The organism is Streptomyces sp. NPDC048018 (assembly GCF_043202995.1).
In the GTDB taxonomy this organism is placed as follows: domain Bacteria; phylum Actinomycetota; class Actinomycetes; order Streptomycetales; family Streptomycetaceae; genus Streptomyces.
Window position 1 is genome coordinate 504,334 of record NZ_JBIDBK010000001.1, and the last position, 56,554, is coordinate 560,887.

The following is a 56,554-nucleotide window of genomic DNA, read 5'->3' on the forward strand; positions in this document are numbered from 1 at the left end:
TCGCACCGGCCGCCCGTGCCACGAAAGCCCGGCGGAGGCGCATCCGCGGCGCGTCCGCCCGCCGAAGACCCGGAGGGGCTGCCACAGGGCACCCGCAGGCACGGAGCGATCAGGACCGGTATGACGGCTACGCACTGGCTCTTCGGCGACCAGCTCGGTCCCGCCTTCCTCGCGGCGGGCGCGGGCGGTCCGGCCCGGGACGCCCCGGTGGTGATGATCGAGTCGCGGGCCGTCTTCCGCCGCCGCAGATTCCACCGGGCCAAGGCCCATCTGATCCTGTCGGCGATGCGGCACCGAGCCGCCGAACTCGGCGACCGGGTGCGCTACGTGCGCGCCGACACGTACCGGGAAGGGCTGCGGCGGGCCGTGGGCGACGGGCCGGTGACGGTGCACCACCCCACCTCGCGGGCGGCGCTGGAGCTCGTACGGTCGCTGGACAACGTCACCGTCCTCCCGCCGCGCGGCTTCCTGGTCCGTCACGAGGACTTCGCCGCCTGGACGCACGGGCGGCGCACGCTGCGGATGGAGGCCTTCTACCGGCGCGTCCGCGGCGACCACGACCTGCTGATGGAGGGCGGGCAGCCGGCCGGCGGCACCTGGAACCTCGACCACGAGAACCGGGAGCCGCCGCCCCGGGGTGCGCGGACGCTGGACGCCCCGGCGCCGTACCGGCCCCGGGAGGACGCCGTCGACGAGGAGGTCCGCCGCGACCTCGACCGCTGGGAGCGGGCCGGGGACGTCTCCTTCGTCGGCCGGGACGGCCCGCGGCTGTTCCCCGCGGACCGGCGCCAGGCCCTCGCCGCCCTGGACCGGTTCCTGCGCCACCGGCTGGCCGGGTTCGGCGCGTACGAGGACGCGATGCTCGCCGCGGACGACACGCTGAGCCACAGTCTGCTGTCCTCGTCCCTGAATCTCGGCCTGCTCGACCCGGCCGAGTGCGTGGAGGGAGCCGAGGCCGTGTGGCGGGCCGGCGAGGCACCGCTGAACTCGGTCGAGGGATTCGTCCGGCAGATCGCCGGCTGGCGGGAGTACGTCTGGCAGCTCTACTGGCACTTCGGCGAGGACTACCGGACCTCGAACGCGCTCGGCCACACCGCCGCCCTGCCCGGCTGGTGGGACGACCTCGACGCGGACGCCGTGTCGGCCCACTGCCTGGCGACCGTGCTGCGCCAGGTCAGGGACACGGGATGGACCCACCACATCCCGCGGCTGATGGTGCTGGGGAGCTACGCGCTCCAGCGGGGCTGGGACCCGGCCGCCGTGACGGACTGGTTCCACCGCAGCTTCGTCGACGGTTACGACTGGGTGATGCTGCCCAATGTGGTGGGGATGTCCCAGTACGCCGACGGCGGCAGGATGACCACGAAGCCGTACACCTCCGGCGGCGCCTACATCGACCGCATGAGCGATCTCTGCGGGCCCTGCCCGTATCGCCCGGACCGCCGGGTGGGGGAGGACGCCTGCCCGTTCACGGCGGGCTACTGGGCCTTCCTGCACCGCCATCGCGGGACGCTCCGGCACAACGCCCGGATCTCCCGGGCGGTGCACGGCCTCGACCGTCTGCGGGACCTGCCGGCCCTGCTGGAGCAGGAACGGGCGCGGGGCGGGGAGCCTCCGTGAGGGGCCGGCGGTCCCGGTGCGCCCGGTGCGGCGCCCCGCGACCGGCCCCGCGGCTCCGGACCGCGGAGCGGCATCCGGCCCGTCGGCGCCAGGCGCCCGGGCCCGTACGAGAGAAGAGGACGGCATGCGGAGCACGGACGGCGGACGGTACGACGTGGTGGTCGTCGGAGCGGGGGCCGCCGGGCTCGCCTGCGCCGGCGACCTGGTGGCGGCGGACCTGCGGGTGCTGCTGCTGGAGGCGGACGGGACGGTGGGCGGACGGATGCGCACCGACCGGGTGGCGGGCTTCACCGTGGACCGCGGCTTCCAGGTCTTCAACACCTCGTATCCCCAGGTGAAGCGGCGCGTCGACCTGAAGGCGCTGCGGCTGCGGCCCTTCACGCCCGGGGTGCTCGTGCACACCGAGGACGGGCCGTTCCGGTTCACCGACCCCACCCGACGGCTCCGGGAGAGCCGTGACCTGCTGCCCGGTCGGCTCGCGTCCGGCCGTGACCTGCTCGCGCTCTCCGCGCTGACGGCGCGGGACGTGCTGGCGCCGGCGTCCGTGCTGCGGCGCGGCAGGGACGGGACCACGCTCACGGCCCTCGCCGAGGCGGGCGTGTCGCCGCAGCTGGTGGAGACGTTCTTCCGGCCCTTCCTCGCGGGCGTCTTCCTGGAGGACGAGCTGGAGACCTCGGCCCGCTTCTTCCACCTGGTGTGGCGGAGCATGCTGCGCGGCACCCTCTGTCTCCCGGCCGGAGGGATCGGGGCGGTTCCCGCGCAGCTCGCCGCCCGGCTGCCCGCCGGCGTGCTGCGGACCGGTTGCCCGGTCACGGCCCTGACGGAACACGGCGTGGCCGTCGCCGACGGACCCGGGGTGGAGTCCCGCGCGGTGGTCGTCGCCACCGGCCAGCGCGTCGCGGCCGGGCTGCTGCCGGGGCTCCGGGTCCCGGACGGGCGGACGGTCACCACGCTCTACCACGCGACGCCCCGGCCCCCGCTGACGGAGCCCGTGCTCGTCGTCGACTCCCACCGCCGGTTCCTGAACACCTGTGTCCTCACCGCCGTCCAGCCCGGTTTCTCGGCCGACGGACGCGCGCTGGTGTCCACGTCGGTGCTGGGCTCCCCCGGTCCGGCCGCGACGGACGCGGTCCTGCGGGCCCTGGGCGAGGTGTACGGGACGGACACGGGCGACTGGGAGCTCGTCCACCGCGTCACGGTCCCCGACGCCCTGCCGGCGATGCCCGGCGCCACCCCGCTGTCGCGGGGCACCCGCTTCGCGCCCGGGCGGTACGTGTGCGGGGACCACCGGGCCACCGGTTCGCTCCAGGGCGCGCTGGCCTCCGGGGCGCGCGCGGCACGCGAGGTCCTCGACGACCTGCGCAAGGGCCCCGACATGCGCATCGTTTCCGCATCGTAAGGTGGAGGAATGGCCACGACGACGCACGGGATCACGACGGGCGCGGTCGCGCGGCGCCTGGGAGTCTCCCCGACCACGGTGCGCTCCTGGGACCAGCGCTACGGCATCGGCCCGGCGGTGCGCGGGGACGGACGGCACCGCAGATGGAGTCCGGCGGACGTGGCGATGCTGGAGGAGATGTGCCGCCTCACGTCGTCCGGCGTCCCTCCCGCCGAGGCGGCCCGGGCCGCCCAGCGGGTGCGGGCCGGGGCGGAGGCCGGCGGGGCGCCCGCCGCACGGCCGGCCGTCCCCGCTCCGCCGGTCGAGCCGGTCGAGCCCGCGGAGCCGGAGGGGCCTGCGGACCCCGCGGAGGGGCTTCCGGCGCCCGCCGACGGGGCGCCCCGGAAAGGCCGCAGGTCGGGGCCCGCCAGCGGACTGCCGCTGGGTGACGTGCGGCAGGAGTGCCGGGGGCTCGCCCGCGCCGCGGTGCGTCTCGACGGTCCGTCCATGGACCGGATCCTGCAGGAGGTCCTCGCCCAGCACGGGCTGGTCACCGCCTGGGAGGAGGTGATGGCCCCGACCCTGCACGCGGTGGGCCGCAAGTGGGAGTCCTCGGACGACCGTTACGTCGAGGTGGAGCACCTGCTGTCCTGGCACGTCTCCACCGCGCTGCGGCGGGCCGTCGTCGCCGCGCCGTCGGCGGTCTCCCCCGGCGCCGCACCGGTCGTGCTGGCCTGCGTCCCGGCGGAGCAGCACACGCTGCCCCTGGAGGCGCTCGCGGCGGGGCTGGCCGAACGGGGCCTGCCGACACGGATGTTCGGCGCGGCGGTCCCCGCCGAGGCCCTGGACGCGGCGGTGCGGCGGCTGGGTCCGGCCGCCGTGGCGCTCTGGTCGCAGGCACGCTCGACCGCGAACCACGCCCTCGCCCGCCATGTCGCCGGCACGGCGTTCGGGGTGAGGGGAGCGCGCACCGCTCCGCTGGTCCTGCTCGCCGGGCCCGGGTGGCTCGGCGGGCGGCCCGGACCCGGCATGGTCCGGCCCGCCGGACTGCGCGAGGCCGTCGACGTGATCGCACGCCGCTACGAGAACCGGGCCGCGCCCGGGGAGGGCTGAGTGCCCCTCCCCCACGGGCGGTTCGGCGCGGGCCTCGTCCCCGCCGGCGGTTCGGCCCGGCCTCGTAGGGCGTGGCGGGTTCCTACGAGCCGGTCCGCGCGGGCTTCGTACGGCGCGGCGGGCGCGGGAAGAAGCCGCTGGTGCGGGCGCGGTAGGCGGCGTAGCCGGGGCGGTCGGCCATGTGCGCCTCCAGGAGGCGCTTGCCGCTGCCCCAGATGAGCAGGGCACTCATCACGAGCGGTGAGACCAGGGTGAGCAGCGCGGTCTGCCAGGTGGCGCAGACGGCCGTCAGGTACAGGCCCCACCAGACGCAGAAGTCTCCGAAGTAGTTGGGGTGCCGGGTCCAGCTCCACAGCCCCTGGTCCATGACGCGGCCGCGGTTGGCCGGGTCGGCCTTGAAGCGGGCGAGCTGACGGTCCCCCAGCCCCTCGAAGGCCAGGCCGGTCGCCCAGACGGCCAGTCCCAGGTAGGCGGTGGCGCCGAGCGGGTCGGGCAGCAGGACGCCGACCTGGACGGGCAGGGAGACCAGCCAGACGAGGCCGCCCTGGAGCAGGTAGACGGTCCGCAGCGCGTAGAGCGTGGGGTTGCCGCGGGCGCGGGCCAGCATCCGGGCGTAGCGCGGGTCCTCGCCGTGGCCCCGGCCGCGCCGGGCGATGTGGACCGCGAGCCGCAGTCCCCACAGGACGGTGGCGAGCGCGACGACGGTGCGGCGCACGTCGTCGCCGTGCCCCGCCGAGAGGGACCAGGCCACGACGGCGACGGCGGCGAAGGCGACTCCCCAGGCGACGTCCACGATCCGGTGCAGGCCCTTCGCCGTGCCGACGGCGAAGGCCACCAGCATGACGGCGAGCGCCGCGCCGGCCGAGGCCGCCGTCACGCCGGCGAGGGCTCCGGTGTCGACGACGGTCACGAGACTCCCCCGTCCCGGGGAGCGGGGGCGCCGGGCAGGGAGGACCCGCCGTCGGTGCGCGTCCGCACGGCGGGCGGCCGGATCGTTCGCCGGCGGTTCATCGGCTGCCCTCCGTGCGGGGGTCCGCGGTGAGCAGGAGCTGGCGGACGTCGAGGTAGCCCGAGCGGAATCCGGCCTCGGAGTAGGCGAGGTAGAACTCCCAGAGGCGCCGGAAGACCGGGTCGAAGCCGAGCGCGGAGACCGCGGTCTCCTGGCTCAGGAAGCGTTCCCGCCACTGCCGGAGGGTTTCCGCGTAGTGGGCGCCGTAGCCGGTGTCGTGGGTGATGCGCAGGCCCGCGGCGGCGCTCTCCGCCGCCAGGGACTCCGGTGAGGGGATCAGCCCGCCGGGGAAGACGTACTTGCTGATCCAGGTGTGGGTGCGGGCGGTGGCGAGCATCCGCGCGTGCGGCATCGTGATGGCCTGGAGTGCGACGCGGCCGCCCGGGGCGAGGAGCCGCCGGAGGGCCGCGAAGTAGTCGGGCCAGTACTCGGCCCCGACGGCCTCGATCATCTCGACGCTGACGACGGCGTCGTAGCGGCCGCGGATGTCGCGGTAGTCGAGGAGCTCGACGCTCACGCGGTCGGCGACGCCGGCCTCCGCGACGCGCCGGCGGGCGAGGGCGAGCTGTTCCTCGGAGAGGGTGACGGTGCGGACCCGGGCTCCCCGGGCGGCGGCGCGGATCGCGAGTTCGCCCCATCCGGTGCCGATCTCCAGGAGTTCGGTGCCGGGGCCGGTCCCGGCCAGATCGAGCAGCCGGTCGATCTTGCGGTGCTGGGCGGCGGTGAACTCCGCGTCGGGAAGGATCCGCCGGTCCTCCGGGAGGGGGTCGAAGACCGCCGAGGAGTAGCTGAGGCCGGGGTCGAGGAAGAGGGCGAACAGCTCGTTGGAGAGGTCGTAGTGGCGCTGGATGTTGCTGCGGGCGCCGTCGGGGGTGTTGAGGTCGGCGGCGGGCCGGCGGCGCACCCAGGCGCCCCGCAGCCGGCGCAGCGGGGCGGGGACGAGTTCGTCGACGTGCCGGGCGAGCACGGTGAGGACACCGACGAGGTCGTCGGCGTCCCACTCGCCGGCCATGTACGCCTCTCCGAAGCCGATGAGTCCGTCGGCGCCGATCCGCCGGTGGAAGGCACCGGGGTCGTGGAGCGTCAGGGTCGGCAGGGCGGCCTCGCCCGCGCGCCCGGGGGGCACCGCGGCGTCGTCCGCCCGGCCCGGGGGCACCGGGCCGGGCTCCCCGTGGCCCCGCCCGGCGGAGGAGCCGGCGCCGGTGCCCTGTATCCGCAGGGGCAGCCGGGCGAGCGCCCGTTCGACGAGGTGCCGGGCGACGGCCGTGCGCAGCGCCGACGCGCGGGGCGGCCGGGCGACGTCGGGCCAGCGGTCCGGGTCCACCGGGACCGCGTCCGCCGGGGTGACGGGTGCGGCCGAAAGGACGGTGTGGGTCACGGGGTGCCTTCCTTCAGGGTGGAGAGGGGCCGGGGTCGGGGTCGCACGGGCAGGCCCTTGAGGTAGAGGCGGATCCCGTGGAAGCGGATGCCGAGGGAGACGGCGAGGGTCGACCAGGGGCGGCGCAGCGCGGCGGCGAGCACCGTGCGGGGACGGGCCGGCCGATGGGTGCCCCGGACGACGGCCGTCAGGGGGCGGGTGCCGTCCCCGTGGCGGAGCTGGACGGTGAGGTCGAGGTGGTCCCCGGGCAGCGGCAGCCGCATCCGGTAGACGCCCTCGACGTCGAGGAACGGGGAGACGTAGAAGTCCTTGGCGACCTCGGCGCGGCCCCGCTCGTCGGGGCGCAGCAGATAGGCGTGACGTCCCCCGTACGTGTTGTGCACCTCCGCGACGACGCAGACCGGGCGCCCGGCGCGGTCGTGGCACCAGTACAGGGTCAGCGGGTTGAAGACGTGCCCGAGGACCCGTGCGTGCGTGAGCATCAGCACCCGTCCGTCGGCGTCCCGGACGCCATGGGCGGCGAGGTGGGCGTCGAGGCCGGCCCGGAGGGTGGGGGCGTCGCCGTCGAAGTGGTCGCGGGGGTCGAAGCGGGCGAGCGGGCGCAGGGGCCGGGGCAGCACCGGCAGGTCGTCCAGGTCGACCAGCCACTGGTAGGTGCGGTGGCGCAGGGCGTAGCGGAAGGGGGTGACGCGGGTGTGGGTGATCTCGATGTCGTACAGGGCGGGCACGGCGGGCCGCCGGGGTGGGGCGACGGCGTCCGGGGTGCGGGGCTCGGGCGTGGCCGGGGTGCGGGAGGCGGGCATCACCAGGTCACCCCCAGGTGCCGGGCGGCCTCGACGCCGGAGCGGCAGCCGTCCTCGTGGAAGCCCCAGCCGTGGTAGGCACCCGCGTACGCGGTGACCGGGCTGCGCAGACCGGGCAGGAGGCGCTGTGCCGCGACGGACTCCGGTGTGTAGACGGGGTGTTCGTAGGTCATGCGGGCCAGGACGGTCGACTCGTCGAGGCGCTCGTCCGGGTTGAGCGTGACGATGTGCGGCTCGCTCGTGCGGAGCCGCTGGAGCCGGTTCATGTCGTAGCTGACCTGGACGGCGCCCGGACGCGCGGCGCAGGAGGGCAGCCGGTAGTTCCAGGAGGCGCGGGCGTGCGGCGAGCGCGGCAGCAGCCTCGTGTCGCGGTGCAGGACGGTCGGGTTGCGGGAGTAGGTGAAGGCGCCGAGGACCCGGCGTTCCTGCTCGGTGGGATCGGCGAGGAGGCGCAGGGCCTGGTCGGGGTGGACCGCGACGACGACGGCCGCGTGCTCCGTCGACTCGCCGTCGGCGGTCACGACCGTGGCGCGGTCGGCGCCGCGGACGACGGCGCGGACCGGGGTCGCGGTCCGGACGGAGCTCACGGACTTGGCGACGCGCTCGACGTACGCCGCGGAGCCGCCGGTGACGGTCTTCCACTGAGGGGAGCCGGTCACCGAGAGGAGTCCGTGGTGGTCGAGGAAGCGGAACAGGTAGACGGCCGGGTAGCGCAGCGCCGTGTCGGGCGCGCACGACCAGACGGCGGAGACCAGCGGGACGGCGAAGTGGCTGACGAAGTAGGCGGAGAAGCGGTGGGCCCGGAGGAAGTCTCCGAGCGTGCGCGTCGTGTCGTCGGCGGACAGCAGGCGGCGGGCGGCCCGGTGGAAGCGCGGGATGTCGGCGAGCATGCGGAGGTGGCGGCCCCGGCGGATGTTGCCGCCGCCGAGGATGCCGCGTATGCCGCGCGCGCCCGCGTACTCGAGGCCGCATCCGTCGCAGCGGACGGACATGCTCATCTCGGAGTCCTGGGTGGCGACGCCGAGTTCGCGGAAGAGGCGGAGGAGGTGGGGGTAGGTGCGCTCGTTGTGGACGATGAATCCGGTGTCCACGTGGAGCGTCGCCCCCTCGCGGGAGGGCAGTTCGTGGGTGTGCGCGTGGCCGCCGAGCCGGTCCTCGGACTCGTACAGCACCACGTCGTGGGCCCGGGACAGGACGTGGGCCGCGGTGAGTCCCGCGATCCCCGCCCCCACGACCGCGACGCTTCGTCCGTTCATCGTCTCCACCCTTGTGCGGGGGCCGGCGGCCGGTGGCGGCCGCGGCCCGTTCCTCTGCTGTCGGTTGTTCGGAGCCCTCGCCCGGCCGGACGGGTCAGCCGGGGGTCGCGGCGAGGGCGAGGTTGTGACGCATGCGCTGGAGGCCGCGGCGTGCGTGGCTCTTGACCGTGCCGAGCGGCATGCCGGTGTGGTCGGCGATCTGCGTCTGGGTCAGGTCGGCGAAGTAGGCGAGTTCCAGGACGTCGCGCTGGACCCGCGGCAGTCTGGCCAGTTCCTCGGTGACGACGAGCCGGTCGAGGATGCCCTCGGGCTCCTCGGACGTCCTGCTCTCGTGCTCCAGGACGGCGCCGAGGACCGCGGTGAGTTCGGTGCGGCGGGTGCGTGCGGTCAGGGCGTCGGCGATCTTCCGGCGGGTGATGCCGGTGAGCCAGGCCGGCAGGGTGCCGCGGTCGGGACGGAAGTTGGCCCGGCCGCGCCAGGCCGCGACGAACACCTGCTGGGTGACGTCCTCCGCCTCGCGGGGGTCGCCGAGCGCCCGGGCGGCGAGCGTGTGGACGAGCCGGCCCCAGCGGCGGTAGGCCGCGTCCAGTGAGCCCTCGTCGCCCTGGACGAGCCTGCGCGCGATCGAGGCGTCGCTGTCGGGGGCGTCGTCCGTGGTGGCGCCGAGGCCGCCGGTGGACTCGTCGGCGGGGGCGGCGCCGCGGGGGGTGCCGGGGGCGCCGGCCGTGCCCTCGTCGGGCCGCGCGCCGCGCGGGCCGGGCCCCGTCGGGACCGCGAGGTCGCCGGTCATCCGGTGTGCGGTCATGACGCTTCCTCCTCCGGGTGGTGGTGGTGTCCACCAGGGCCGTCCGCCGCTGGGGCGGTCCGCCGGGACCTCACCGGTCCCGTGTGCCTCCACGTTCCGGCCGAACGGCACCTCGCCACAACTCGCATCGATTCCGCATTGAAACGACGCGGACATGCGTCGGTTCTCGCATCGGACCCGGTACGGGAGGGCGATGGGGGTCTCAGGCCCCGGAGCCGACGCGCACGACCAGCAGCGCGATGTCGTCGTCCGCCGCGGCCGGGACCAGGTGGGTGAGCAGGCGGTCACAGAGCGCGGGCAGGGAACGGACGGGCGCGGCGAGCAGTTCGGTCAGCTCCGTGAGGCGTGCGTCGATGTCGCTGCTGCGGGCCTCGACCAGGCCGTCGGTGTACAGGACGAGGAGGCTGCCGAGGGGCAGGACGACCTCGGTGGTGACGAAGCGGATGCCGCCGACGCCCAGCGGCAGGCCGGGCGGTATCTCGAGCAGTCGGGCGGTGCCGTCGGGCGCGACGGTCGCCGGGGGCGGGTGGCCCGCGTTGGTGATGCGGCAGTGGCCGGTGGCCGGGTCGATCACGACGGACAGGAAGGTGGCGAGCATCGGTTCGGCGAGGTCGTCCAGGGCGGCCTCCAGCTGGTACAGCATGGACTCGGGATCGAGGTCGAGGCGGGCGAGGGCCCTGACGCTCGCGGAGAGCCGGCCCATCACCGCGGCGGCCGCGGTGCCGTGTCCCATCACGTCGCCGATGACCAGCGCGACCCTGCCGTCGTCGAGGGAGATGACGTCGTACCAGTCTCCGCCGACCTCGTTGACGTCGCTGGCCGGCAGATAGCGGTGCGCGACCTCGATCCCCGGTGGCGGACTGATGTGCTGGGGCAGCATGCTGCGCTGCAGGACGGCCGCGGTGTCGTGTTCGCGGCGGTAGAGGCGCGCGTTGTCGACGCAGACCGCGGCGCGGGCCGCGAGTTCACCGGCGAGGGCGATCTCGTCCTCCGTGAAGGGGCCGAGGGGCCGGGTCCGGTAGAACGTGGCCGTGCCCAGCACCACCCCGCGGGCGAGCAGCGGGATCATCATGAACGAGTGGACCCCGAGCCCGAGCAGCTTCCCGGGCGCCTCGGAGTGACCCGCGGCCGGGGCGACGGCCTGTGAGTCGAACCGTGCGACGACATACGGATGGCAGGCGCCGAGCACCCGGGTGTACGGCGCGTTGGCGGGAAATTCGAGGGTGCGCCCCAGGGGCGCGAGGACGGCCGTGACGGGTGATCCGGTCAGGGGGGCCTTGGCCAGCCGGCGCAGCGTCGTGCCGCCGACCAGGCCCGCGCCGAGCTCGCTGCCCACGGCCAGGCTGTCCAGGACGTCGACCGTCACGGCGTCCGCGAGGTCGGGTACGGCGACGTCGGCGAGTTCCTGCGCCGTGCGCTCCAGGTCCAGGCTGGTGCCGATCTTGAGGGTGGCCTCGTTGACCAGGGCGAGGTGGCGCCTGCCGGCATCGGCTTCGAGCTGTGCCTGCTGCTGGGCGGTGATGTCGATCAGGGTGGCGGCGATGCCGATCGGGCGTCCGTCGGTGTCCTCCAGCCGGACGTACGACCCCGACCACACGTGGTCGTGGTCCGGGTCGGCAGGGGTGCGGCCGGTACGGCGCGAGTCCAGCACGGGCCTTCCCTCGTCCAGGGCCCGGCGCATCGCGCGTTCCATGTCCGCGGCGTTGACGTCGGGGAGGATCTCGACCAGGCGGCGCCCGATGTGGGCGGCCTGCGACAGACCGTTCATGGCCTCCAGCGCCGGGTTGACGCGCAGGAACCTCAGGTGGGTGTCCAGGATCGCGATGCCGACCGGGGAGCGGGAGAAGAGACCGTCCCACACCGCGGACGAGCCGCGGATCCGTCGCGCGGCCTCCGCCTCCGAGGCGAGCACCAGCACCGTCGTCCCGCCCCGGTGCCGGGCCGGGACCGGGCAGGCCCAGATCTCGAGCTCCAGCGGGCGCCCCTCCTTGTGCCAGGCCGTCACCACGCCCATCACACCGCGCCCCGTGGCCGCCCCCTCCCACAGCGAGCGGCCGAGACTGCGGTCCGCGTCGGGGTGGAGCAGCTCGGCGATGTGCCGGCCGAGCACCTCGTGGGGGGTGTAGCCGAGCAGGTCCTCGGCGGCGTGGTCCCAGCGGACGATCGCCCCTTCCGCGCTGGTGGCCACGACGGCGACCGGAAGGGCCCCCAGCCATCCGCCCGCGTCCCGGGCCGCGCTGGTGGTCACCTCGTCGAAGGGCACCTGCTCCATCGCCACCGCGATTCTCGTCCGTACGGGCCCCCGACAGCCGCCGTCCTTCCCCAGTATGGGCGCGGGTCCCGGGTTCGTCTCGCGGGCCGTGACCGCGCGGGCCCGTTCCGCTGTGCCGCGGGCACCGGTGCGGACCTCGGCCACGCGGGCCCTCCTCCGCCGCCCGCTCCGGACCGTGACCGGGTCAGGGGCCCGCACGGCGCCCGCCCCGCAGGCACCCCGACGCGAGCACCGCAGGCACGCGCGCGCCGCAGTCACTCCAGAAGCTCGCGCCGCGGGCACCCGGAGCCCGCCGGCCGCGCCCCGGGCCCCCGCGCCGCGTGCTCACGCGGCGCGCGCGACGGGCGGCGGTCTCCGCGCCGGGTGCCGGGCGCGCCGCGGGGGCCCGGCCGGCCGCCGTGCCCTGACCGACCCCCGGGTGGAGCCTTTTCTCGTGCCCGCCACGGACGCCCGCGACGCGATGATCCATGTCACTGTCGTGGGATCTTCAGAAGGCCGCGGCGCAGCCCTTAGCGTTGCCGAAACGAGCCGGGCACGACGAGGGCGAGTGCCGCTCCAGGGCGGCGGGTACTCGGGTGAGGTGTCGGACCCGTACTGCTCATCACCGGCAGGGTGAAGGGATCAGGATGTTCCGCAAGGTGCTGGTGGCCAACCGCGGCGAGATCGCGATTCGCGCGTTCCGCGCTGGCTATGAACTGGGTGCGCGCACGGTGGCCGTGTTCCCCCACGAGGACCGCAACTCACTCCACCGGCTCAAGGCCGACGAGGCGTACGAGATCGGGGAACCCGGGCATCCGGTGCGGGCCTACCTGTCCGTGGAGGAGATCATCCGGGCGGCCCGGCTGGCCGGTGCCGACGCCGTCTACCCGGGGTACGGCTTCCTGTCCGAGAACCCGGAACTCGCGCGCGCCTGCGAAGAGGCGGGCATCACGTTCGTGGGCCCGTCCGCGCAGACGCTGGAGCTGACCGGCAACAAGGCGCGCGCGGTGGCCGCCGCCCGCGAGGCCGGCGTACCCGTGCTCGGCTCGTCGGCGCCCTCCACCGACGTGGACGAGCTGGTCGCGGCCGCCGAGGGCATCGGTTTCCCGGTGTTCGTCAAGGCCGTCGCCGGCGGCGGCGGCCGCGGGATGCGGCGGGTCGAGGACCCGGCGACGCTGCGCGAGTCCATCGAGGCGGCGGCCCGCGAGGCCGAGTCCGCCTTCGGTGACGCCACCGTCTTCCTGGAGAAGGCCGTGGTCGACCCCCGGCACATCGAGGTGCAGATCCTCGCCGACGGCGAGGGCAACGTCATCCACCTGTACGAGCGGGACTGCTCGCTGCAGCGCCGCCACCAGAAGGTGATCGAACTCGCGCCCGCCCCCAACCTCGACCCCGAGGTGCGGCAGCGCATCTGCGACGACGCCGTGCGGTTCGCCCGTCGGATCGGCTACCGCAACGCGGGCACCGTGGAGTTCCTCCTCGACCCCGAGGGCAACCACGTCTTCATCGAGATGAACCCGCGCATCCAGGTCGAGCACACGGTGACCGAGGAGGTCACCGACATCGACCTCGTGCAGTCGCAGCTGCGCATCGCCTCCGGGGAGACCCTCGCCGACCTCGGCCTGGCGCAGGAGTCCGTGGTCCTGCGCGGCGCCGCGCTGCAGTGCCGGATCACCACCGAGGACCCGGCCAACGGCTTCCGCCCCGACACCGGCATGATCAGCGCGTACCGCTCGCCGGGCGGCTCCGGCATCCGGCTCGACGGCGGCACCACCCACGCCGGGACCGAGGTCAGCGCCCACTTCGACTCGATGCTGGTCAAGCTGACCTGCCGGGGCCGGGACTTCAGGACCGCGGTGGACCGGGCCCGGCGCGCGGTGGCCGAGTTCCGCATCCGCGGCGTGTCCACGAACATCCCCTTCCTGCAGGCCGTCCTCGACGACCCGGTCTTCCAGGCCGGTCAGGTCACGACGGCCTTCATCGAGCAGCGGCCGCACCTGCTCACCGCACGCCACTCGGCCGACCGCGGCACGAAGCTGCTCACCTACCTCGCCCACGTCACGGTCAACAAGCCGCACGGCCCGCGTCCGGAGCTCGTCGCCCCGACGAGCAAGCTCCCCCGGCTGCCCGAGGGCCGCCCGGCCGCCGGCTCCCGGCAGCGGCTGGCCGAGCTCGGCCCGGAGGGCTTCGCGCGGAGCCTGCGCGAGTCGCCGACCCTGGGCGTCACCGACACCACCTTCCGCGACGCCCACCAGTCGCTGCTCGCCACCCGGGTGCGGACCAAGGACCTGCTGGCGGTCGCCCCGACCGTGGCGCAGACCCTGCCGCAGCTGCTGTCCCTGGAGTGCTGGGGCGGCGCCACCTACGACGTCGCGCTGCGCTTCCTCGCCGAGGACCCCTGGGAGCGGCTGGCCGCGCTGCGCGAGGCCGTGCCGAACATCTGCCTGCAGATGCTGCTGCGGGGCCGCAACACCGTGGGGTACACCCCGTACCCCACGGAGGTGACGGACGCCTTCGTGCAGGAGGCCGCCGCGACCGGCATCGACATCTTCCGCATCTTCGACGCGCTGAACGACATCGACCAGATGCGGCCCGCGATCGACGCCGTACGGGAGACCGGGACGGCGGTCGCCGAGGTCGCGCTCTGCTACACCTCCGACCTCTCGGACCCCGCGGAGAAGCTGTACACCCTGGACTACTACCTGCGGCTGGCCGAGAAGATCGTCGCCGCCGGAGCGCACGTCCTGGCGGTCAAGGACATGGCCGGTCTGCTGCGCGCCCCCGCCGCGGCCACCCTGGTGTCCGCGCTGCGGCGCGAGTTCGACCTGCCGGTGCACCTGCACACCCATGACACCGCGGGCGGCCAGCTCGCCACGTACCTCGCGGCGATCCAGGCCGGCGCGGACGCGGTGGACGGCGCCGTGGCCTCCATGGCCGGCACCACGTCGCAGCCCTCGTTGTCGGCGATCGTCGCCGCCACCGACCACTCCGACCGGCCCACCGGGCTCGACCTGCAGGCGGTCGGCGACCTGGAGCCGTACTGGGAGAGCGTCCGCAAGATCTACGCCCCCTTCGAGGCGGGTCTGGACTCGCCGACCGGGCGGGTGTACCACCACGAGATCCCGGGCGGGCAGCTCTCCAACCTGCGCACGCAGGCCGTCGCCCTCGGCCTGGGCGACCGCTTCGAGGACGTCGAGTCGACCTACGCCGCCGCGGACCGGATGCTCGGCCGGCTGGTCAAGGTCACTCCGTCGTCGAAGGTCGTGGGCGACCTCGCGCTGCACCTCGTCGGCGCCGGTGTGGCACCCGAGGAGTTCGAGGCGACCCCGAACCGCTTCGACATCCCCGACTCGGTCGTCGGCTTCCTGCACGGCGAGCTCGGCACGCCGCCCGGCGGCTGGCCTGAGCCGTTCCGCACCAAGGCGCTGGAGGGGCGCGCCGGCCCCAAGCCGGTGCAGGAGCTGACCGCGGAGGACCGCGCCGGCCTCGCCAAGGACCGGCGGGCGACGCTGAACCGCCTCCTCTTCCCCGGTCCGACGAAGGCGTTCGAGGCACACCGCCAGGCGTACGGCGACACCAGCGTGCTCGACAGCAAGGACTTCTTCTACGGGCTGCGCCCGGGGAAGGAGTACTCCGTCGACTTCGGGCCCGGCGTGCGGCTGCTCATCGTGCTGGAGGCCGTCGGCGAGGCGGACGAGCGCGGCATGCGCACCGTCCTGTCCACCCTGAACGGCCAACTGCGGCCGATCCAGGTGCGCGACGACGCGGCGGCCGCCGATCTCCCGGTGACCGAGAAGGCCGACCGGTCCGACCCCGGCCATGTGGCCGCGCCGTTCGCGGGGGTGGTCACGCTGGCCGTCGCCGAGGGCGACGAGGTCGAGGCCGGTGCGACGGTCGCCACCATCGAGGCGATGAAGATGGAGGCCTCGATCACCGCCGCGAGGAGCGGACGGGTGTCCCGTCTGGCCATCAGCCGGATCCAGCAGGTCGAGGGCGGCGACCTCCTCGTCGAGATCGGCTGAGACAGCGGGCGGACGGCGCCAGGGTGCGAGGGCGACCCGGCCCGCCGCTGCGGTGGGTGCCGTTTGGCCCGGCCGGTCCGGCCGGGCCACGGCAGCACGGCCGGACCGCCCCGCCATCCCGGGGGCCACGTACCCCCTTCTCTCGTCCCCGGTCGGCGTGCCTCGTGCCCGTCGAAGCGCGTGACGTGGGGGAATTCCGGTGCCCTAGAGTGAGGGCGTGCCGTCGTACAGCATTGGGCAGGCCGCGCAGCTGCTCGGAGTCAGTTCGGAGACCGTTCGCCGGTGGGCGGACGGCGGCAGGCTCGGCATGGAACGGGACGGGGCCGGCAAGCGGGTGATCGAGGGCGCCGCCCTGGCGCGCTTCGCACAGGAGCGGGGTGCGGGTCTCCACGCCGTCCCGGAGGACGGCGTGTCGACCTCCGTGCGCAATTCCTTCGTGGGCATCGTGACGCGCGTGCGGGTCGACGACGTGGCCGCGCAGGTGGAGGTCCAGGCGGGCCCGCACCGGCTGGTGTCGCTGGTGACCCGGGAGGCCGTCGAGGAGTTGGGGCTCGACGTCGGCGTGACGGTGACCGCCCGGGTGAAGTCGACGAGCGTGCACGTCGACGTGCCCTGAGGGCCGCGCGCCGGTCCGTCCTGCGGTCGAGGCGGAACAGGTCGCGGGCTCGTCGCGACAGCGGACGGTGTGACGGTGTTCACGTGGACGGGCAGGTCCTCCGCGGTCCGCGCGCCCGGGAGCAGTCGTGCGCGAGGAAGACCTCCAGGGTCTTCGGGAGCATCGCGCCCGACGCGCGCCCGGCGGCGGCCCCAGGACGGTCGCGCGGCACACCTCGCGTACGTCGACGGGGACGCCGGCCGACAGCATCGCCCGCCCGTCGAGTTCCCCGGCCCGGCGCCCCGCGACGCCCAGGGCGCGGCGGACCGGGCCGCCGCCGGCGGGGAACGGGCCTCGCCGAGCGCGGTGTTCAGGCCTTCCGGAGTGCCGCCGGGGAGTCCGCTGCCCGGCGGCGCGCTCGCGCACCGGGCGCGGGCGGCGCGGGATCTGCCCGTACCCACGGGGACGGGGGGGGAACCGCCCCGGCCCCGGTCGAGGTGACCGGGGCCGGGGCGGCGTTCCGGGCCGGAGCCCGGAAGGGGGCGATGCGGAGCCGGGTCAGGCGACGTTGACCGCGCTCCAGGCCTGCGCGACGGTGGCGTACTCGGGGCTGGTGGCGCCGTAGAGGTCCTTCGCCGCGCTCAGGGTCGCGGCGCGGGCGCCCTTGTAGTCCGTGGTGGAGGTCATGTAGACGGTCAGCGCCCGGTACCAGATCGCGGAGGCCTTCTGGTTGCCGATGCCGGTGACCGTGGTGCCGTTGTACGTCGGGCTGTTGTACGTCACGCCGTTGACGGTCTTCGTGCCGCTGCCCTCGCTGGCGAGGTAGAACCAGTGGTTGCCGACGCCGGAGGAGTTGTGCACGTCGAGCCGGCCGACGGACTTCGACCAGTAGTCGGCGGAACGGCCGTCCAGGGAGGGCTTGTCGAAGCGGCGCAGCCACGGCGGGGTGGACTGGTCGCTGAAGAGGTAGTCGGGGGTGTCGATCGCGTTGTTGGCGTACCACTCGACCATCGTGCCGAGGATGTCGCTGGTGGCCTCGTTGAGGCCGCCGGACTCGCCGCTGTAGCGCAGGTTGGCGGTGGCGGAGGTGACGCCGTGGGTCATCTCGTGGCCCATGGTGTCGAGATCGACCTGCTCGGGGTCGGTGACGCCGTCGCCGTCGCCGGTCATCATGCAGAAGCAGGCGTCCGACCACTGGGCGTTGTCCCACTTGGTGCCGACGTGGACGAAGACGGTGGCGCCGCGGCCGTCGTTCTTGATGCCGCTGCGGCCGAAGGTCGACTTGTAGTAGTCGAAGGTCTTCGCGGTGTTGGCGTGCGCGTCGACGGCGGCGGTGGAGCGGTCGGTGGAGAACTTCCGGCCGTCGCCCCAGACGTTGTCGGCGTCGGTGAACAGGGTGCCCGAGGAGCTGTTCAGGGACGAGGCCGAGACGTTGCGCGCGTCCTTGGTGACGTGCTTGCGGACCGGGTCGATCAGGGCGAAGGAGCCGTCCGCCTGCTGCGTGGTGTCGATGGTGATGTCACCGGTGTACTCGGAGTGACCCGTGCCGCTGGCCTCGCGCTCGGTGTCGTAGTTCTCGATCGCGGCACCGGTGGTGGCGTCGGTGACGAAGACCTCGCCGTGCGGCTGGCCCTGGTCGCCGAGACCCTGCACGGTGGTGCGCCAGGCCAGCCGCGCGGTGCCGTCGGCGGCCCACACGATCAGCTCGGGGGTGGACCTGGCGTCGCTGACGAGTCCCTGCGAGCGCTTGAGCGCGCCGGCCGCGGTGCCCTTGGCGTCGACGCCGGGGGTGACGGACCTGAGCGCCACCTTGCGGGCCTTGGCGTGGCTGGATCCCTTCAGCGCGCCGTCGGCCCTCTGGTGGACGACGAAGTCGCCGCCGACCACGGGCAGGCCCTGGTAGGTGCGCTCGAAGCGGACGTGCTGGGTGCCGTCGGCGTCGATCACGACGTCCTTGACCTGGAGCGCCTGGCCCGCCCCGAAGCCGAAGGTGTCGGCGTGCCGGGTCACGTTGGCCTCGGCGCGGGATATCGCCGTGTCGCGGACGGAGTTCGCGTGCTGCGCGGCGTGGGGCTGCGAGTACGCCGGTACGGCCAGGGCGCTCGTGGTGATGACACCGGCGGCGACCAGCGTGGAAAGGGCAAGGAGGTGACGGGGCATGACGCGGTGCTTCCTTCGCTCGTCGTGGGGGTGACGACGTCCGTGGACGTTGACGCGAAGTGTTCACCAGGTGTCATGTTCCTGACGTGATCCCAGGTGGGATACAACTGTGGAGCTATAGGGGGTGGGCGGGCGCGGCCCGGCCGGTCATCCGTCGGCGCCGAGGGCGAACTCCTCCCCGCCCTCGTCCCACCAGGCCAGATACCGCGGCCGCTGCCGCACCAGCGCCAGGTAGGCGGCCAGCAGCCGCTCCCCCGCCGCGTCGGCGAGCTCGGGCGGGACCGATTCCGCGTTCCAGGCCAGTTGCAGCCGCCGGTGGAAGGGGACGCCGGCGAGCGGCCGCTGGACGGTGCCCTGGGCGGGGACGTCGGCGGTCGGCCACACCCCGCAGACGGCACGCCGGCCGGCGACCAGGATCCGCGCGACGGACAGGTCCGACGTCACGTGTGCGATGCGGGGAGTGAATCCGGCCGACTGGCAGGTCAGATGGAGGTAGGCGTGCACCCCGCTCTCGTCGGCCTCCGGCATCACCCACTCCTCGTCCCGGAGGTCGTACAGGCTGACCGTCTCCTGGCGGGCCAGCGGGTGGCCCTCGGCGAGCAGGACGAAGACAGGCTCGCGCAACAGCGTGCGCGTCGCCACCGACTCACCCACCGGCAGGGGGAATCCGGGGAACTCGCCGAAGACCGCGATGTCGCACTTCGACAGGCTCAGGGCCTTCATCAGGGTGTGCACGGAACGGCGGGCGTCGATGGTGATCCGGCGTTCCGGGACGAGTTCGAAGAGCGCGGACATCAGCAACGACACCAGGGGCCCGGCGGTTCCGCCCGCCCGCAGCGGCGCGGCCGTCTCCCGGTCCGCCTCGGCCGCCGACCGCGCGTGCTCGCGCAGCCGGTCGAAGCCGACGACGAGGTCCCGCGCGCAGCGCAGGACGTACTGCCCGTTCTCGTTGGGCTTCACGCCGTCCGCGCCGCGGATGAAGAGGGGACCGCCCAACTCGTGCTCGATCCGCTTCAGCTGGGCGCTCGTGGCGGGCTGGGACAGCTGCAGCCGTGCTGCGGCCTTGCGGATGCTGCCGGCCTCGGCGACGGTGAGCAGGACACGGAGGTGCCGGAACTCGAGGTGCATGAACATTCCCCGCTCAGGGCGGAGGGCCCCTTGCACCCCCCGTGACCAGCAGTACCAGCTGCCCGGGGGCATGGTGACCAAGATTCCGACGGGGCCGCCGCGGCGGCAACCACGGGACGGCAAAATCTGCGTGCGGGCCCCACGGATCGGCCCCGCCGCCGTGCCGCGAGGCCCGGCAGCAGGCACCCCCGCGTCACCCGCCGCCCTTCCCGTCGCCCGGCGCGCTCCCCGTCGCCCGGCGCCCTTCCCGTCGCCCGGCGCGCTCAGCCGGTGGGCGCCTCGCGCACCGGGTGCTTGCTCAGGATCGAGACCCGGTTGAAGGCGTTGATGGTGACGGCCACCCAGATCACGGCGGAGAGCTCGTCGTCACCGAACACCCCGCGCGCCTCCTCGTACGCCCGCTCCTGGGCGAGCGCGTCGGCGGGACGGGTGGTCGCCTCGGCGAGCGCGAGGGCCGCGCGCTCACGGGCGGTGAAGAGCCCGGTGTCGCGCCAGGCGGCCAGCACGCCCAGCCGCCGGGTGGTCTCACCGGCCCGCAGCGCGGCGCGGGTGTGCACGTCGAGGCAGAAGGCGCAGCCGTTGAGCTGGGACACGCGGAGGTTGACCAGTTCGACGAGGATCCGGTCGAGGCCCGCCTCGGCGGCCGTCGCGCGGACGGCGTCGGCGGTCCTCACGAGCGCCTGGTAGGCCGCGGGGCTCTGTTTGTCGAGGTAGATCCGCCCGCTCACCGGGACCGCCGCGACCTGTACCGTCTCACTCACCCTGCACTCCTTCACCTGTTGTCGTCTCGACTATGATCATCCATACTTGTTGAAAATGAAACTACATGGATGAGGAGGGGCTGGGAAATGACCGTGACGGAAGTCGAGGTCCTCACCGCCCGGGACGTCCCGCTGGGCGGACCGCGCGCCATGCGCGTACGGCGTACCCTGCCGCAGCGGGCCAGGACGCTGATCGGCGCCTGGTGCTTCGCCGACCACTACGGCCCCGACCGGGTCGCCGAGTCCGGCGGCATGGACGTCGCCCCGCACCCGCACACCGGCCTGCAGACCGTCAGCTGGCTCTTCACCGGCGAGATCGAGCACCGTGACAGCCTCGGCAGCCACGCCTTCGTGCGCCCCGGCGAACTCAACCTCATGACCGGCGGTCACGGCATCGCCCACACCGAGGTCTCCACCCCCGACACCACCGTCCTGCACGGCGTCCAGCTCTGGGTGGCCCTGCCCGACGCGCACCGGCACGCCCCGCGCGACTTCCAGCACCACGCCCCGAAGGCGCTGCGCGTCGACGGGGCGGAGCTGCGGGTCTTCCTGGGCACCCTCGCCGGCGAGACCTCGCCCGTACGCACCTTCAGCCCGCTCCTCGGCGCCGAGCTCCTGATCGACGCGGGCGCCACCGTCACCCTCGACGTCGACCCGGCCTTCGAGCACGGACTGCTCGTCGACGAGGGCGACGTGCGCCTCGACGACACCGTCCTGCGCCCCGCCGAACTCGGCTACGCGGCCCCGGGCCGCACCACCCTCACCGTCGCCAACGCCTCCGACCGGCCCGCCCGGACCGTTCTCCTGGGCGGCACGCCCTTCGAGGAGGAGATCGTGATGTGGTGGAACTTCATCGGACGCAGCCACCAGGACATCGTCGAGGCACGGGAGGAGTGGGAGCGGGCCTCCGACCGCTTCGGCGACGTGGCCGGCTACCCCGGTGACCGGCTGCCGGCCCCCGCGCTGCCGAACGCCGTCATCGCGCCCCGGCGGAACCCCTCCCGCCGCTGACCTCCCACACCACCCCGTACCGACCCGCACCCCCTCCCGGAAGGACCGCCATGAGCGAGCAGAGCGCCACCCCCGTCGTCCGTCACGTCGACGCCCGCCACCGTTACGAGATCCTCGTCGCCGACCAGCGCGCCGGTCTGACCGCGTACCGCGACCGGGACGACCGGCGGGTCTTCTTCCACACGGAGGTCGACGAGGCCTACGCGGGCCAGGGTCTCGCCTCGATCCTCGTCGAGCAGGCCCTCACCGACGTCCGCGCCTCCGGCCTGCGCATCGTCCCGGTCTGCCCGTACGTGGCGAAGTTCCTCAAGAAGCACGAGGAGTTCGCCGACATCACCGACCCCGTGACCCCCGAGGTCCTGGAGTGGCTCGACGCCCGCCTGGGGCGCTGACGACTCCCCGCGGCCGGCCGCCCCGGCCGCGGCAGGGCGGCCGGCGGCGGGCGGCGCGTACAGTGGGGGCGGGCGCGGTGAGATACAAGAGGAGTCCGTGTTGACCGCCGTCAACCTTGAGCACGCCACCGTCCCCGCCGACACGGGCGAGGTGACCCTGCTGATAGCCCGCCGGGTCGAGCCCGGCCACGAAGCCTCCTTCGAGCGGTGGGCGAAGGGCATCCTGGAGAGCGCCGCCGCCTTCCCCGGGCACCTCGGCCACGGGCTCTTCCGCTCCTCGGGCGGCGACGCGCCGTGGTTCCTCGTCCACCGGTTCCGGGACCCGGAGGCCTGCCGGGCCTGGCAGGAGTCGCCCGAACGGGCGGCCTGGTTCGCCGACTGCGACGGGCACCACCACACCGAGATCGCCCGGCGCAGGCTCACCGGCATGGAGACCTGGTTCGCCGAACCGGGCTCGACCCGACCCGCGCCGCCCCGGTGGAAGATGGCGATCAGCGCGACCCTGGCGATCTACCCGATCTCCGTGTTCGGCGGTCTCTTCCTCACACCGCACCTGACCGCACTGCCGCTCCTGCTCAGCAGCGCGGTCGTCGCCTGCGTCTTCAACGTGCTGATGACGTTCGTGGCGATGCCCGTCGTGAGCAGGCTGCTGCGCGGCTGGCTCAGCTCGTAGTCGTGACCGGCGCGCGGGAATCGCGGTGCACCGCCGGTCCGGGCGAACGCCTCCGGGACGCCCGCGCGGGCCTGGCCCGGTGGTCACGGCCCCGGCAGAATGCGCCCATGACCGATGACTCGCCGGCATCCGGCGTCCGTGTCGAACGCGACGGGCCCGTGACGACCGTGGTGCTGTCCCGGCCCTCCGCCCGCAACGCCGTGGACGGGCCCACGGCACGCCGCCTGGCCGACGCCTTCCGGGCCTTCGAGCGGGACCCGGACGCCTCGGTCGCCGTGCTGTGGGGCGAGGGCGGGACCTTCTGCGCGGGCGCCGACCTCAAGGCCGTCGGCACCGATCACGGCAATCGGGTGGCGCCCGACGGCGACGGACCGATGGGGCCGACCCGCTTGCGGCTCACCAAGCCGGTCATCGCCGCGGTCGCCGGGCACGCCGTGGCGGGCGGGCTCGAACTGGCCCTCTGGTGCGACCTGCGCGTAGCCGAGGAGGACGCGGTCTTCGGGGTGTTCTGCCGCCGTTGGGGCGTTCCGCTGATCGACGGCGGCACCGTTCGGCTCCCGCGGCTGATCGGCGAGAGCCGTGCCATGGATCTCGTGCTCACCGGCCGGGCCGTGCCTGCGGCCGAGGCGTACGCGATGGGCCTCGCCAACCGCCTCGTTCCGCCGGGCCGGGCGCGGGCGGCGGCGGAGGAGCTCGCCCGGGAGATCGCGGCCTTCCCCCAGCAGTGCCTGCGTCACGACCGGATGTCCGTGCGGGAGCAGCACGGGCTGCCCGAGGCCGAGGCCCTGGCGGGCGAGCTGCGGCACGGCATGGTGCCCCTGTCGACCGGCGAGACCCTGGCGGGAGCGGCGCGCTTCACCGCGGGAGAGGGCAGGCACGGCTCGTTCGGCGATTGACCGGCCCGGGGGAACGGGCCGGGGGCACACTCCCGGGGTCGGTCGGGGTGGTCCTGGGAGCGGTCGCGGGTACGCCCCTGCACCGGCGGCGCGGAGCCGGCGCCGGTCGGCGCGGTGCGCCGTACCGGAGTGTCCCGGACGTCAGCGCGCTGCCCGAGGATGGCCGGCAGGGTGGAGGCCTTCGGGTGGAAGCATCTGACCGGTGACAACAGGCTGATCATGTCGGTCGTGCCCGTCTAAGGTGATCCCCATCCGGCCGTTCCCACTCTCGTTCAGGTGGGAACGACCGCGTACGCGCCTAACGGGGACATCGCGGGAACGTTCTCGTGCACCGCCATCAACTCCCAGAGCGGCATAGGCTCGACGTGCTAGGAGGGACCAGTAGTGGCAACGCTCTCGCAGATCCAGGCCTTGCTGGGTGAGCCCAGGTTCAACTGGTCGGATCCGACTCCGTGGAACGAACTGCAGCAGGAGTTCGGCATCGAGTTCCCGCCGGACTTCCGTGAGATCGTGGACGCCTACGGTTCGGTCACGATCAACGGGCAGTTGTACCTGGAGCACCCGGCCGGACACCTTCTGCACAGTCTGGGCAGGACCGTCAGGGGCGATCTCGATCTCTGGCGCGAGGAGGACATGGCGGAGCTGCTGCCTGGTCCGGTAGGGGCGGACCCCGGCGGGCTGATGCCGGTGGCGTCGGCGGTGACGGGGGAATGGATCTTCCTTCGTGTTCCCGACGACGCCTCGTCGCCCTGGCGGGTCGTGGTCCAGGAGATGGACAGCCCGGCGTGGACCCTCTACGAGATGACGTTCGGCGAGTGGCTGCTCGCCTATCTCAAGGGCAGGGACGTGACGTTGTGCGCGCGCGACCGCGCGCCTGACGGACCGTCGTACGAGGTGCTCTCCTGATCCTGCCGGCAGAGCGAACGCGGTCGTGCCCCGGCCCTGGTGGCCGGGGGCACCGTCGCTTCCACGTGCGGTCAGGACACGAGCCGGGCGTCCAGCTCGGTCAGTTTGACCGTGCACAAGCCGCCTCGCTCGGTCGTGACGTCCGTGACCTCCAGTTGGGTGCCCGGGGCGAGGATGTACTCCTCCTCCCCGGTGAACGCGGAGAAGCTGCGGATCCCCACCGCGCGCGCGGGGGTCACCTCGAACAGCGTCCGCTTGCCACGGCTGCCGAGGAAGGACCGGGCGACGCTCAGCTCGGAGGTGCATGAGGAGACACCCCACCAGGTCACCGTCCCGCCGACGGGGTACTGCCGGCGCAGGTCCAGGCCGACACCGCGCCACAGCGGCCGGTTCTGGGCGGGGAGTCCGGAGACGGCCGAGCACAGCAGGCGCAGATACGGCAGGTAGGGGACGACACGGCTGCGGTCCGGGGAACGCAGCACGGCGTTGATGGTCCGGTAGAAGCCCGACTCGCAGGTGTAGAGGAAGAGCGCGGCGATGGCGTCGGCCGAGAGCCCTCCCCCGGTGGGCTCGTCCGCCCGCCGCTTGCCGAACTCGCGTGAGCGGTCGATGTGCCGGCCGAGCCCGGACAGCGTGCCGGTCACCGGGGCGACTGCGTCCTCGAAGGGCATCAGCGGGGTGTCGAACACGCCGGTCACCGGGGGCAGGACATGGCCCTCGTCCTGGACGCTGGTGAGCCGCTCCAGGTAGAGCTGGTGCAGCTCCATCGTGGAGGCGATGAAGGCGCCCATGCGCGCGGCGACGTCGGCGTCCGGGCCTCCCTTGCCGGCACCCGACCCGCCGGCACCGGCGGACGGCTCGTTCCAGCCCTTGCTCGGCAGCCAGTCGACCGGGTCGGCGCCGAGCGACAGCAGGGCGTCGTTGACCGTGGTGAAGTGGTCGCCCTCGCAGAAGAGATCGCCCTGCGCCGCCGGGTTGGCGTGGTCGATGTGCCGGACCTCGACTCCCGGGTACTTCTTCTGCAGACGCAGGACGGTCCGCTTCAGGGCGCGGGCGTGGGCGCCCCACCAGGCGAAGACGACCCCGCGGTCCTCCTTGTCCGCCGCCTCCTGCTTCGCCCGGAGGATCTCCTCGACGATCCGCTCGGCCACCGGGCGCCAGAAGGCGGTGTGCTGGTCGGTCGCCACGGCGCCGTCGGCGCTGGCGGTCAGCGAGGCGTTGAGGAGCAGCACGCCCTGGGTGAGCATCGCCTGGAACCACTCGGGCGGCTGGACCGTCTCCCGTTCCTTCAGCAGGGCGCGGACCTCGCCGACGGGCGTCTTCCTGTCGATGCCGTACTTCCACATGGCCGCCGCCTTGATGAGGCAGCGGATGCTGACGACCCGTCCGAACTGGCTGTCCTTCCAGTCGTTGAACGTGTTGTCGAACATCGCGATGCCGGTGGCGCTCTCCGGCCGCGGATAGGGGTTCTGCCCGAAGGCGACGACCTTCCACTTGTGCGGCGGGTTGGGCTTGAGCGCCTGGAAGGTCAGCTCCCGGACCGGGACGACCTGGGGGCTGCGGCCCGGGCCGATGAACTCGGCGGCACCCGGCCGTGCCTCGATGACGGGCTGGAGGACGGGGAGCCAGGGCTCGCCGCCGCCGGTGAACAGGCCGGTCAGGCCCAGCGGGTCGGCCGCGTCGGGCTGCGACGGGGCGGGCGTGGTCGGTGTGCTGGCGTCGCTCATGGAGGAGGAGCTCCCGGTCGTCGTGTCCGAGGGGGGAAGGGGGCCGGTGGCGGGCGCGGCGGAGCCGGGGTCAGCGGCGAAAGGAATGCCCTTTGGGCGGCATGATCCGCACCCTGGTCGTCGCCGGCGCCTGGTCGATGCACGCGAGCTGGGCGGTGATCGTGGCGCGCAGCTCGTCGTCGTCCTCGAACCAGTGGTCGTGGAACAGCGTGTAGCCGGTCCACATCAGGTTGGCGCAGACCCGGGCCGGCACCCGGCCGGTCTGTGCCCCCATGCCGACCAGTGCCACCGAGCGGATGCTGCCCGGCGCCCGCCGGTTCTGCCGGTGCACGGCCTGGAAGGCCGCCGCGCAGGCCATGGCCACGTTCAGCGTCTCGCTCACGTTCTGCGAGGAGCCCACCATCGTCGGCGTCGAGATCAGGAACCGGGGGACCGTCGCGCCCGAGGGAACGCACACGGCGCTGCCCACCGGCAGGCTCCCGGCGAACCGGTCCCGGACGGCCCGCTGCACCCGCAGCTGGATGCCCGCCCCGAGATGCCGCTTGATCACGGCGTCGACCCCGCCGTCCATCCGGGCCGCCGCGTTCGTCGGGGTGACCCACGCGTCCACGTTCTCGTCGAGGATCGAGCCCCGGCGGATCTCGATGCCCGGCGTGTCGGCGAACGCCGCCCGCCACGCCTTCACCACGCCCTCGTTGACGTCCGCCAGAACCACCCTGAGCGTCGTCTCCACACAGCCCTCGGCCATCACGTACCCCCTGTCAGGAAGCCTCTTGCAACACCCCCGACGCTAGTGGGCAGCACTGACAACGGTTCCCGGGGAAAGCGGCGCTGACGTGCCCTCATGTCACCCCGGCACAGACGGTTCTCCCGGTCCGGGCCGTGTCGTCCGGCTCATGCCGAGGGGCGCCCGACGCCGGCGGTCGCCGTATCGGACGCCCTCGCTCCCGGCGGGGTGGGCGGGCTCGCCCGGTTCAGCAGGTGAGGGTGCCCTTGCGGATCGCGTGGCCGCTCGTGTTGCTGTCGTCGGCCCAGTAGACGGGCTTCGTTCCGCCGGCACACTCGTCGGCGGCCGCGAGGGCGAAGCCCTCGTTGTTCAGATCGGCCATGCCCGCCGGGCGGTTGTAGACGGCGGCCTGGACGAAGCCGCCGCCGGTGCCGATCTTCAGGGTGGTGTGCCGGCCGTGGCAGGTGTCGTCGCAGACGGCCCACAGGCGCGCGGCCTGCGGCTCCCACTGGAGCTCCATCACACCGGACATGCCGCTGCTGATCGTGGCGACCCGGGTGGCGGCGCCACCGTCCTCGAGCACGTAGCCGTACACCGTCCCGGTGCCCTCGACACCGACGAGGAAGACGCCGCCCGCGTGCGCGCCGAAGCGACTCGGGTCGTAGGCCGCACCCGTCGACTCGTCCGTGAAGCCCGCGGCGGTGAGCGTGGCGTCGGGGATCCAGGTGATGGCCTCGAAGCCGGCGTTGGAGCCGACGGCGGGCAGCCCGGCGGTCAGGTTCCACTCCTTCGTGGCGGTCAGGGTGCTACCGGTGCCGGTGGCGACGTCGTAGCGCAGGACGGACAGGCGGCTGGTGCCGGACGCGTCGCCGTTGCGCTCGCTCGCGACGTACGCGCCGCCCGCCGCGCCCGCGGCGGTCAGGGTGACGCCCTCGCTGTCCGGTGCGCCGCTGCCGCCGGGGAAGCGCAGGGTCTTGCCGGACGTCCAGCCGTTCGCGGTGTCCGGCCGCCAGCCGCCGGAGCCGTCGCGGACCAGGCGCCACAGCTTGCCGGAGTTCTGGGCGCCCCACAGCACGGAGCCCTCCTCGTACAGGCCGCTGAGGTCGGAGCCGAAGACGTCGGAGCCGTCGGCCGTCGCCACGGAGGTGCCGCCGGGCCAGGCCTCCGGGCCCGTACCGCCGCCGGTCCCGCAGTTGTTCGGCGAGCCGAGCGTCAGGGAGGCCTGGCCGAAGGCGCCGGTGCCGTCGGGGCAGCGCGACCAGGACGGCGCGGAGTGGCTGGTCCAGGTGAAGCTGTCGACCAGGGTACTGCCGCCCGGCAGGTACAGGCGGGCCTTGTCGCTGGAGCCGAGTCCGAACGACGCCGAGACGTCGAACGCGCGGACGGCACCCGCGGCGAGCGTCGTGCCGGACGGCACGGTGAACTTCGAGCCGTTGTTGTCGTCCTTGAGGATCCAGCCGGAGACGTCCACGGCGGCCGTGCCCTTGTTGAACAGCTCGATCGAGTCGTTGACGCCGCCGGTGGTGACCACCTCGTTGATGCGGACGTCGTCCGCCGGGGCGGCCTGGGCGGCGGGAGCGAGCATGGCCGCGGCGGCGGCCATCGTGGTTCCGGCGACGGCGAGGCGGAGCGAGGCGCGGCGGAGGGGGGCGAGGCGACGACGCCCGCGGGGAGCGCGTACTTCGAGCACGGTGTCCGTCCTGGGAGGAGGGGAGGAGTGGGGGCTGGGCGAGACGAGGTTCCCGGTCGATGCCGAACGGCGGCCGGCATCGGTCCGGTTGCCGTGTGAACGCGTGTCGAACGGCAGGTCGACGAGCACCGGCCGGACGAGGGAGCGCCGGGCTCGCGATCCGCCGGTGCCGGCTCCTCCCTCGCCGACGACGCGGTCTCCCTGTCCGGTCCGGCGACCGGACGGCGGACGCGCGGGCCGGGGACGTCCTCCAGGAGCCTTCCCCCCGCGGGACCCGTACAACTGCGCGCCGCCGCCTTCGCGTCCGGAGGCGGCGGCATGCGCCGCGCCGCCCACGAACGGCCCGGCGGATCCGTCGTCCGACCGGAGCCCGCGGACCGCCGCTACGCCGGGGCGGCGGCGCTGAAGGCCCGGCGGTAGGCGGCCGGCGAGATGCCGAACGCCGTCTTCATGTGGGACCGCAGCGAATTGCCGGAGCCGAGGCCCGCGCGGTGGGCGACCAGGTCGATGGGGAGGTCGGTGGTCTCCAGCAACTGCTTGGCCAGTTCCAGTCGTTGTGCGGTGAGCCACTGTCCCGGGGTCATGCCGACCTCGTCGCGGAAGCGGCGCGTGAAGGAGCGCAGGCTCATCCGCGCGTGCTCGGCGAGCGTGTCCAGGGGCAGCGGTTCGCCGAGGTGTTCCAGGGCCCACGCCCGGGTGGCGGTGGTGCTGGCGAGGGTGGGTTCGGGGACCGGGCGGTCGATGAACTGGGCCTGCCCTCCGTCGCGCCACGGAGGCACGACGCACATGCGGGCCGCCCGGTTGGCGGCCGCGGCGCCGTGGTCGCGGCGGATCATGTGCAGGCAGAGGTCGACGCCGGCGGCCACGCCGGCGGAGGTGAGCACATCGCCGTCGTCGACGAACAGCACCTCCTCGTCGACCCTGACCTTGGGGTAGGCGCGGCGGAACTCGGGGGCGAGATTCCAGTGGGTGGTGGCGGGCCGCCCGTCGAGCAGCCCGGCGGCGGCCAGCACGTACGAGCCGGAGCAGATCGAGACCAGCCGGGCGCCGGGCCGGATGCCGGCGATCGCCGCGCCGACCTCGGACGGCAGCGGGCCGCCCTCGGCGAGCTCGGGCATGGCGTGCGTGGGCGGCAGGATCACCGTGTCGGCGGCGGCGAGGGCCTCCGGTCCGGCCGCGGGCTGGACGACGAAGCCGGCGTCGCTGGGCACGGGCCCACCGTCGGCGGTGCACACGACGACGTCGTACAGGGGCCGGCCCTCGGCGTCCTCCGCGCTGCCGAAGACCCGGGAGGGGATGCCGAGCTCGAAGGGCGGCACCCCGGGCAGGGCCAGCACGGCGACGCGGTGCCTGCGCTGCGGAGCGGGTGCCTCGGCTCCGTCCTGTTCACCGTCGGTGCGCGTGTCCCGTATCTCCTCCATGGCCAGATCCTGTCACATCATGGCCAAACGGCCAACACCACGAGGGGCCCGGCTGCCGGATCGTCTTCCGTGTCGCCGCCGGAAGGGTTCCGGCGGGACACCGATCGAGACGGAACGAGGCGGAGAGAACATGCGCGCGGTGGTCGTGGAGCAGTGGGGCGGACCCGAGAACCTGGTCGAGCGCGAGGTGGAGCGGCCGGAGCCGGGCCTGAACGAGGTCCTGGTGCGGGTGCACGCGGCCGGGGTGAACCCGGTCGACTGGAAGACCCGCTCCGGTGGGGCGCTCATCGAGTGGGGCGACGTGCCGGCCGTCGGCTGGGACGTGTCCGGCACGGTCGAGGCCGTGGGTCCGGGCGTCGGGATCTTCCGCCCCGGTGACGAGGTCTTCGGCATGCCGCTGTTCCCGCGGCAGGCGGGCGGCTACGCCGAGTACGTGGTGGCCCCGGCCCGGCACCTCGCCCCCAAGCCGGCCTCGCTGTCGCACGTGGAGGCCGCGGCCCTGCCGCTCGCCGCGCTGACCGCGTGGCAGGCCCTGGTCGACGCGGCGGACGTGCGCCCCGGGGAGCGCGTGCTGGTCCACGCGGCGGCCGGCGGCGTCGGCCACTTCGCCGTGCAGATCGCGAAGGCGCGCGGTGCCTACGTCATCGGCACCGCGAGCGCCGCCAAGCACGACCTGGTCCGGGAGCTGGGCGCGGACGAGGTGGTGGACTATCGCGAGGAGCGGTTCGAGGACGTCGTCTCCGATGTCGACGTCGTCCTGGACGGCCTCGGCGGCGAGACGGCCGTGCGCTCCCTGAAGGTGCTCCGGGCGGGTGGCCGGCTGGTCACGCTTCCGGGTCCGGACGACGTGCCCGAGGCGCACGACGAGGTGCGGGCCCTGTGGGTGCTCGTCGAGCCCGACCACCTGGGCCTGCGCGAGATCGCCGCGCTCGTGGACCGGGGCGCGCTGCGCCCGGTGGTCGACACCGTGCTGCCGCTCGCCGAGGCGGCGAAGGCGCACGAGATCGGCGAGCGGGGCCGCACGACCGGCAAGATCGTCCTGACGGTGGCCTGATCCCTGACCCGCGATCCGCGCGCCCCGGACCGTCGGCTGCCGACGGTCCGGGGCGCGCGACGAGGGGGCCGGATCAGATCCCGCAGCCGGACGCGGACCAGAAGCGGGTGGCGCGGTGGTCGACGTGGGTGTGGTCGCCGTGCCCGGGGTAGCCGGGCCCGAGGATGCCGGGGAAGCCGTGGTGACGGGCCTGCTGGGCGAGTGTGCACAGCGTGTGCGGTCCGGCGCCCAGGTCGGCCGCGTCGCCGTAGAGGTGCCTGCTGGACGCGGCCCCGCCGACGGCGTCGTTGCAGGCGTGGCTGCGGAATCCGCTGGTGACGGTGACGGGCCGGTCCCCCAGGGCGTGCCGCAGGGCCTCCAGCTTCCACATGGTGCGCAGGGCGTTGGCCTTGGCCGTGGCCGCGCCGACGGCACCGCCCTCCCAGGTGGAGTTGCAGTCGTTGAGCTCGGCGTAGGAGAAGTGCGCCGGGGTGCAGTCGTCGTCCTGGAGGGCGTAGATGCTGCTGAAGGTCGCGGGGCCGGCGACGCCGTCGGCGGCGAGCCCGTAGGCGGACTGGAAGCGCTTGACGGCCGCGGCGGTGGCGGGGCCGTACGAGCCGTCGATGTCGAGCACGCTGCCGTAGCCGGGATATCCGGCCACACGGATCTGCAAGGCGGTCACGTCGGCGCCGGTCACTCCCTGGGAGAGGGTGCGCGACCAGGTGTAGCAGCCGTCGGCGTGCGCGGTGCCGGTGGTCGCCACCATCCCGAGCACCACGGATGACACGAACATGACAAGCGAGAGAAGCAGGCGTACGGGCCGGGACTGAGCGGTGGATCCGGTCATCGAACCTCCATCACCGAACGAGCCTGGTGCGGACCGCGACGTGGGGCCGCCCCCGAAGGTTGGCCGTCCGGGTCGACGCGCGTCAACCACGCGTGACCGGACGCCCTCGGCCGGCCCGGGCGGACCCGGGTCGGGTTCGTCCAGAGGCGCGTCGGCGGCGGCGCGCCCGGCGGCACCCGGCCGCCCGCGCGCCGCCGGACGGCTCAGCCCTGTTCGGTGATGTTGACCATCCACGTGATGCCGAACCTGTCGACGCACATCCCGAACACGTCGCCCCACATCTGCTTCTCCAGCGGAACGGCGACGGTGCCGCCCTCGGACAGCTTCTCCCAGTAGCCGCGCAGCTCGTCCCCGTCGTCGCCGCTCAGGCTCACCGAGAAGTTGGTCCCGGGCCTGTGCTCCATACCGGGCGGCGTGTCCGCGCCCATCAGCGTGTAGCCGCTGGGGCTCTCCAGCATGCCGTGCATGACCTTGTCCTCGTACCCGGGCGGGGCCTCGGAGCCGAACTCGCCGAACGTGCTCACGTTCAGCGTGCCGCCCAGGACGGTCTGGTAGAACTCCAGCGCCTGTCGCGCGTCACCGGAGAAGCTGATGTACGGGTTGAGACGCGATGCCAAGGGGTGCTCCTTCGGAAGGACGGACCGGTACGGGCGGCAGCCTACGGGCGTGATGACCGGAATCTGATGATCTGAGGCTTCCGGTCGCCCGTCTGGTCCTTCACCCGGATCCCGTCCTCGCGCGCTCCTCGCCCGGCCCCGGCCCGGAGGCACCACGGCGCGGTGGTGCGTCCGGGCGGCGGCGCGTCCCCGCGTCAGACGGTCTCCGCGGCGGTCGGCGTCCGCAGGGCGTCGGCGATGCCCTGCGCCAGGAACGGGATCCGGTGGGCGGGGACGCCCGCGATGTTGATGCGTCCCGCGGTCGTGCCGTAGATGCCGGAGCGGCGGCGCATCCGCAGCATCTCCTCCGGCCCGAGGGGCAGCATCGAGAACATGCCCTTCTGCCCGGCGAGGGCCCGCGCCTCCCGCTCGTGGCCGAGTGCGCCCAGATGGGCGACGAGGTCCTCCCGGTTGGCGGTGATCCGGTGGCGCATCACGTCGAGTTCGGCATGCCAGGCGGCCCGCAGGGCCTCGTCGTCCAGGACGGTGGCGACGACGGCGGCGCCGTGGTCCGGCGGCATCGAGTAGAGGGTGCGCGCGGCGTTCTGCAGGGCGGTCTCGACGTGCCGGAGGGCGCGCGTCGAGGAGCCGACCACGACGGCGCACCCGGTGCGGTCGCGGTAGAGGCCGAAGTTCTTGGAGCAGCTGACGGCGATCAGCACCTCGGGGAGGCGTTCGGCCAGCATCCGGGTGGGGCGCAGGTCGGCGTCGAGACCGTCGCCGAGGCCGTGGTAGGCGAGGTCGACGAAGGGGACCCAGCCGTTCGTCGCGGCGAGTCCGGCCAGCTCCTCCCAGGTCGCGGAGGAGGGATCCGCGCCGGTCGGGTTGTGGCAGCAGCCCTGCAGCAGGACGACGTCGCCGGGTTCCGCCCGGCCGAGGTCCTCCAGCATGCCCGTCGGGTCGGACGGCGCGGCCGGGTCGAGCCACCGGTACGTGCGGACGGTGAGGCCCGCGCCTTCGAGGATGGGGCGGTGGTTGACGTACGCGGGGTCGCTGATCCACACCGTGGTGCCGGGGCGGGTCTGCCGTACGAGATCGGCGAGGAGGCGCAGGGCGCCGGTGCCCGCGACGGTCTGGACGGCCGTCGCGCGCTCGGTGAGGGTCCCGGTGCCGAGGACGGTGGCGAGCATGGCGCGGTTGAAGGCGGCGTTGCCCGACAGACCGAGGTACTCCTTGGAGCCCGAGCGTTCCGCCAGGCGGATCTCGGCCTCCCTGACCGCCGCCATGACGGGGGTGACCCCGGTCTGGTCGCGGTAGACGCCGAGGACGAGATCGAGGCGCTCGGGGCGCGGGTCGGCCGCGTACTCGGCGGTGAGGTCCCACAGCGGGTCGGCGGGCGGGACGGGCAGCAGCTCAAGCATCGGAGGGCACCTTCTTCCGGGAGCGTCGGTTGGCGAGGGCGACACCGAGGGTGATGAGGGGGACGCCGATCAGGACGGGCAGGGTCGGGGACTCGTCCAGCAGGGGCACGGCGAGCAGGACGACGGCGACCGGGCTGAGGCTGCCGACGACGGAGCTGCGCTCCGGGCCGAGCCGGCGGATGGCGAAGGCGTACAGCAGCCCGGCGCACAGGCCGACGCCGAGCCCCTGGACGACGAGGAAGAGCGCGATGTCGGCGCCGGCCGCGTGGGCGAGGCCGGTGGGCAGGACGCCGGTGAGGGCGAGGAGGGCGATGACGGCGAAGGAGGGCAGGCAGAGCAGTCCGATGGACCCGACGGGGTCGAGGTCCACTTCCCGCAGGCCCACGGTGTAGAGGGCCCACAGGCCGCTGGCGACGAGCAGCGTTCCGGTGCCGAGCAGGACGTCCGCGTCCAGGGCGGCGGTGTAGCGCCACACCAGGGCCACGACGCCGGCCACGATGAGGGCCAGGCCCGCCGCCTGCGTGCCCCGCGGTGCGCTCTTGCCGCCCGCGACCACGAGGGCGGAGACGAAGAGCGGGACCATGCCGGGCACGATCGCCCCGACGAAGGCCGCCGAGGTCAGGGAGCCGCCGTACATGGCGGCGAGGAAGAAGGGGACCCCGGCACCGCAGACGATCTTGGCAGCGGGGCCGAACCGGACCGCGGCCAGCCGGCGCCTGCGCCGCCACAGGGCGGGGGCCAGGACCACGAGGGGCACTCCGAACCGCAGCAGCGCGGCGTCGGCCGGCAGCAGCGTCGAGGCGCTCAGGGCGCGGGCGCTGAGCGCGAACGCGGCCCAGATGCCCACGGTGAGCACCAGCGCGACCATGCCGACGGCCTGCGGGGAGAGCCGGCCGAGCGGCCCCGCTCCGGAGGTGCCGGGCGCGCGCGCCTCGTCGCGCCCGACTGCGGGCGGTATGCGCGTGTCCGGTGTCCCCACCGTTCGCGCCCCCACCGATTGCGTTGCGGCCACCGCGCCATTCCTCCCGCTCGAACCGTCCCGAAGGCGTCGGGGCGGAACCGGTATGCGGTTGTGCCCCCGGGAAGCAACGCTAGAGCTTTCTCCGGGGCAGCCGATTGCCAGTTATGCCCTCCCGCTCTAGCGTGGGGGCAGAATCTGCCAAGAATCGCCGAGAACGACCGGGAGAGCCGATGGACGCCGTGGATTTCCGGATCATCCACGAGCTGCAGGCGGACGGCCGCCTGTCGAACCAGGACCTCGCCGACCGGATCAGCCTGTCCCCGTCCCCCTGCCTGCGCCGGGTGCGCCGGCTGGAGGAACAGGGTCTGATCGGCGGCTACACGGCCACCGTCGACCAGGTCGCCTTCGGCCTGCCGATCACCGTCTTCGTACGGATCCGCCTGGAACGCCACACCGCCGAGGCGGTCAACGTCTTCGAGCAGCACGTCGGACTCATCGACCACATCCAGGACTGCTATCTGATGGCCGGCAGCAGCGACTACCTCCTCCGGGTCGTCATCGAGAGCCTGGAGGCCTACGAGGCGCTCGTCCGCACGCGGATCCACGCGATCCCGGGCATCGCCTCGATCGAGTCCAGCTTCGCCTTCGGCAGCGTGAAGCAGTCGCGGGTCTACCCGCGCCCGGGCGTCCCGTCGCGGTCAGGCGCGGGCGGCGCCGCACGCTGAGGGCGCCCGTCCGGACCGCGGAACGGCCCCCGACTTCCGCGGTTCACCCAACCGCAACCGGGTCAACTCCACCGCAACACCGGGTATCCTCGCGCGCGCCCTACCTTCCGATCGCCCTCGTCCTGCGATCGAAAGGTTTGGCATGCTCAGTCGGAAGGTCACCCTGGTGGCCCTCGTCGGCGTTCTCGCCACCGGAACCCTGGCCGCCACGGCCCTGACCGGCCTCGCGCCCACCGCCGCCGCGGCGGGCACCACGTTCACCGCGTCCGCCGACACGTACGTCGACAGCCAGAACACCACCACGAACTACGGCGCCTCGCAGCAACTCGGCGTGGACGACAGCCCGGTCAAGCAGATGTTCCTGCGCTTCGACGTCACCGGGCTCACGCAGCCGGTGACCGGCGCGAAGCTCCGGATCCACGTCGACGACGTGGCCGGCGCGGAGAGCGGCAACGGCGGCACGTTCCGCGCCATGTCCAGCACCACGTGGTCCGAGACGGCGGTCACCTACGCCGGCCGGCCCCCCATCGACGGGGCCACGCTCGGCACCCTCGGCTCCGTGGCCCGCAACACCTGGTACGAGGTCGACGTGACCTCGTACGTGAAGGGCAACGGCACCTTCTCCATCGGCGTGACGTCGTCGAGCACCAACGGCGCCGACTACGACGCACGGGAATCCGGCGCCACCGCGCCGCAGTTGGTGATCGAGACGGGCAGCACGCCCACCCCGACCCCGAGCACCTCCACCACCCCGCCGCCGGGCGGTGACCCGGTGTTCGTCGGCGCGGGCGACATCGCCACCTCGGGCTCCGGCGACACCGCGACCGCGAACCTGCTCGACGCCATCCCCGGCACGGTCTTCACGGTCGGCGACAACGCCTACCCGAACGGCACCGCCTCGGACTTCTCCACCTACTACGAGCCGACCTGGGGCCGCCACAAGGCGCGCACCAGGCCCGCGCCGGGCAACCACGACTACAACACCTCCGGCGCGTCCGCGTACTACTCCTACTTCGGCGCCAACGCGGGTCCGGCGGGTCGGGGTTACTACTCCTACGACCTCGGCGACTGGCACGTGGTCTCGCTGAACTCCGAGACCTCCATGGGCGTCGGGTCGGCCCAGGAGAAGTGGCTGCGCGCCGACCTCGCCGCCAGCGACAAGCCGTGCACGGTGGCGTACTGGCACAAGCCGCGCTGGACGTCCAGCTCCAGCCACGCCCCCGAGCCCGCGACGGGTCCGCTGGTCCAGGCGCTGTACGACTACAACGCCGAGGTCATCCTGACCGGCCACAACCACCAGTACGAGCGCTTCGCGCCGCAGGACCCGAGCGGCCGGCTCGACACCGCGCGCGGTCTGCGGCAGTTCGTCGCCGGCATGGGCGGCGCGGACCTCTACGGCTTCGGCACCATCCAGCCCAACAGCGAGGCCCGCAACAACGACACCTTCGGCGTCCTGAAGCTCACCCTGCACGCGAACAGCTACGACTGGCAGTTCGTGCCGCAGGCGGGCAAGACCTACAACGACAGCGGCACGGGCACCTGCCACTGACCCCGTCCGCCCGGCCCGGACGCCGGCCCACCCCCACACCCGGAGGTCGTCACCCCCGTGTATCTCTCCACGATCGGCAGGAGGCGACTGCCGACCGACTCCCCGGTGCCCGGACCGCGCGGCCGCTGGACGGTGATCGGCGGCAACGTCCTCGCACTCGGCACCGTCAGCCTGGTCACCGACGTCTCCGCCGAGATGGTCACCGCGGTGCTGCCGCTGTACCTCGTCCTCGGACTGCAGCTCAGCCCCGTCGCGTACGGCGCCCTCGACGGTCTCAACACCGGGGCCACGGCCCTGCTCAGGGTCGTCGGCGGCTATCTGGCCGACCGGGTCAGCCGGCGCAAGGCGGTCGCCGGGGCGGGCTACGGCCTGTCGGCCCTCGCCAAGCTCGGCCTGGTGGCCGCGGGCGGCTCCGTGACGTCGCTCGGCATCGTGCTGACCGCGGACCGGGCGGGCAAGGGCCTGCGCACCGCTCCCCGCGACGCCCTCATCACCCTCTCCACCCCCGAGCACGCGCTCGGCCGGGCCTTCGGCGTGCACCGGGCGATGGACAGCATCGGGGCCTTCGCCGGCCCTCTCGTGGCCCTCGCCGTGCTCACGGCCGCCGGGCAGTCCTTCGAGGCCGTCTTCGTCACCAGCTTCTGCATCGCGGCCCTGGGCGTACTGGTGCTGTTCCTCTTCGTCCGGGACCGCAGGGAGGCCCGGCCGCCCGCGGGCACCGTCTCGCCGCGCGCCGTGGGCCGGCTGGTGCGTACGGCCCCGGTGCGGCGGCTGGTGTGCGCCGCCGGCCTGCTGGGACTCGCCACCGTCGGCGACGGCTTCGTGTACCTGCTGCTCCAGCGGCGCGAGTCCCTGTCCGTCGGCTGGTTCCCACTCCTCGCCGTCGGCACGAGCCTGTCCTACCTCCTGCTGGCGGCCCCGCTCGGGGCCCTGGCCGACCGCGTCGGACGCCTGCCGGTGATGCTGGGCGGCTACGGCGTCCTCGCCCTGGTCTACCTCCTGCTGCACGGCCCGCTCGACGGTCCGGCGCTCCTCGTCACGGTGCTGTTCCTCTACGGCCTGTTCTACGCCTCCACCGAGGGCGTCCTGATGGCCCTCGCGGGGCCCGTCCTGCCCGAGCGCCTGCGGACCACCGGCATCGCCCTGATCCAGAGCGGCCAGGCACTGGCCTACCTCGGCTCGTCCGTGCTCTTCGGTCTCGCGTGGCAGGCCTGGGGAGCGGCGGCGGCGAGCCGGGGGGCGGCGGTGGCGGTGGTCGTCACCGGAACGGCGACGGCCCTGCTCCTCGCTCCATCGGCCCGCCGGACCCCCGAGCGCTCCCCCGCCACCGGCAGCTCCCCCACCGCCCAAGGCTCCCCTGCCCCGGACGAAAGGCCCGGCTCCTCCTCATGAAGGCGTTGAACGCCCCCACCCAGCGGGGGAAGATCCTCGTCACCGTGCTCGCCGCCGTCCTGCTGACGGCCCTGGCGGCCGCCACCGTCGTCCGTGCCCGGCAGAACGCGTCGTCCGCGCCCTCGGTGAACGACCGCACACCGGCCGCGGCCTCCCCGGTGCTCGCCGGCCGGCCGGGCGCCCGGCTTCGGGTGCTCAGCAACGGGCTGCTGTCCACGGTGCCGCTGGACGACCCGTCCGGCCCGCGCACCGTCACGTCGACCCGCTGCGACCGCGCGTACACGGCGGGCGGCACCACCGCCTGTCTGACGCCGGCCGGGGCCCTCAGCGGCCCCCGGCTCCTCGTCCTCGACGAGGAGCTGAGGACCCGGCACACCGTCGCGCTCACCGGACTGCCCAACCGCACCCGGGTGTCCGCCGACGGGCGTCTGGTCGCCTGGACGCTGTTCGTCGGCGGGGACTCGTACGCCGGCGGCGGCTTCTCCACCCGGACCGGGATCCTGGACACGCGCACCGGCCGGGTCATCGGCTCCCTGGAGGACTTCGCGGTCCTCCGGGACGGCCGCCGCCACCGGGCGGCGGACGTCAACGTCTGGGGGGTGACGTTCGCGGCCGACGACAACCGCTTCTACGCGACGGTGTCCAGCGCCGGGACCCGTTCGCTGGTCGAGGGGGACATCGCGGCCAGGACCCTGCGCACCCTCGCGGACGACGTCGAGTGCCCGTCGCTCTCCCCCGACGGCCGGCGGATCGCCTTCAAGCAGGCCGTCGGCGCCGACCCGGCCAGGGGCTGGCAGGTGTCCGTCCTCGACCTCGCGACCCTGCGCCGCACGCCGCTGGCGGAGACCCGGAACGTGGACGACCAGGCGGCCTGGCTCGACGACAGCACTGTCGCCTACGCCCTCCAGCGCCCGGACGGCACCGACGACGTGTGGACGGTCCCGGCGGACGGCTCGGGCAGCCCGCGCCTCCTGGTCCCCGGCGCCGACTCGCCGGCCGTCCTGCCGGCGGTCTGAGGCCGGCCGCGGAGGCCCACCGCGGGCGAGGCGCCCGTGGTCCGCAGGAGCGTGCGGCCGGGGTCCGGCCCGGTCACTCCTCCGCGCGTCTCCCGGGCCCGAACCGGCCGAGGAGCGCGCCGAGGAGGACCGCGGTCAGGGTGCCGGCGACGACGCCGCTGCCCAGGACCGTGCGGGCCCAGGCGGGGAACCCCGCGTACAGGTCCGGCGTGAGCAGGGGCAGCAGTCCGGCGGTGAGCGCGAGGGCCGCGGTCAGGCTGCCCGCCCCCGTGCCGGACAGGTCCGCCCGGCGGAGCATGTCGACGCCCATGACGGCGATCACCGCGTAGACGACGAGCGACGAGCCGCCCACGACGGCCTCGGGCAGACCGGCCAGCGCCCGCGAGACCGGCGTCGCCAGACCGAGGACGACCAGGAGGACCCCCGCCGCGGCGGTCACGGAACGGCTGCGCACTCCGGTGAGCCGGCCGATGCCGATGTTCTCGGCGCTGGTCACCATCAGGGACGTGCCGAGGAGTCCGCCGGCCAGGGAGACCAGCGCGTCGGCGCGGGCCACGCGCGGAACGTCCCGTTCGGGAGCGGGTGTCCGGCCGACGGTCTCGCTGTTGAGCACGGTCTGTCCGGTGATCTCCGCGAGGGTCGTGAGGCTGAACACGAGCAGCGGCAGGGCCGCCACCGGATCGAACCGGGGTGTACCGAAGGGCAGCAGGGCGGGCAGGGCGAAACCGTCGCCCGTCACCGGGGTGAAGGCGCCGAGGCCGGTGGTCACCGCGACGACCGTCCCCGCCGCCATCCCGAGGAGGACGGAGGTCTGGCGCCAGACGCCGCGCAGCAGCACGTAGCCGGCGACGGTGGCGGCGACCGTGAGCGCGGCGAGGAGCACCGCGCGCGGCTCCCCGGCACCGTCCGGTCCGGTGACGAGCCGGGCGGACACCCGGATCATCGCGATCCCGATGAGCAGCACGGTCACGCCCATGACCAGGGGCGGGAAGAACCGGACGACGCGGGCGTAGAGCGGCAGCACGGACAGCAGCAGCGCCGCCGCCAGCAGGACGGCGCCCGTCGCGGTCGGCGCCCCGTGTTCCTGTGCGATCTGGAGGAACAGCGCGGTCGCGGCGCCGCCGGGGAGCATCACGAAGGGCAGGCGGCCGCCGATCCGCCACACGCCGAGGGACTGGAGCAGGGCGCCCGCGCCGCACAGCAGCAGGACGGCGCTGAGCAGCGAGGCGGTCGGTCCCGGCGGCATCCGCAGCGTGCCGGAGACGAGGAGGACGGTGGAGACCGGGGCGGCGAGCATCGCGAGGACGTGCTGGGCCGCCAGCGGGACGAGCCGGCGCACCGGCACCCGCGCGTCGACGGCCTCGTCCGAGGGGGCGGGAAGGGCGGCCGCGCCGGGGGACGTGGCGGGCGGGCCGGCGGGGGCGGGCGTCATGACGTCGTCTCCAGCCACGGGATGTCGGACGCGGCGTAACGGTAGGCGCGGAAGACCGCGTTGGGCTGGGACGGGAAGATCCCGCGGACCTCGCTCTCGGCGTATCCGGCGAAGTACGGGACGACGTACTCCCAGCACAGGTAGCCGTCCTCGGTCACTTCGAAGAGGCGCCCGGCCGGGGAGTCGGTGACGAGCGTGTTGCCGTTCGGCAGGCGCTGCGCGGAGCCCATGAAGGGCGCGAAGAAGAACTCGCGGGCGGGGTCGTGGTACTCCCACCCGATCTCGCCGGTCGCCCGGTCGATCTCGACGACCCGGGAGTACGGCACGTCGTGGCCGGGCCGGAAGACGCCGTTGTCGAAGACCAGCAGTCGGCCGTCGTCGAGTTCGGTGGGCGCGTGCTGCTGGCTGACGGTGCCGGGGCCGCTGCGCCACAGGATCTCGCCGGTGCGGCGGCTGATGACGACGACGGCCGAGACGCTGCGCAGACTCGCCAGGATGTTGCCCTCGCGCAGCGGGGTCACGCTGTTGATCAGGGGCCAGTGCTCGCGGGCGTACGCCTCGTGCAGGGGGAAGGAGGCGGGGTCGAGGTGTTCCGCCGCGCGCCAGGACCACAGGAGTTCGCCGTCCGGGCCGACCTCCCGGATGGTGTCGGCCCAGACGACGCCGTCCGCCGCCTCGGAGCCGGGCACCCCGCCCCGTACGGCCGTGGCCTCGGACCCGGTGAGGGCCTCCAGGGCGGTGTAGAGGATGCGGCCGTCGTCGAGGTGGTGGGCGTCGTGGTGCTGGAGGGGGTCGCGGTGCTCCCGGAGCACGGTGCCGTCGGGGGCGGCGTGGAGCATGACGCCGCCCCGGTACTTGTGCCACATCGGGAAGAGCGCCTGCTCTCCCGGGAGTACGCCGTTGTAGGCCAGGGTGCCGTCGGTGAGGAGGCGGGCGTGGCGGCCGGGCCGGTAGGGCAGTTTCCACCGGTGCGCGGTGCGGCCGTGGAGGTCGACGAGATAGACCTCTCCGGTGCCGGTGAGCGGCGCGAAGAGGGTGAGTCCGTCGAAGGCGGCGGTCTCGTCGACGGCGATGAGCCCGGTGGGGCGTCGGCGACGTGAATTCTGGTCGATCGGGGGCATGTCGGAACTCCTCGCTTCAAACTTTCTTTGATGAGAGCAACCGACTTTGACGGTAGGGGCGTTGTGTGACGGGCGTGTGTCAGGAGTACGAAACCGGCTCCGGGCCGCCGCCGTGCGCGGCGTAGGGTGCGGTCAGGCAGTGCCCACGAGGGCGGACGGGGCCGTGGGGCGGGGAGGGACGGGACGATCCATGGATGCCGCGAACACACCGCGGGTGGGAGCCGCCGTACGCCGCCGGCGCCGGGCGCTCGATCTGACGCTGGCCGAGGTGGCGGTACGCAGCGGGCTCTCCTCGCCGTTCCTGAGCCAGATCGAGAACGACCGGGCGCGCCCCAGCATGCGGTCGCTGCAGCGGATCGCGGACGCCCTCGGCACGACGGCGGTCCAGTTGCTCGCGGCCTCGGACGAGACCCGCACGGTCGACGTGGTGCGGGCGGGCGACGACAGCGGCCTCGACCGGGAGGCGCGCGTACGGCCGGTGGTGCGCGGCCGTCACCAGCTGCACGCGCTGGAGTTCGTGGGCGAGCACGAGGCGGACCGCGAGTTCCGGCACCGGCACGACGAGCTGATGTACGTGGCGGACGGCTCCGTGGAGGTGGAGGCCGACGGCCGGGTGCACCGGCTGGGACGCGGGGACACCCTGCTGCTGTCGGGCGGCGTCCGGCACCGCTGGCGCACCACCGGGGCGGGCTCGCGCGTGCTGGTGGTCGCGATCGGCGACCATGTGGAGGTGCTGGGGTCCTGACCCGCCCCGGAGGCGCTCGCGATCAGCCGCGGGAGAGCTCGCCGAGCAGCTTCCACGTGCGGCGCCGGTCGTCCTCGCCGCTCAGGTCCGTCGCGGTGAACACCACCTCGGTCGCGCCCGCGTCGCGGTAGCGCCGCACCTCGGCCGCGACGGTCTCCTCGTCGCCGAGGACGGCCAGGTCCGCGGCCCGGTCCGCGCCGGACAGGTCGAGGGCGCGCCGGTAGGAGGGAATGCGCTCGTAGAGCGCGAGCGCCTCGGCGGCCCGCTGCCGCACCCCCTCGGGGTCGGCCGTGACCGCGCCCGGCACCAGGGCGACGACCCTCGGCGCCGGCCGGCCCGCGGCCTGCGCGGCGGCGGTCACGGCCGGAACGATGTGCTCGCCGAGCGCCCGCGGGCCGGCCAGGAACGGCAGGATGCCGTCGGCGAGTTCACCGCTGACCCGTACGGCCTGGGGCCCCATGGCGGCGACCAGGACCGGCACCGGCGGCTGCGCCCCGGGGACTGCCGCCGAGTACGGCGTCGTGGCGGTCAGCAACTCGCCGTGGAAATCGGCCTGGCCCGTTTCGAGGAGGGGCCGCAGAGCCGTGAGGAACTCGCGGAGCAGACCGATGGGCCGCCGGTACGGGAGGCCGAAGGCGGTCTCGGTGAGGTGCGGGGTGCCGAGGGCGAGCCCGAGGTGGTAGCGGCCGCCCGTGGCGGCCTGGGCCGTCTGGGCCTGGCTGGAGACGAGCAGCGGATGGCGGCCGAAGAGGGGGATCGCCGAGGTCCCCACCTGCAGGCCCGGTACCTCGCGCCCGACGATCGCGGCCAGCGACGGCGAGTCGTACGCGAAGGACTGACCGAACCACGCGGAGTGCAGACCGGCGTCCCGCGCCTCGTGCGCGAGCCGTACGGTGACGTCGAGGGGGAGCTGCCAGGAGGTCGAGCCGAGCGTTACTCCGAGAGTCATGTACGCCGCAACAGGGCTTCCCGGTAGCGGCATTCCCGTCCGGTGTGAACAACACGTGTCACGGGCGCCCTTGTTCGGGGCTCGTCGATCACCGCACCGCCGGCCGGCGGGACCCGGCCGCGCCGCAGCGGCACGCCCGGGGGTCGTCGGCCCGTCCCGGCAGGCCGGTGCCGACGGCCGTCCCGGCACGGCGCCCCAGTCGGGGCGACCGGGGCGCGGGCGGGGCCCGGGCGGCGATGCCCGGGCCCCGTGTGGGCGTCTCCGGCCCGGGCGGTCAGCCGACCGTCCACCGCTGGAGGGCGGATCCGGTGTCGGGCTGCTGGGTGACCGGGGCACCGCCGGCGGTGGAGGCCGCGGTCAGCGCCAGTCCGCCGGCGGCTGAGGTGAGGGCGTAGGTGCCGGACGGCTGCCGGACGATGTTCCACCGCTGGTTGGCGCCGCCGTGGCAGGTCCACTGGATGATCCGCGCACCGGCGCTGGTGGAACCCCCGTCGACATCGGCGCACTTGCCCGACGAACCGTTCCTGAGTTCGTAGGTGCCGTCCGTCTGCCGGGTGAGGGTCCACTTCTGGTTGGCACCGCCGTTGGGGGCCCAGGTGATGAGCTGGGTGCCGTTGGCGCTGCTGCTGTTCGGGTTGTCGAGGGCGTTGCCGGCGACCGTGAGCGTGTGGACGCCGTCGAGGGAGGCAGCGACCGACCAGGTGAAGGTCACGGTGCCGGTCGCGGTGCCGGAGGAGGCGGTGACCGTGACGGTGGAGGTGCCGACGGTGGTCGGGGTGCCGGTGACGAGGCCGGCGGAGCTGATGCCCAGTCCGGCCGGGAGGCCGGTGGCGGTGAAGGTGAGGGGCTTGTTCCGGGAGTCGGTGGCCGCGATCTGGAGCGAGACGGCCTGGCCCAGGGTGGCGGAGCGGGGGCCCGGGTCGGTGACCGTGACCGTCTCCGGGGCCTGGCCCGTGGGGGTCAGGCTCAGGGTCTGCTCCGCCGCGGTGCGACTGCCGCCGACGGGGTTGCCGGTGGCGTTGCTCCAGCTGCGGACGGGGGTGGTCTCGGCGGGGCGGCCGGGGTCGGAGGAGAGGCCGAGGACGAGGCCGCTGTAGCGGTTGACGAGCTTGTACGTGCCGGTGCGGCTGTTGTCGGCCGGGGACGCGCCCGGGATGACGAACCAGTCCTGCCCCGCGCCGGCGGCCGCCGGGGTGACCGTGGGCCTCGTTCCCCAGGCGCGGGTGCCCGGTCCGGAGGAGGCTACGCCGAGGAGGTTGCCGGTGGACGCGTTGGCGATGCGGTAGGAGCCGTCTCCCTTGGCGGAGAAGGTCCAGGTTTCGAGGGCCGAGCCGGTCGCGGCGGCGAGGGAGGTGGTGGCGGTGCCGCCCGCGACCTGGGCGAGGACCCGGCCGCCGCCGGTGATGCGGTAGCCCGTGGAGGTGTCGACGGGAGCGGGCGGCGCGCTGGAGTCGACGGTCAGGTTGACGTACTCACCGGAGGAGCCGCCTGAGCAGCCGAAGGAGCAGTACGAGCGGAAGTTCCTGCCGACGATCCCGGAGCCGGTCCTGGTGGCGCTGTCGAGGAACCAGCGGTACCAGGAGGCGTTCCGGTAGCTGCCGGTGTCGCCGAGCCGGAACCACTTCTGCGTGGTCAGGTCGCCGGTGGCGTAGAGCTCCTGCGGGGCGTTGCCGCTCTGGTCCACGGCCTGGGGCTCGCCGATGTAGAGGCCGAGGTGGGCGTTGTACGTGATGTCCATGACGAACAGCGGGGAGGTGGGCGGTGTCAGGCCGCCCGCGACCTGCTGGGCGACGGTCCCGGCGTTGGCGGGGTCGTACTCCTTCTCCTTCGGCACGTAGCCGGTGGTGCTGCCCGCCCCGACGGGGACCATCGTGGACTCGCGGCCGCCGACGCCGGGCTCGGTCCAGGTGCCGTCGTACCACTTCCGCCACGAGCCGGGCGCCATCTTGCCGGAGAGCGGCGCACGGGCGACGTGTCCGTAGAAGGCGGCCCAGCCGCCGCCCTTGTTGACGATGCGGGAGCCGTAGAAGGCGTAGAAGTACCCGGAGGCGGTGTCGACGAAGAGCCGCGGGTCCCCGGTGCCGTAGTGGTAGGTCTGCTGCGGGAAGGCCGTGGTGTCGCCGCGCAGGGTGCTGTGGTGCGAGGTGATGACGTGGTCCTTGACGGTCCACGTGCGGCCCTGGTCGGTGGAGACGGCGTAGTCGATCCCGTCGAAGTGGACGCCGTCGCCGAAGGGCTGCGGGGTGAACTCGTTGTGCACCAGGCCGTACCAGTCGCCGGTGTCCGGGTCGACCCACATCCCGGTGAGGTCGCAGTAGTTGCGGTGGGCGTAGCCGCTGCCGGCGGGCGCCTGGGTGGAGCGGACGCCGGTCGGGCTGTTGTCGCAGCGCCAGGTGGTGTCGTTGTTGCGGTCGACGGGGTTGTCCGGGTCGGCCGCGTCGCTGATGGCGGCGGAGCGGGTGGCGGTGTCGAGGTCGCCGCCGGTGAAGAAGCTCCACTTGCGGGGGTCGTCGGCTCCGTAGAGCGCGTGGGCCTGCTGGTAGTAGAAGGTGCCGTCCTTGTCGATGTACGGGCTCGCCGGGGTGTCGTCCGGGTGGGTCCACGAGCCCTTGGCGCCGACGGAGACGGTGTAGGTGGCGGCGCTCGGCGTGACCGCCTTCGGTGCGACGGTCCTCGGTGGGACCGTCTTCGGCGTGACCGTGGTGGGTGGGACGGCGGCGGGTGCGGGGGCTGTGGCGGCGGAGGCCGTGGGGGCGGCCAGGGAGCCGCCGGCCGCCAGGGCCAGGGCCGCCGCGGCGAGCACGCCGACCAGTCGGGTGCGAGGAGCGTTCACGAGTACTCCTTGGCTGGGGGGAGCCGGGGTGGCACGGACCCTAGGGCCTTTTTGACCGGTAAAACAAGAGCCGCGCAACAAGCGGATCCCCTGCCGTGCAGGGGAGTTGGGCGGGACGGCCGCCCCCTCCCGCCTCCGTCCCGGACCGCCGGCGGCCGCCTTGACCTGGCCAGGGACCGCGGTTACGTTGCCAGCCAATCGCGAACGGCACGACGGGGGCGCCATGGTCACCATGCAGGATGTGGCGGAGCGGGCCGGAGTCACCAAGCAGACGGTCTCCAACGTCATCTCGGGCCGGGTGACGGTGCGACCGGCCACCGAGGCGCGCGTGCGTGCGGCGATCGCCGAACTCGGCTACGTGCCCAACCTCGTGGCCCGCTCGCTCGCCACCGGCAGCACCCGGACCGTGGGCCTCTTCGTGCCGACCGTCTCCACCCCCTTCTACGCCGACGTGGTCGAGCAGGTCGAGGACGCCCTGGAAGAGCGCGGCTACCGCCTGCTGCTGTGCACCACCCGCCTCGACGGCGAGCGCGCCCGCCGCCACCTGGCCGGACTGACCAGCCGCTCGGTGGACGCCCTCCTCATCGCCGGCGACCAGGGCCTCACGGGACACCTCCCGCTCCTCGCCGGCGCCCGCTTCCCCGTCGTGCTGTGCGCCTGGGAGTCCGAACTCCCCACCGGCTTCCCCGTGGTGACCATCGACTACGAACACGGCGGCCATCTCGCCGGCCGCCATCTGCGGGCCCTCGGGCACGAGCGCGTCGCGGTCCTCGCCAGTCCCGCCCACGGTGCGCGTGTCGCGGGCTTCCGGCGCGCCTTCGCCGAGGACGGGATCACCGTGGCCGACGCCGCCGTCCGCCTCGCTCCGGAACCCACCTTCCGGAGCGGCTTCACCGCCGCCACCGAGGCCCTCCGGACGGCGCCCGGCACGACGGCCCTCTTCGCCACCCACGACCTGCTCGCGGCCGCCGCCGTCGAGGCCGCCCGGGCCCTGGGACGAGGCGTCCCCGACGGCCTCTCCGTGGTGGCCCACGACGAGACCCCCGCGGGCCTGCTGTCCCGCTCCCCGCTCACCGGAGTCGTGCTGCCCAAACGGGAGATGGCCCGCCAGGCGGTCGAGGTCGCCCTCCGCGCCGTCGCCGCCCCCGGCACGCCCGTCCCCCGGCCCCGGCTCCTGCGGCCCGAGCTGGTGATCGGCGGAAGCACGGCCCGGGCGGAGTGACCGGGCGGGCGATACCGGGCGTCGGGTGGTTCGGGTCCAGGTGGCGCGCCGAGCGGCCCGCCCGGACAGACCGCACGCCTCGGCCGCCGGGGTCGGCGGCCGGTGGCACCCACTCGTCCCCGCCCACGGCGTCGGCGTCGGCGTCGGCGCGGGCGTGGCGCGCCCGCGTGCACCGTACTGCTCCGACGCCTGCCCCGCGGCCTGCGGGACCGGGTCGTCCGGGTGGGCGGCCGCACCCCCACCGACACCGGACGCGCCCTCCTGGAGCCCCGGCTCGGCCACCTCTTCCGTGGCCGCACGGCCGCCCACGACCGCGGGCCCGTGGACCTCTTCGGCAGCCGGCGGGCGGGGGTGCCGTGTCGGAGGCCTGGCCGCCGCCGTGGCCGGGCTGCGGCGTGGTCAGGTCGCGGCGCTGCTCCTGAACCGTCCGCGTGCCGGCTCCAGGTGGGGGCACGGCCCACCCGGCTCGCCCTCACCGAGGCGGAGCCGGTCTCCTTCGGCGTACGGGCCCCGCGCGAGGAACCCGCCGACGAGGCTCCGGTGAGGGCGCTCGTGGCACCGACGCTCAGCTCGTCGTCGTACCGGAGCACGAGCTGCCGCTGCCCGGCCGGGTGAGTGCGCTGCTGCGGTACGCGGACCCGGGCACACCATCCCGGCGGCGCACCCGACCGGGAGGCGCCGCCGCGCCGACGGGCGACGCGCCCGGTCAGGGGCCGGCGGTGAGCAGGGCCGCGTCACGGCCCCGCCGAGGCGCCGCTGTCGCGACTCGTTCCGGGCACGTCAAGGGGTGCCCGGCGATGGTCAGCGCTGGTACGTCCCGACCAGGACTCCCGACGCCAGCTCCCTGCCCCTCAGGGCGGCGTGCACGTCCGCGGCGCCCGGGTGACCGTTCAGGGGCAGGGGCTCGGACAGGGCGTAGAGGCGGAAGAAGTAGCGGTGGGGGCCGTGTCCCGGCGGCGGCATCGGTCCGGCCCAGCCGACGCGCCCGAAACCGTTGGGCCAGGGCAGGCCGCCCTGGGGCTTCTGCCCCTCCACGGTCCCCCGGGTGCCCGGATCGATACCGGTCACCAGCCAGTGCACGAACGACGCCCCCGGCGCGTCCGGATCCTCGCAGAGGAGGACGAGTTCCGTGGCGTCGTCGGGCACGCCCGACCAGGTCAGCGGCGGGGAGACGTTCTCGCCCTCGCCGCTGTATTTCACCGGGATCACCGTGTGGTCGTCGAAGGCGCTGCTGGTGAGTGCGATTCGGCTCATGGGCGCCGCCCTACCCGGTCCGACGGGGCCGGCACCGGTCCGCCCGGCAATCCCTCCGTTCGGCCGAACCCGGCCGTGGCGGCCCGGCGGTGGGCCGAGGGGGCCCAGCTCCCGGCGGGAATCCTCCTGGAGGGCCGCCCCGGCTCCGGCGGGACGAGCGTCCTGCGCGGCCTGGCGGTGCTCCCGCCCGCCGGGCTCGTCGGCGTCGCCACCACCGATGCCCACGACGCCCCCGTCACGGCGCACTCGCGCGGCGCGGCGGCCCGAGGCCGACGTCGTCCCCGTCCCTCTCCCGGTCCCGTCCCGCCGGCGGCAGGGACGTCCTGCCCGGGAGACCGGCGGCACGTCTGAGTACGGCGCGGGTCCGAGGTGAGTAGCGCCGCTCAGGGCGGCGGTGCGGGCGGCGGCGAGCATGGAGGGCGTAACGTCGCCGACTTCGGGGAGAGATGACGTGCTCGGCAACATCGCCTCGGCTCTGGTTCCGGCCGTGGGCCGGCTCACCGTGAGCACGGACCCGCGCGCCCGGTTCGCCCCGGGCAGCATCGTGGTCGCCAACCACACCTCGCTCGCCGATCCGGCCGTCGTCCTCGCCGCTCTGCACCGCCTCGGCGTCGAGCCGGTCGTCGCGGCGACGGCGGGCCTGTGGCGCGTCCCGTGGCTGGGACGGGCGCTCGCCGCCGAGGGGCACATCCCGGTGCATCGCGGCACTGCCCACGCCGCAGACGCCCTCGACCTCGCCGCGGAGGCGCTGGCGGCCGGCCGCCTGGTGCTCATCTACGCCGAGGGCGGTCTGCCGCTGCGCAAGGACGCCGGCGAGGCGCCGCCCGGGCCGTTCCGCAGCGGCATCGCGCGCTTGGCGCGGCGCACCGGCGCGCCGGTGGTGCCGATCGGCCAGGCGGGGGCGCGACGCCTCGTGTCGGGCGGTACCGCGAAGCAACTGGCGGGACTGGTCACCGCGCCCCTGCGACGGCCCGGACTCCATGTGCACGTGGGGGCGCCGGTGCTGCTGAGCGGCGACGGCCCGGCGGGGACGGCCCAGGCGCACTCGGCCGTGACGGCGGCGTGGCGGGCCGCCGTCACGAGCCTCGGGGAGCCGGTCGCCGCGTAGGCCGCGAGCCCGGCACGGCACGGGAGACACGGGAGGCACGGCTGCCGGGTCAGTGGTCCAGCGGCTTGTGGGCGCTCTCCGGCAGCCGCAGGTACACCGCCGAGGAGAGCAGGCAGAGCGCCGCCACGTACCAGGGGAACAGCCCCGGCCGGCCCAGCTCCTTCAGGAGGGTGCCGACGTACGGCGCCGTGCCGCCGAAGAGCGCGACGGTGAGCGAGTACGGAAAGCCGATGCCCGCGGCCCGTACGCGTGCCGGGAAGATCTCCGCGTTCACGGCGGCGGAGATGGACGTGAAGCCGGTGAGCAGCACCATGCCGGCGCACTGGACGAGGACGAGCGAGCGGAACGAGCCGTCCAGCGCGTGCAGGAGCGGGACGACGAGCGCGGCGAAGCCGATTCCGAAGAAGAGCAGGGACGGCTTGCGGCCGAAGCGGTCGGAGAGCGCGCCGCCGATCGGCTGGAGGACGGCGAAGAACGCGAGCGAGACGGTCCCCGCGAGAAGCGCGTCCGCCTTCGTCATGCCGGTGTTGAGCTCGGCGTAGGTCGGGAGGTAGGAGGTCCAGGTGTAGTAGGCGAGCGTGCCGCCGGCCGTGATGCCGCAGATCAGGAGCGACGCCCGGGGGTGGTGCCGGAGCGCGTCGAACAGGCCGGGGCGGCGCTCCTCGGCGGGGTGTGCGGCGCGGGTCTCCTCGGCACCGCGTCGGATCCAGAACCCGGCGAGGCTCAGGACGGCGCCGAGAAGGAACGGGACGCGCCAGCCCCAGGCGTTCATGTCGTCCTCGGCGAGCTTCGCCACGAGCAGCGCGGCCACGCCGGACGCCGCGAGCTGGCCGATCGAGGTGGAGACGTACTGGAAGGAGGAGAACAGGCCACGGCGGCCGGGGCCGGCGGACTCCACCAGGAAGGTCGTCGAGGCCGCGAACTCCCCTCCCACCGACAGTCCCTGGAGCAGACGGGCGGTCACCAGGACGACGGGGGCGAGGACGCCGGCGGCGGCGTAGGTCGGGGTGACGCCGACGAGGAGGCTGCTGCCTCCCATCAGGAGGATGGTCGCCGTGAGCGCGGTGCGCCGGCCGCGCCGGTCGGCGATCGCGCCCATGAGCAGTCCGCCGACCGGGCGCATGAAGAACCCGACGGCGAAGACGGCGAAGGTGGACAGCAGCGGGACCAGGGAGTTGCCCGTGCCGGGTGGGAAGACCTCGCGGGCGAGGTGGGCGGCGAGGAAGGTGTACGCGTACCAGTCGTACCACTCGACGGCGTTGCCGACGGAGGCGGCGAGGAGCTGGCGTAAGGGATGGCGGGGCGGCAGGGAGGTGCCGCGGGTCGTGGGCGGGGCGGTGGTCTCCGGCGTCTCGGTCATGATCACGCCCTGCCCGCCCGCGGTGCCACCTACGCCCCGGGAGCACCGTGCGACGCAACGCGCACCGCCCACCGGTCGACCCCCGCGTCGCCGCCACCGCACGCGCACCGCCCACCGGTCGACCCCCGCGTCGCCACCCCACCTCGCCCCCGCGGCGCCAACCCCGTCGCCGCCACCGCCCGGGCGCCGCCCACTCCGTGGTCTTCGCCGCCCGGGCCCCCTTACGCCGCCCGCACCTCGTCGCTAGCGCGGCGCCGCCAGCGACGCGGCGACCGCGGCCCCGGCGTGCAGGCGGGTGGTGGCGAAGACCGGCACCGGGCTGTGCTCCGGGGCGACGAGCAGCTCGATCTCGGTGCAGCCCAGGATGACGCCCTCCGCGCCTGCGGCCACCAGCCGGTCGATCACCTCGCGGTAGGCCGCGCGGGACTCCTCCCGTATGACGCCCCGGCAGAGTTCGTCGTAGATCACCCGGTGGACCAGGGCCCGGTCGTCCGCACCGGGCACGAGGACGTCGAGGCCGTGTGCGGCCAGCCGGTCGCGGTAGAAGTCCTGCTCCATGGTGAACGCGGTGCCGAGCAGGCCGACGCGGCCCAGTCCGGCCTCGCGGACGGCCGTCGCCGTGGCGTCGGCCAGGTGCAGCAGCGGGACGTCCACGGCCGCGGCCACCTGGTCGGCCACCTTGTGCATGGTGTTCGTGCAGATCAGCAGCAACTCCGCGCCGGCCGCCCGCAGTGCGCGGGCCGCGGCCGCGAGGACCTCCCCCGCCTCGTCCCAGCGACCGGCCGCCTGGAGCCGCTCGATCTCCGCGAAGTCGACCGAGTAGACGATGCACCTGGCCGAGCGCAGGCCGCCCAGCCGATCGCGGACCTCCTCGTTGAGGAGCCGGTAGTACACGGCGGTCGACTCCCAGCTCATGCCGCCGATCAATCCGATGATCTTCATGCGCCCCACTCTGCCACGCGCCCGCGCACCCCCCGGCGAGACGGCCGAGGTCAGTGCACCGCCGCCGGTCCGGACCGGGCCCGCGGCGGCGTCCCCTGACGCCACGGACGGTGCCCCGGGCCGGTCGGGTGGGTGCCCGTGACCGCCATGACGACCGAGTACAGGCTGGTCTCCGCGGCGATGAAGAGACGATTGCGCTTGGCGCCGCCCCAGGAGATGTTCGCCACGGTCTCCGGGACGTTCAGGCGTCCGATCAACGTGCCGTCGGGGTCGTAGCAGTGCACCCCGTCGTTCATCGCGGCCACCCACAGGCGTCCGTCGTCGTCGAAGCGGAGGTTGTCGAAGCGGGCCTCCGGGCGGGCGGAGGCGTCCGCGAAGACCTCGCCGTCGGAGAGCGTGCCGTCGTCCCGGACGTCGAAGACGCGCACGTGGCCGGCCCGGGTGTCGGAGACGTACAGCCGGCTCTCGTCCGCGGAGAACACCAGGCCGTTGGGCGCCTGGAAACCGTCGGCGACCAGGCGCACCTCTCCGGTGTCCGGGTCGATGCGGTAGACGTGGTTGGCCCCGATCTCACTCTCGGCGCGGTGGCCCTCGTAGTCGCTGGTGATGCCGAAGTCCGGGTCGGAGAACCAGATGGAGCCGTCCGACCTCACCGTCGCGTCGTTCGGGCTGTTCAGCCGCTTGCCCTGCCAGCGGTCGGCCAGGACCGTGATCGTGCCGTCGTGCTCGGTCCTCGTCACCCGCCGGTTGCCCTGCTCGCAGGTGACGAGCCGGCCCTCGCGGTCGAGGGTGTTGCCGTTGGTGTGACCGGCCGTGCGGCGGAAGACGCCGACGGCGCCCGTCTCCTCGTCCCAGCGCAGCATCCGGTCGTTGGGGATGTCGCTCCAGATCAGCTGCCGCCACGCCGGGAGGTAGACCGGGCCCTCCGCCCAGCGGCAGCCGGTGTGCAGCAGCTCCAGTCCCTCGTCGCCGTTCATGCAGCGGCCGGTGCGGAAGCGCTCGTCCAACATCTCGTACAGCGAGGGGCGTTCGGTGGGCATGGTCGTGGTCCTCCCCGTCGTGGTGCCGAATGAGATTCGGCTCGTTGGCGAGATTGGTTGATGAGGTACGGTCTTCGCAAGCACATGCCGAACGGAGAGTCGTGGATCACATCGACCGGGAACTGCTGACACAGCTTCAGCGGGACGCCGCCCAGCCCTACTCAGCCCTTGGACAGGCCGTGGGCCTGTCGGCGGGTGCGGCGCACGAGCGGGTCCGCAAGCTCCGGGAACGCGGAGTCATCCGGCGTACGACGGTGGAGGTGGATCCTGCGGCCGTGGGCGGCGGCGTCCTGGCGTACGTGATGGTCGACTCGACCGCCTGGATGGGCGACTCCGCGCGGGACTTCGCCGGCGTGCCCGAGATCCTGGAGGCGCATGTCATCGCCGGGAGCGCCTCGGTGCTCGTCAAGGTCAGGACGACGACCACCGAGCAGCTCCAGGACGTGCTGCGGCGGATCTACGCCATCGACGGGGTGAGCGGGACGCAGGCGACGGTCGTGCTGGAGACGTTCTTCGAACGCCCCGTCTCGCCGCACCCGGCCTGAGCCGCCCCCGGCGCCGAACCGGCGTGGGACCGCGCTCGCTGCTCAAGTGGGCCGAGCGGGGGGGGCGGTTCGCCCGGGAAAGGGATGGACTCGGTCACCCCTCGGGCGACCATGGGGGACTTGCCCGGAGGCGGCCGCACCGGTCACACCAGTTCCGACCGCGGGTCACGGCGGCCGTCGGTGTGCCGGGCCGCACCCTGGTGCACCGGGCCGCCGGGTGTGCGGGACCACCCCGTGGACCGGACCGGTGGTGAACCGGGCGGGAGTTGCACTGGGCGGCGCCGCGCCGCTGCGCTCGCCGCACGGCTGCGGCAGGAGGACGGTTCGACGCGCGTAAGGGCCGCGGTCGACGGCCCGGTGCGCGACGGCGACGGGTGCGGCGGGCGCCGCCGAGCTCAGGGGGTGCTGCGGACGGGGAAGCTGAAGGAGTGGCCCTGCTCCTTGAGCCAGGGGAGCACCTGCTCCAGGGCCGCGACCGTCTGGGCGCGGTCGCCGCCGCCGTCGTGGAAGAGGATCGTCGGTCCGTTGGACAGCTCGTTCTTGACGGTGTGCACGATCGAGGCCGTGCCCGGCCTCTCGAAGTCCTTGGTGTCCACGTTCCAGCCCAGCGGCCGCATGCCCGACGCGGCCGCGATCCGCCGGCTGTCGGGGGTGAAGGCGCCGCCCGGAGCCCGGTAGTACTCCACCTTCGCTCCCCCGGCCGCGTCCTCGATCATCTTCTTCGCCTCGAGGATCTGCTGCTTCTGGTAGGCGACGGACTTCTTGTCCATGGTGGTGTCGTGGGTGACCGTGTGGTCGCAGAGCCGGTGCCCCTCCGCGACGATCCGCCTGACGATCGCGGGGTTCTCCTGGGCCCGCGGGCCGACCATGCAGAAGACGGCCTTGACGTCGTTCTCCTTGAGGATGTCGAGCATCTTGGGCGTCCAGCGCGGGTCGGGGCCGTCGTCGATCGTGACGTTCACGGCCGATCCGCCCGCCTCGGCGGCGTGCGCGATGCTCTCCGGCATCTTCACCGGCGGCACCTGGGCCGGAGCCCCGTCCTGCGTCGCCGGCGTCCGCCCGTCCCCCGCCTGGGCGGTGGCCTCGGTGTCCGTCAGGGCGGCCGCTCCCCAGGCCGCCAGACTCAGTGCCACCGCCGAGGCCACCACAGCTATCTGCGCGGTGTACTTGCCCTTCAGCCCCATGGAATGCCCACTCCCCGTGTGTTCTTGACCGTCTCCCAGAGGTGAGGACGGATCACACGGCCGGAAGGTTTCACCCGAAGGCATCGAGGTCAAAAGAGTTGCCGCAGGGGGAGGGGCGCTCGGCCGGAACGTGTCCGACCAGGCGCCGCCCCGCCCGGCCGCCCCGCCCGGCCGGCCGGGCCGGCACGACGGCATGACGGCACGACGGACCTTCGACAACGTGAGGAACATCTCGCCCGCAGCGGGCTCGGCCACCCCGGCCCGCTCCTCGCCGCGGCCGGGAGCCGGATGCTCACCTGCTCGCTCGACGGCGGAGTGCGCGGACGAGCCTGGGGACGTCCGCGTCGCGCGCCGGCTCGACGAGGAGGCCGGCGCCAGGAGCCCGGGCCGCCGGCCGATCCGGCAGCGCGTGTCCCGCGCCCGGCACCTCCTGGAGCACCGGCCCCGCCGTGGACGAGAGCCCCGGACAGGTCGGCTTCGCGGACGACGCCGCACCGCCCGAAACCCGCCCACCACGACCGGTGTGACCCCTCTGGCCTACCGGCGCGCCGTCCGCCCTGCCACAACGCCGGCCCTCGCGACGGCGGGCCGAAAGGCACGGCTCGTGGACGCGGGAGGCAGCGACCGGCCACGTCATCGACCGTGCCGCCACCGCGCCTTCGGCCTCCGTCGCGGCCTCGCCGCCCGCGTCCCGTCGCGGCCGGGCCGGGGCGGTATTCCCCGTGCTGTCATCGGAAAGCCGATGGCAGACATCGGATTCCTCATTGGTCAGGTCCGTGCGGGACGTCCTAGGTTCGAGGACATCGCCGCACCGACGGTCCGCGTCCGACGCGTCAGCGCTCGTGGAGCGACGGAGCGCGCGACTCGACCGCCCCGGCCCGGAGCGGCCCGCCCCTCCCTGGAGAGACCCATGTCGAAGATCCTTTTCGTGATGACCGGCGCCGACCACTGGACCCTCGCCGACGGCACCGAGCACCCCACCGGCTTCTGGGCGGAGGAGGCCGCCGCCCCGTACGAGGCGTTCACGGGCGCCGGCCACGAGGTCGTCGTCGCCACACCGGGCGGTGTCGTGCCGACCGTGGACCGGGGAAGTCTCGCCCCCGAGGTCAACGGCGGGCAGGAGGGCGCCGACCGGATCGCCAAGGTCCTGGACTCCTTCGCGGGGCTCGAGAACCCGATCCGCCTGGAGGACGTACGGCTCGACGACTACGCCGCCGTCTTCTACCCCGGCGGCCACGGCCCGATGGAGGACCTGGCGGTGGACGCGACCTCCGGTCGGCTGCTCGTCGACGCACTGGCCTCCGGCCGGCCGCTCGCCGTCGTCTGCCACGCCCCCGCGGCCCTCCTGGCGGCCGTGAAGGAGGACGGCACCAACGCCTTCGCCGGGTACCGGGTCGCCGCCTTCACCAACGCCGAGGAGACGCAGGCCGGTTTCGCCGACAAGGCCCGCTGGCTCCTGGAGACCCGCCTGCTGGAGGCCGGCGTGGACGTCCGGGCCGGCGAGCCGTGGGCCCCGAACGTGGTCGTCGACCGCAACCTGATCACCGGTCAGAACCC

General features: G+C 74.1%; 46 protein-coding genes (1 of these 46 cut by a window edge). 20 read left to right on the forward strand and 26 right to left on the reverse strand.

The window, feature by feature from the left end; all coding sequences use genetic code 11:
- The first annotated feature begins 120 nt into the window (after positions 1-120).
- From ACGF1Z_RS02345 to ACGF1Z_RS02355, 3 genes are all read left to right on the forward strand, one after another.
- Positions 121-1,620 carry a cryptochrome/photolyase family protein gene (locus ACGF1Z_RS02345; protein ID WP_392998988.1) on the forward strand — a complete coding sequence of 500 codons (1,500 nt, stop codon included), beginning with the start codon at positions 121-123 and terminating at the stop codon, positions 1,618-1,620.
- A gap of 124 nt (positions 1,621-1,744) precedes the next feature.
- On the forward strand, positions 1,745-3,019 hold the full coding sequence (locus tag ACGF1Z_RS02350) for an NAD(P)/FAD-dependent oxidoreductase (protein ID WP_392998990.1): 1,275 nt from the start codon (positions 1,745-1,747) through the stop codon (positions 3,017-3,019).
- Positions 3,020-3,028: 9 nt separating this feature from the next.
- Positions 3,029-4,111 carry a MerR family transcriptional regulator gene (locus ACGF1Z_RS02355; protein WP_392998992.1) on the forward strand — a complete coding sequence of 361 codons (1,083 nt, stop codon included), beginning with the start codon at positions 3,029-3,031 and terminating at the stop codon, positions 4,109-4,111.
- An 82-nt stretch (positions 4,112-4,193) separates the two neighbouring features.
- Here the strand turns inward: ACGF1Z_RS02355 and ACGF1Z_RS02360 are convergent, their stop codons facing one another.
- The 6 genes from ACGF1Z_RS02360 to ACGF1Z_RS02385 form a co-directional block, all read right to left on the reverse strand.
- Positions 4,194-5,021 (reverse strand): DUF1295 domain-containing protein, encoded by an 828-nt coding sequence (locus tag ACGF1Z_RS02360; protein ID WP_392998994.1) that lies wholly within the window; start codon positions 5,019-5,021, stop codon positions 4,194-4,196.
- A 97-nt stretch (positions 5,022-5,118) separates the two neighbouring features.
- Entirely contained in the window at positions 5,119-6,498 is a 1,380-nt protein-coding gene (locus ACGF1Z_RS02365) for a class I SAM-dependent methyltransferase (protein ID WP_392998996.1), read from the reverse strand.
- The gene (locus ACGF1Z_RS02370; protein WP_392998998.1) at positions 6,495-7,301 is read right to left on the reverse strand and encodes a DUF1365 domain-containing protein; all 807 of its coding nucleotides are present in this window, start codon (positions 7,299-7,301) and stop codon (positions 6,495-6,497) included. Before ACGF1Z_RS02370 ends, ACGF1Z_RS02365 begins: the two co-directional genes overlap by 4 nt.
- The gene (locus ACGF1Z_RS02375) at positions 7,301-8,557 is read right to left on the reverse strand and encodes an NAD(P)/FAD-dependent oxidoreductase (RefSeq protein ID WP_392999000.1); all 1,257 of its coding nucleotides are present in this window, start codon (positions 8,555-8,557) and stop codon (positions 7,301-7,303) included. The genes ACGF1Z_RS02370 and ACGF1Z_RS02375 overlap by 1 nt, the downstream gene beginning before the upstream one ends.
- A gap of 94 nt (positions 8,558-8,651) precedes the next feature.
- Entirely contained in the window at positions 8,652-9,362 is a 711-nt protein-coding gene (locus ACGF1Z_RS02380; RefSeq protein WP_392999002.1) for an RNA polymerase sigma factor, read from the reverse strand.
- A gap of 202 nt (positions 9,363-9,564) precedes the next feature.
- A complete protein-coding gene (locus ACGF1Z_RS02385; protein ID WP_392999004.1) occupies positions 9,565-11,634 on the reverse strand; it encodes a SpoIIE family protein phosphatase in 2,070 nt (689 codons plus the stop codon).
- A gap of 626 nt (positions 11,635-12,260) precedes the next feature.
- Between ACGF1Z_RS02385 and ACGF1Z_RS02390 the strand changes: the two genes are divergently transcribed.
- Together ACGF1Z_RS02390 and ACGF1Z_RS02395 are read left to right on the forward strand one after the other, a co-directional pair.
- Positions 12,261-15,635 carry a pyruvate carboxylase gene (locus ACGF1Z_RS02390; protein WP_392999006.1) on the forward strand — a complete coding sequence of 1,125 codons (3,375 nt, stop codon included), beginning with the start codon at positions 12,261-12,263 and terminating at the stop codon, positions 15,633-15,635.
- 217 nt (positions 15,636-15,852) lie between these two features.
- Complete coding sequence (locus ACGF1Z_RS02395; RefSeq protein WP_392999008.1) at positions 15,853-16,251, forward strand: molybdopterin-binding protein; 399 nt, start codon at positions 15,853-15,855, stop codon at positions 16,249-16,251.
- 537 nt (positions 16,252-16,788) lie between these two features.
- Here the strand turns inward: ACGF1Z_RS02395 and ACGF1Z_RS02400 are convergent.
- From ACGF1Z_RS02400 to ACGF1Z_RS02410, 3 genes are all read right to left on the reverse strand, one after another.
- Positions 16,789-18,390 carry a M4 family metallopeptidase gene (locus ACGF1Z_RS02400; RefSeq protein ID WP_392999010.1) on the reverse strand — a complete coding sequence of 534 codons (1,602 nt, stop codon included), beginning with the start codon at positions 18,388-18,390 and terminating at the stop codon, positions 16,789-16,791.
- 147 nt (positions 18,391-18,537) lie between these two features.
- The gene (locus ACGF1Z_RS02405) at positions 18,538-19,518 is read right to left on the reverse strand and encodes a LysR family transcriptional regulator (protein ID WP_392999012.1); all 981 of its coding nucleotides are present in this window, start codon (positions 19,516-19,518) and stop codon (positions 18,538-18,540) included.
- A 263-nt stretch (positions 19,519-19,781) separates the two neighbouring features.
- Positions 19,782-20,279: a carboxymuconolactone decarboxylase family protein gene (locus ACGF1Z_RS02410; protein ID WP_392999014.1), complete on the reverse strand. Its 498-nt coding sequence runs from the start codon at positions 20,277-20,279 to the stop codon at positions 19,782-19,784.
- An 87-nt stretch (positions 20,280-20,366) separates the two neighbouring features.
- On the opposite strand from ACGF1Z_RS02410, the gene ACGF1Z_RS02415 reads away from it, so the two are divergent.
- The 5 genes from ACGF1Z_RS02415 (at position 20,367) to ACGF1Z_RS02435 (ending at position 24,157) form a co-directional block, all read left to right on the forward strand.
- Positions 20,367-21,290 (forward strand): pirin family protein, encoded by a 924-nt coding sequence (locus ACGF1Z_RS02415; RefSeq protein ID WP_392999016.1) that lies wholly within the window; start codon positions 20,367-20,369, stop codon positions 21,288-21,290.
- Between the two features lie 50 nt (positions 21,291-21,340).
- Positions 21,341-21,682: a GNAT family N-acetyltransferase gene (locus ACGF1Z_RS02420; RefSeq protein WP_392999018.1), complete on the forward strand. Its 342-nt coding sequence runs from the start codon at positions 21,341-21,343 to the stop codon at positions 21,680-21,682.
- A gap of 97 nt (positions 21,683-21,779) precedes the next feature.
- Positions 21,780-22,355: an antibiotic biosynthesis monooxygenase gene (locus ACGF1Z_RS02425; RefSeq protein WP_392999020.1), complete on the forward strand. Its 576-nt coding sequence runs from the start codon at positions 21,780-21,782 to the stop codon at positions 22,353-22,355.
- 107 nt (positions 22,356-22,462) lie between these two features.
- On the forward strand, positions 22,463-23,251 hold the full coding sequence (locus ACGF1Z_RS02430; RefSeq protein WP_392999022.1) for a crotonase/enoyl-CoA hydratase family protein: 789 nt from the start codon (positions 22,463-22,465) through the stop codon (positions 23,249-23,251).
- 384 nt (positions 23,252-23,635) lie between these two features.
- Entirely contained in the window at positions 23,636-24,157 is a 522-nt protein-coding gene (locus ACGF1Z_RS02435) for an SMI1/KNR4 family protein (protein ID WP_392999024.1), read from the forward strand.
- Between the two features lie 71 nt (positions 24,158-24,228).
- Here the strand turns inward: ACGF1Z_RS02435 and ACGF1Z_RS02440 are convergent, their stop codons facing one another.
- The 4 genes from ACGF1Z_RS02440 to ACGF1Z_RS02455 form a co-directional block, all read right to left on the reverse strand.
- Positions 24,229-25,884, reverse strand: a complete 1,656-nt coding sequence (locus ACGF1Z_RS02440; RefSeq protein WP_392999026.1) for an ADP-ribosyltransferase domain-containing protein — start codon at positions 25,882-25,884, stop codon at positions 24,229-24,231.
- A gap of 70 nt (positions 25,885-25,954) precedes the next feature.
- On the reverse strand, positions 25,955-26,632 hold the full coding sequence (locus tag ACGF1Z_RS02445) for a macro domain-containing protein (protein WP_392999028.1): 678 nt from the start codon (positions 26,630-26,632) through the stop codon (positions 25,955-25,957).
- A 226-nt stretch (positions 26,633-26,858) separates the two neighbouring features.
- On the reverse strand, positions 26,859-28,301 hold the full coding sequence (locus ACGF1Z_RS02450; RefSeq protein ID WP_392999030.1) for a lamin tail domain-containing protein: 1,443 nt from the start codon (positions 28,299-28,301) through the stop codon (positions 26,859-26,861).
- Between the two features lie 383 nt (positions 28,302-28,684).
- Positions 28,685-29,722 carry a GlxA family transcriptional regulator gene (locus ACGF1Z_RS02455; RefSeq protein WP_392999032.1) on the reverse strand — a complete coding sequence of 346 codons (1,038 nt, stop codon included), beginning with the start codon at positions 29,720-29,722 and terminating at the stop codon, positions 28,685-28,687.
- 130 nt (positions 29,723-29,852) lie between these two features.
- Between ACGF1Z_RS02455 and ACGF1Z_RS02460 the strand changes: the two genes are divergently transcribed.
- Entirely contained in the window at positions 29,853-30,776 is a 924-nt protein-coding gene (locus ACGF1Z_RS02460; RefSeq protein WP_392999034.1) for an NADP-dependent oxidoreductase, read from the forward strand.
- 73 nt (positions 30,777-30,849) lie between these two features.
- Here the strand turns inward: ACGF1Z_RS02460 and ACGF1Z_RS02465 are convergent, their stop codons facing one another.
- The 4 genes from ACGF1Z_RS02465 to ACGF1Z_RS02480 form a co-directional block, all read right to left on the reverse strand.
- The gene (locus ACGF1Z_RS02465) at positions 30,850-31,602 is read right to left on the reverse strand and encodes a D-Ala-D-Ala carboxypeptidase family metallohydrolase (RefSeq protein ID WP_392999036.1); all 753 of its coding nucleotides are present in this window, start codon (positions 31,600-31,602) and stop codon (positions 30,850-30,852) included.
- 203 nt (positions 31,603-31,805) lie between these two features.
- Positions 31,806-32,219, reverse strand: a complete 414-nt coding sequence (locus ACGF1Z_RS02470) for a VOC family protein (RefSeq protein ID WP_392999038.1) — start codon at positions 32,217-32,219, stop codon at positions 31,806-31,808.
- 194 nt (positions 32,220-32,413) lie between these two features.
- Complete coding sequence (locus tag ACGF1Z_RS02475) at positions 32,414-33,619, reverse strand: aromatic amino acid transaminase (RefSeq protein ID WP_392999040.1); 1,206 nt, start codon at positions 33,617-33,619, stop codon at positions 32,414-32,416.
- Positions 33,612-34,631, reverse strand: coding sequence for a DMT family transporter (locus ACGF1Z_RS02480; RefSeq protein ID WP_392999042.1), 1,020 nt, complete (start codon positions 34,629-34,631; stop codon positions 33,612-33,614). The genes ACGF1Z_RS02475 and ACGF1Z_RS02480 overlap by 8 nt, the downstream gene beginning before the upstream one ends.
- Positions 34,632-34,810: 179 nt before the next feature.
- On the opposite strand from ACGF1Z_RS02480, the gene ACGF1Z_RS02485 reads away from it, so the two are divergent.
- The 4 genes from ACGF1Z_RS02485 (at position 34,811) to ACGF1Z_RS02500 (ending at position 39,262) form a co-directional block, all read left to right on the forward strand.
- Positions 34,811-35,305 (forward strand): Lrp/AsnC family transcriptional regulator, encoded by a 495-nt coding sequence (locus ACGF1Z_RS02485; protein ID WP_392999044.1) that lies wholly within the window; start codon positions 34,811-34,813, stop codon positions 35,303-35,305.
- A 142-nt stretch (positions 35,306-35,447) separates the two neighbouring features.
- Positions 35,448-36,854, forward strand: a complete 1,407-nt coding sequence (locus ACGF1Z_RS02490) for a DNRLRE domain-containing protein (RefSeq protein ID WP_392999046.1) — start codon at positions 35,448-35,450, stop codon at positions 36,852-36,854.
- A gap of 57 nt (positions 36,855-36,911) precedes the next feature.
- Positions 36,912-38,246 carry an MFS transporter gene (locus tag ACGF1Z_RS02495; RefSeq protein ID WP_392999048.1) on the forward strand — a complete coding sequence of 445 codons (1,335 nt, stop codon included), beginning with the start codon at positions 36,912-36,914 and terminating at the stop codon, positions 38,244-38,246.
- Positions 38,243-39,262, forward strand: a complete 1,020-nt coding sequence (locus ACGF1Z_RS02500) for a TolB family protein (protein WP_392999050.1) — start codon at positions 38,243-38,245, stop codon at positions 39,260-39,262. Before ACGF1Z_RS02495 ends, ACGF1Z_RS02500 begins: the two co-directional genes overlap by 4 nt.
- Positions 39,263-39,335: 73 nt before the next feature.
- Here ACGF1Z_RS02500 and ACGF1Z_RS02505 read toward each other — a convergent pair whose 3' ends face one another.
- Complete coding sequence (locus tag ACGF1Z_RS02505; RefSeq protein ID WP_392999052.1) at positions 39,336-40,694, reverse strand: uracil-xanthine permease family protein; 1,359 nt, start codon at positions 40,692-40,694, stop codon at positions 39,336-39,338.
- On the reverse strand, positions 40,691-41,815 hold the full coding sequence (locus ACGF1Z_RS02510) for an aryl-sulfate sulfotransferase (protein WP_392999054.1): 1,125 nt from the start codon (positions 41,813-41,815) through the stop codon (positions 40,691-40,693). Before ACGF1Z_RS02510 ends, ACGF1Z_RS02505 begins: the two co-directional genes overlap by 4 nt.
- 190 nt (positions 41,816-42,005) lie before the next feature.
- On the opposite strand from ACGF1Z_RS02510, the gene ACGF1Z_RS02515 reads away from it, so the two are divergent.
- Positions 42,006-42,560, forward strand: coding sequence for a helix-turn-helix domain-containing protein (locus ACGF1Z_RS02515; RefSeq protein ID WP_392999056.1), 555 nt, complete (start codon positions 42,006-42,008; stop codon positions 42,558-42,560).
- A gap of 22 nt (positions 42,561-42,582) precedes the next feature.
- On the opposite strand, the gene ACGF1Z_RS02520 is transcribed toward ACGF1Z_RS02515, so the two are convergent.
- Both ACGF1Z_RS02520 and ACGF1Z_RS02525 read right to left on the reverse strand, forming a co-directional pair.
- Positions 42,583-43,509, reverse strand: a complete 927-nt coding sequence (locus ACGF1Z_RS02520; RefSeq protein WP_392999058.1) for an LLM class F420-dependent oxidoreductase — start codon at positions 43,507-43,509, stop codon at positions 42,583-42,585.
- Positions 43,510-43,783: 274 nt separating this feature from the next.
- Complete coding sequence (locus tag ACGF1Z_RS02525) at positions 43,784-46,342, reverse strand: RICIN domain-containing protein (protein WP_392999060.1); 2,559 nt, start codon at positions 46,340-46,342, stop codon at positions 43,784-43,786.
- A gap of 223 nt (positions 46,343-46,565) precedes the next feature.
- On the opposite strand from ACGF1Z_RS02525, the gene ACGF1Z_RS02530 reads away from it, so the two are divergent.
- Complete coding sequence (locus tag ACGF1Z_RS02530) at positions 46,566-47,564, forward strand: LacI family DNA-binding transcriptional regulator (protein WP_392999062.1); 999 nt, start codon at positions 46,566-46,568, stop codon at positions 47,562-47,564.
- An 801-nt stretch (positions 47,565-48,365) separates the two neighbouring features.
- Here ACGF1Z_RS02530 and ACGF1Z_RS02535 read toward each other — a convergent pair.
- Entirely contained in the window at positions 48,366-48,818 is a 453-nt protein-coding gene (locus ACGF1Z_RS02535) for a YbhB/YbcL family Raf kinase inhibitor-like protein (RefSeq protein WP_392999064.1), read from the reverse strand.
- Positions 48,819-49,230: 412 nt separating this feature from the next.
- On the opposite strand from ACGF1Z_RS02535, the gene ACGF1Z_RS02540 reads away from it, so the two are divergent.
- Positions 49,231-49,926, forward strand: a complete 696-nt coding sequence (locus tag ACGF1Z_RS02540; RefSeq protein ID WP_392999066.1) for a lysophospholipid acyltransferase family protein — start codon at positions 49,231-49,233, stop codon at positions 49,924-49,926.
- A 49-nt stretch (positions 49,927-49,975) separates the two neighbouring features.
- Here ACGF1Z_RS02540 and ACGF1Z_RS02545 read toward each other — a convergent pair whose 3' ends face one another.
- The 3 genes from ACGF1Z_RS02545 to ACGF1Z_RS02555 form a co-directional block, all read right to left on the reverse strand.
- Positions 49,976-51,286, reverse strand: a complete 1,311-nt coding sequence (locus ACGF1Z_RS02545; RefSeq protein ID WP_392999068.1) for an MFS transporter — start codon at positions 51,284-51,286, stop codon at positions 49,976-49,978.
- 243 nt (positions 51,287-51,529) lie between these two features.
- Positions 51,530-52,228, reverse strand: coding sequence for an aspartate/glutamate racemase family protein (locus tag ACGF1Z_RS02550; RefSeq protein WP_392999070.1), 699 nt, complete (start codon positions 52,226-52,228; stop codon positions 51,530-51,532).
- A gap of 50 nt (positions 52,229-52,278) precedes the next feature.
- Positions 52,279-53,268 carry an SMP-30/gluconolactonase/LRE family protein gene (locus ACGF1Z_RS02555; protein WP_392999072.1) on the reverse strand — a complete coding sequence of 330 codons (990 nt, stop codon included), beginning with the start codon at positions 53,266-53,268 and terminating at the stop codon, positions 52,279-52,281.
- A 101-nt stretch (positions 53,269-53,369) separates the two neighbouring features.
- Here ACGF1Z_RS02555 and ACGF1Z_RS02560 point away from each other — a divergent pair, with 101 nt between their 5' ends.
- A complete protein-coding gene (locus tag ACGF1Z_RS02560; protein ID WP_392999074.1) occupies positions 53,370-53,813 on the forward strand; it encodes an Lrp/AsnC family transcriptional regulator in 444 nt (147 codons plus the stop codon).
- A 395-nt stretch (positions 53,814-54,208) separates the two neighbouring features.
- Here ACGF1Z_RS02560 and ACGF1Z_RS02565 read toward each other — a convergent pair whose 3' ends face one another.
- The gene (locus tag ACGF1Z_RS02565; RefSeq protein ID WP_392999076.1) at positions 54,209-54,997 is read right to left on the reverse strand and encodes a polysaccharide deacetylase family protein; all 789 of its coding nucleotides are present in this window, start codon (positions 54,995-54,997) and stop codon (positions 54,209-54,211) included.
- Between the two features lie 910 nt (positions 54,998-55,907).
- On the opposite strand from ACGF1Z_RS02565, the gene ACGF1Z_RS02570 reads away from it, so the two are divergent.
- Positions 55,908-56,554, forward strand: partial view of a type 1 glutamine amidotransferase domain-containing protein gene (locus tag ACGF1Z_RS02570; RefSeq protein ID WP_392999078.1) — the 5' portion only. The gene runs 49 nt beyond the window's last position; 647 of the gene's 696 nt are visible here — the first part of the coding sequence; it begins with the start codon at positions 55,908-55,910; its stop codon lies beyond the right edge, outside the window.

Coding starts and splice junctions, on each gene's coding strand:
- ACGF1Z_RS02515 (WP_392999056.1), top strand. CDS start 42,006: ATGGATGCCGCGAACACACCGCGGGTGGGAGCCGCCGTACGCCGCCGG.
- ACGF1Z_RS02370 (WP_392998998.1), bottom strand. CDS start 7,301: ATGCCCGCCTCCCGCACCCCGGCCACGCCCGAGCCCCGCACCCCGGAC.
- ACGF1Z_RS02355 (WP_392998992.1), top strand. CDS start 3,029: ATGGCCACGACGACGCACGGGATCACGACGGGCGCGGTCGCGCGGCGC.
- ACGF1Z_RS02405 (WP_392999012.1), bottom strand. CDS start 19,518: ATGCACCTCGAGTTCCGGCACCTCCGTGTCCTGCTCACCGTCGCCGAG.
- ACGF1Z_RS02430 (WP_392999022.1), top strand. CDS start 22,463: ATGACCGATGACTCGCCGGCATCCGGCGTCCGTGTCGAACGCGACGGG.
- ACGF1Z_RS02510 (WP_392999054.1), bottom strand. CDS start 41,815: ATGCCCCCGATCGACCAGAATTCACGTCGCCGACGCCCCACCGGGCTC.
- ACGF1Z_RS02535 (WP_392999064.1), bottom strand. CDS start 48,818: ATGAGCCGAATCGCACTCACCAGCAGCGCCTTCGACGACCACACGGTG.
- ACGF1Z_RS02500 (WP_392999050.1), top strand. CDS start 38,243: ATGAAGGCGTTGAACGCCCCCACCCAGCGGGGGAAGATCCTCGTCACC.
- ACGF1Z_RS02415 (WP_392999016.1), top strand. CDS start 20,367: ATGACCGTGACGGAAGTCGAGGTCCTCACCGCCCGGGACGTCCCGCTG.
- ACGF1Z_RS02475 (WP_392999040.1), bottom strand. CDS start 33,619: ATGCTTGAGCTGCTGCCCGTCCCGCCCGCCGACCCGCTGTGGGACCTC.
- ACGF1Z_RS02350 (WP_392998990.1), top strand. CDS start 1,745: ATGCGGAGCACGGACGGCGGACGGTACGACGTGGTGGTCGTCGGAGCG.
- ACGF1Z_RS02565 (WP_392999076.1), bottom strand. CDS start 54,997: ATGGGGCTGAAGGGCAAGTACACCGCGCAGATAGCTGTGGTGGCCTCG.
- ACGF1Z_RS02485 (WP_392999044.1), top strand. CDS start 34,811: ATGGACGCCGTGGATTTCCGGATCATCCACGAGCTGCAGGCGGACGGC.
- ACGF1Z_RS02505 (WP_392999052.1), bottom strand. CDS start 40,694: ATGACGCCCGCCCCCGCCGGCCCGCCCGCCACGTCCCCCGGCGCGGCC.
- ACGF1Z_RS02345 (WP_392998988.1), top strand. CDS start 121: ATGACGGCTACGCACTGGCTCTTCGGCGACCAGCTCGGTCCCGCCTTC.
- ACGF1Z_RS02465 (WP_392999036.1), bottom strand. CDS start 31,602: ATGACCGGATCCACCGCTCAGTCCCGGCCCGTACGCCTGCTTCTCTCG.
- ACGF1Z_RS02385 (WP_392999004.1), bottom strand. CDS start 11,634: ATGGAGCAGGTGCCCTTCGACGAGGTGACCACCAGCGCGGCCCGGGAC.
- ACGF1Z_RS02545 (WP_392999068.1), bottom strand. CDS start 51,286: ATGACCGAGACGCCGGAGACCACCGCCCCGCCCACGACCCGCGGCACC.
- ACGF1Z_RS02445 (WP_392999028.1), bottom strand. CDS start 26,632: ATGGCCGAGGGCTGTGTGGAGACGACGCTCAGGGTGGTTCTGGCGGAC.
- ACGF1Z_RS02490 (WP_392999046.1), top strand. CDS start 35,448: ATGCTCAGTCGGAAGGTCACCCTGGTGGCCCTCGTCGGCGTTCTCGCC.
- ACGF1Z_RS02420 (WP_392999018.1), top strand. CDS start 21,341: ATGAGCGAGCAGAGCGCCACCCCCGTCGTCCGTCACGTCGACGCCCGC.
- ACGF1Z_RS02520 (WP_392999058.1), bottom strand. CDS start 43,509: ATGACTCTCGGAGTAACGCTCGGCTCGACCTCCTGGCAGCTCCCCCTC.
- ACGF1Z_RS02455 (WP_392999032.1), bottom strand. CDS start 29,722: ATGGAGGAGATACGGGACACGCGCACCGACGGTGAACAGGACGGAGCC.
- ACGF1Z_RS02550 (WP_392999070.1), bottom strand. CDS start 52,228: ATGAAGATCATCGGATTGATCGGCGGCATGAGCTGGGAGTCGACCGCC.
- ACGF1Z_RS02380 (WP_392999002.1), bottom strand. CDS start 9,362: ATGACCGCACACCGGATGACCGGCGACCTCGCGGTCCCGACGGGGCCC.
- ACGF1Z_RS02400 (WP_392999010.1), bottom strand. CDS start 18,390: ATGCCCCGTCACCTCCTTGCCCTTTCCACGCTGGTCGCCGCCGGTGTC.
- ACGF1Z_RS02540 (WP_392999066.1), top strand. CDS start 49,231: ATGGAGGGCGTAACGTCGCCGACTTCGGGGAGAGATGACGTGCTCGGC.
- ACGF1Z_RS02440 (WP_392999026.1), bottom strand. CDS start 25,884: ATGAGCGACGCCAGCACACCGACCACGCCCGCCCCGTCGCAGCCCGAC.
- ACGF1Z_RS02460 (WP_392999034.1), top strand. CDS start 29,853: ATGCGCGCGGTGGTCGTGGAGCAGTGGGGCGGACCCGAGAACCTGGTC.
- ACGF1Z_RS02530 (WP_392999062.1), top strand. CDS start 46,566: ATGGTCACCATGCAGGATGTGGCGGAGCGGGCCGGAGTCACCAAGCAG.
- ACGF1Z_RS02390 (WP_392999006.1), top strand. CDS start 12,261: ATGTTCCGCAAGGTGCTGGTGGCCAACCGCGGCGAGATCGCGATTCGC.
- ACGF1Z_RS02555 (WP_392999072.1), bottom strand. CDS start 53,268: ATGCCCACCGAACGCCCCTCGCTGTACGAGATGTTGGACGAGCGCTTC.
- ACGF1Z_RS02375 (WP_392999000.1), bottom strand. CDS start 8,557: ATGAACGGACGAAGCGTCGCGGTCGTGGGGGCGGGGATCGCGGGACTC.